Source organism: Halopseudomonas sp. (genome assembly GCF_036961105.1).
Classification (GTDB): Bacteria; Pseudomonadota; Gammaproteobacteria; order Pseudomonadales; family Pseudomonadaceae; genus Halopseudomonas.
Window position 1 is genome coordinate 1 of the sequence record NZ_JBALWW010000019.1, and the last position, 57,061, is coordinate 57,061.

Consider the following 57,061-nt stretch of genomic DNA (forward strand, 5'->3'; position numbering starts at 1 on the left):
TGGGCGCTGCCGTCGGTGCCTCGCGCGCCGCAGTAGACGCAGGCTTCGTTCCCAACGACATGCAGGTTGGCCAGACCGGCAAGATCGTCGCGCCGCAGCTGTACGTCGCGGTCGGCATCTCCGGCGCCATCCAGCATCTGGCGGGCATGAAGGACTCCAAGGTGATCGTTGCGATCAACAAGGACGAAGAAGCGCCGATTTTCCAGGTAGCGGATTACGGTCTGGTAGCAGACCTGTTTGAAGCCATCCCGGCGTTGGAAGGCAAGCTGTAACCGGCGCTTAGCGCGGTTACAGCAGCGGCAAGCTTCAAGCCGCAAGCTGCAAGAAAAACCCCCAGTCTCGTGAGAGCTGGGGGTTTTGCGTTAAGGCATACTCCGTTTTCGCTTTTCGCTTTTCGCTTTTCGCTTTTCGCTTTTCGCTTTTCGCTTTTCGCTTTTCGCTTTTCGCTTGTAGCTTGTAGCTTGTAGCTTGCAGCTTAAGGCTTGCCGTTTGCAGCTTAAGGCTTGCCGCTTGAGTCGGTCGCGCACAGCGCGAACGACTCAAGATGGTAGCCGCCTTCATCAACCAGCAAATACCATCCGGAACGATCCCAATCGCCCAGCACGATGCGCTCGGCCGGTTCTCCGTTGATCATCAACGGGTGGCGGGCGGGGCGGTGGGTGTGGCCGTGGATGAGGGTACGCACGCCTGCATTGCGCATCGCCTCGGCTACCTGGCCGAGATTGACGTCAGTGATGTCGGCGGCTTTCATGCGGGTTCGGCTCTGGCTTTCATCGCGCAGTTTGCGGCCGATTTTTTGTCGGGTGCGCAGTGGCAGATGGCGCAGCACAAAGCGGCTGGCCGGGTTGCGCAGCCATTTGCGCATGCGCATGTAGTCCAGGTCGTCGGTACATAGACTGTCACCATGCATCAGCAGAACGGATTCGCCGTTCAGCTTGACGATGCTCGGGTCGCGCAGCAGGGTGCATTTTGCCAGTCGGCAAAAACGTCGGCCCAGGAGAAAATCGCGGTTGCCATGCATAAGGAAAATGCGCACGCCATTTGCGCTCAGCTCGGCCAGTGCCTTGACTACCAGCTGACCCAGATCATCCATGGCGTCATCACCCAGCCAGACTTCGAAGAAGTCGCCCAGGATGTAAAGCTCGTCCACACCGCTGGCCTGTTCGTGCAGGCATTGCAAAAACGCCCGGGTAATGTCCGGGCGTTTTGCTTCAAGATGCAGATCGGAAATGAACAGATAGCGCATCTGCAAAAAGTGCTCAGTCGACCAATTCGGCGCGTTCGATGATAACGTCGTCTGCCGGTACATCCTGATGCCCGCCGCGCGAGGTGGTGCTGACGGCCTTGATCTTCTCTACCACGTCCATGCCATCGCTCACCTTGCCGAATACCGCGTAACCCCAGCCCTGGGTGGAGGGCGCGGTGTGGTTAAGGAAGCTGTTTTCTGCAACATTGATGAAGAACTGGGCGCTGGCGGAATGTGGGTCCATCGTGCGAGCCATGGCGACAGTGCCTACGGCATTGCCTACGCCGTTGTCGGCTTCGTTCTTGATCGGGTCGCGAGTGTCTTTCTGTTTCATGCCAGGCTCAAAGCCGCCGCCCTGAATCATGAAGTTGCTGATAACGCGGTGAAAGATGGTGCCGTCATAGTGGCCATCGCGCACGTACTGCTTGAAGTTTTCGACTGTCTCGGGCGCTTTGTCGTCAAAGAGTTCAAGAGTGATAACGCCGTAGTTTGTATGCAGTTTGACCATCGGGCAGTCCTCGGGCAAAAAATCTCGGTGGGTAGAGTAGCGCATGTGCGTTACCGCGTTCAGGCGCTTGACAGTTTCGGGTATGATACGGCTTTTGGCCAACTCGGCCTAGCCAAAATCCGTGATGCCTCAGGCTTCACCCGTAGCGAGTTTTGCTGACCTTATGAACAAACCCGAAGCCACGCCGCCCAGTCACTTCCTGCGCCAGATCGTCCAGTCAGACCTGAATGCCGGCAAGCACCAGAGCATTGTTACCCGTTTTCCGCCCGAGCCTAATGGCTATCTGCACATTGGTCACGCCAAGTCGATCTGCCTGAATTTCGGTCTGGCCAAGGAGTTTGGCGGTGTCTGCAACCTGCGCTTTGACGACACCAACCCGGCCAAGGAAGAGCAGGAATACATCGATGCGATCAAGCAGGATGTAGAGTGGCTCGGCTTTGAATGGGCCGGCAAGGTGCGTTACGCATCCGATTATTTTGACCAGTTGCACGCTTGGGCCATCGAGCTGATCAAGGGTGGCAAAGCCTACGTCTGTGATCTGTCGCCAGAGCAGGCGCGCGAATATCGTGGCTCGCTGACCGAGCCGGGCAAGAACAGCCCGTATCGCGAACGTAGCGTCGAGGAAAACCTGGATCAGTTTGCGCGCATGACTGCAGGCGAGTTTGCCGATGGCGCCAAGGTACTGCGCGCCAAGATCGATATGGCCGCGCCCAACATGAACCTGCGCGACCCCATCCTCTATCGCATTCGCCACGTCCATCATCACCAGACCGGTGACAAGTGGTGCGTGTATCCCAGCTATGATTTTACCCACGGCCAATCCGATGCAATCGAGGGCGTCACGCACTCCATCTGCACGCTGGAATTCGAGGACCATCGCCCGCTGTACGAGTGGTGCCTGAACAATCTGCCGGTGCCGGCGACGCCGCGCCAATACGAATTCGCGCGGCTCAACCTGAACTACACGGTGACCAGCAAGCGCAAGCTCAAGCAACTGGTTGACGAGAAGCACGTGGACGGCTGGGATGATCCGCGTATGTCGACCATCAGTGCTTTCCGCCGCCGAGGCTACACGCCGGCGTCGATTCGCGAGTTCTGCGAGCGTATTGGTGTGACCCGGTCTGATGGCGTGGTCGACATGGGGGTGCTCGAGTTCTGCATTCGTGATGATCTGGACGCCCACGCGCCACGCGCCATGTGCGTGCTCAGGCCGTTGAAGGTCACTATCACCAATTATCCGCAGGACAAGACCGAGCTGCTGCAGTTGCCGCGCCACCCGAAAGAAGATATCGGGGTGCGCGAGCTGCCGTTCGAGCGCGAGATTTATATCGATCAGGACGACTACATGGTCGATCCGCCCAAGGGCTACAAGCGTCTCGTGCCAGGCGGTGAAGTACGCCTGCGCGGCAGCTATGTGATCCGCGCGGATGAGGCGGTGACCGACGCAGACGGCAACATTGTCGAGCTGTTGTGTTCCTATGATCCCGATACATTGGGCAAGAACCCCGAAGGCCGCAAGGTCAAGGGTGTGATTCACTGGGTGCCCGCTGCGACCAGCATTGAATGTGAAGTACGCCTGTATGACCGCCTGTTCAAGACCCCCAATCCCGATAAGGGCGAGGAGGGCGCGGGTTTTCTCGACAACATCAATGCCGAGTCGCTGATTGTCCTAAAAGGCTGCCGCGCCGAACCCTCATTGGCGAGCGCCAGCGTGGATGATCGCTTCCAGTTCGAACGTGAGGGCTACTTCTGCCTGGACTCGAAAGATGCCACCGCGGAGCGTCCGGTATTCAACCGCACTGTCACCTTGCGCGACTCCTGGGGTAACTGATGGCGCTGACGATCTACAACACCCTGAGCAAGACCAAGGAAAGCTTCAAACCGTTGATCGGCAATCAGGTGCGTATGTATGTGTGCGGCATGACCGTATACGACTACTGCCATATCGGCCACGCGCGGGTTATGGTCGCCTTTGACGTGGTGGCGCGCTGGTTCCGTCACCGTGGCTATGACCTGACCTACATTCGCAATATCACCGATATCGACGACAAGATCATCCGCCGCGCCAATGAAAACGGTGAGACCTTTCAGCAGCTGACTGGCCGCATGATCGCCGCTATGCACGAAGACGAAGCGCGTCTGAATGTGCAGCGCCCAGATCAGGAACCCAAGGCCAGCGAGCACGTGCCTGGCATGCACAGCATGATCCAGACACTGATCGACAAGGGCTTTGCGTACGCACCCGGTAACGGTGATGTGTACTACCGCGTCAGCCGTTTTGCCGACTACGGCAAGCTGTCGCGCAGGAAAACCGAAGACCTGCGCAGCGGTGCGCGGGTCGAGGTGGATGAGGCAAAGGAGGATCCGCTGGACTTCGTCCTCTGGAAAGGCGTCAAGCCTGGCGAACCGAGCTGGACTTCACCCTGGGGAGAGGGACGTCCTGGCTGGCACATCGAGTGCTCGGTGATGTCTACCTGCTGCCTGGGTAATACCTTCGACATTCACGGCGGCGGGCCGGATCTGGTCTTCCCGCACCACGAGAACGAGATCGCGCAGAGCGAAGCGGCGACTGGCGAACTGTACGCAGCCAGCTGGATGCACGCGGGCGCGGTGCGCGTAGATGGCGAAAAAATGTCCAAATCGCTGGGCAACTTCTTCACCATTCGCGAGGTGCTGGAAAAGTATCACCCTGAGGTGGTGCGCTACCTACTGGTATCCAGTCATTATCGCAGTGCCATCAACTACTCCGAAGACAACCTGAAGGAAGCCAAGGGCGCACTCGAGCGTTTTTATCATGCGCTCAAGGGCTTGCCGGAAGTGCCTGCGGCAGGCGGTGACGACTACGCCGAACGCTTTGCTGCCGCGATGGACGATGACTTCAATACCCCAGAAGCCTGCGCTGTGCTCTTTGACATGGTGCGCGAGGTCAACCGGCTCAAAGACAGCGATCAGTCTGCTGCTGCCGCGCTGGCTGCCCGCGTGCGTGTGTTGGCGGAGGTACTTGGTGTGCTGCAGCTTGACCCGGAAGCTTTTCTGCAGACTGGGGCCGCAGGCAAGGTTGACGCCGCAGCGGTTGAGGCCTTGATTCAGGCACGGCTGCAGGCGCGAGCAGACAAGAACTGGGCTGAGTCCGACCGTATTCGCGATGAGCTGACGGCCATGGGCGTCGTGCTGGAAGACGGCAAGGGCGTTACCACCTGGCGCCTGGCGCAATAGTGATGCCGCACAGCATGACGGATCTTACCGGCCGCGTGGCCCTGGTAACCGGGGCCGGCAGTCCCGATGGCATCGGCTTTGCGACGGCGAAGATGTTCTATGCAGCCGGTGCGGCGGTGGTGTTGACCTCGACCACCAATCGCATCTTTCAGCGGCAGAACGAGCTGGACCCGGAGCGCGCACGCAGCATGGCGCTGGTCGCCGATCTGACCCACCCCGAGCAGGCGGCCGAGCTGATCGGGCAGGTCATGGAGCGATTCGGCAAGGTCGATATCCTGGTGAACAATGCCGGCATGACTCAGTCGGGTGTGGCTGAGCCGATCGGCGAGTTGTTTCATCAGATGCCGTTCCAGCATTGGCAGCGAGAAATCGATCTGAACCTCAACACCTGTGTACACGTCAGCCAACTGGTGCTGCGGCATATGTTGCAGGTGGGTTTTGGTCGCGTGATCAATATCGCTTCGGTCACCGGTCCGTTGGTGACCTTTCCCGGCACTGCCGGCTACAGCGCCGCCAAGTCCGCGATGGTCGGCCTGACGCGCTCGATTGCGCACGAGGTGGCGGGGCAGGGTATTACGGTCAACGCCATTGCACCGGGCTGGATTGAAACACCTTCAAGTATGCCGGCAGAGCTCGAGGCAGGTCGCCGCACACCGGTAGGTCGCCCCGGCAGGCCCGATGAAGTGGCGCGTGTAGCCTTGTTTCTGGCCAGTGAAGGCTGCAGCTATATGACCGGCCAGATGCTGGTCGTCGACGGCGGCAATTCGCTGCAGGAAATGAAGGGCTGAAAAAATGGCAGGGCGAGCGCCGCGCACGGTGCTCGCCCTATCTGCTAGTACCAGATATCCGAGCTGATCTTTTCCTTGAGTTCAGGGTAGTCGGCCGCCTTAAAGGTTGGCTCTTCTCCGGCCTTGCGCTGAGCCATGTAATCCTTGGTCAGCTTCACCACGGTACCGGACAACATGAGGATGGCAATCAAATTGATCGTTGCCATCAGCCCCATGGACGCATCGGCAGCATTGAACACCGTACCCACCGCCTGATAGGCGCCCCATATCACCATGCCCAGCGCTGCGCAGCGCAGCACCAGCATTCCTGCCTTGTTGCCGACCCCCAGGAAGATCATTGCATTTTCCGCATAGGAATAATTGGCGACGATCGATGTAAAAGCGAAAAACAGAATGGCCACTGCTATGAAATAGGTGCCAGCAACACCGATATGCGCCTCCATCGCCAGTTGCGTCAACTGCGTGCCGGTTACGCCGTTACCCGGTTCAAGCACCCCTGACAGCAGTATCATCACCGCCGTGGCTGTGCATATCACCAGAGTATCAATGAACACGCCCATTGCCTGGACGAACCCCTGCGAAGAGGGATGGTGGGGCGCGGGAGTGGCAGTGGCGGCAACGTTGGGAGCGGAGCCCATGCCAGCTTCGTTGGAGAACAGGCCCCGCTTGATACCATTGAGCATGGCTGCGGTGACTGACCCGGCAACACCGCCGGTAGCCTCTTCGAGCCCGAACGCACTCTTGAATATCAACGCGATTACGCCTGGCACTTCGCTGATGTTCATCACCAGAACATACAAGGCCATAAGCACGTAGGCAGCGGCCATGAAGGGCACGATTATCTCGGCAAAGCGCGCAATTGAGCGTAGTCCGCCAAAGATGACCAGGCCAGCCAGAGCCGCAATAACCACACCTACCGCCAGCTTGGAGAAGCCAAAGGCACCCTCCATGGCGTCAGCAATCGAGTTGGCTTGTACCGCATTGAATACCAGGCCGAAGGAGATAATCAGGCAGACCGAAAAGACGCTGCCAGCCCAGGGCGCCTTGAGGCCCTTGGCAATGTAGAAAGCCGGACCACCGCGATACTGTCCTTCGCCGTCACGCACTTTGTAGAGCTGCGCGAGGCTGCTCTCGGAATACGCTGTCGCCATGCCGACCAGGGCAACCATCCACATCCAGAAGATGGCGCCAGCGCCGCCCAGGTAGAGTGCTACTGCGACCCCGGCAAGATTGCCGGTGCCGACCCGCGAAGCCAGGCTGGTACAGAGCGCTTGGAACGGTGAGATCCCCGCCTTGTCGCTCTTGCGTGAACCCAGAATCGAGCGAACCATTTCGCCAAAATGCAGAAATTGCAGAAAACCCAGTCGCACGGTAAAAAACACACCGACGGCCAGAAGACCGTATATGAGTACATAGCCCCAAAAAATCGTATTCAGAAAGCCGATGACCGCATCCATGTACACCCCCATAAATTGGCAAACGCCGAAATCTTTAGTAACAGTAGATGGTTGCAGAGAATGTGCCAGTTGTAGCCTGGATGAAACGGACTTGTGTTCCCCCCGCACAGGGCAGAGGATAGAACACCTGATGACTCCCGTTGCATCCTGAAGATAATGGCAGCAGACCAGTACGAGGTGACCCATGACAGCAATGCAGCCGGCGGACCTGACAATTCAACCCCGCCGTATTGACTTCGAACTACCCGAAACCCTGCCGCGTTATTGGCACGGAGGCGACCCGTTCAAGACCCATTTTTTCAACTCCATGTCGATCCTGTTCCCCGACGGCGAACGCTTTTTCATAGACTCGGTGCGACATTTTCGCCCGCAGATCGAGGATGCCGAGCAGCTTGCGCTGATCAAGGGCTTTATCGGCCAGGAAGGGCATCACAGTCGCGAACATATTGAGTACAACCAGCGTCTCAGCGACCTTGGATATGACGTCGACAAGCTGATGCAGCCGGTCAAGCGGCGAATACGCTACGTGCAGAAGCACTTCTCGCCCGAGCGTCAGTTGGCGGGCACCGTCGCCATGGAACACTTCACCGCGATCATGGCTGATGCGGTGCTGCGTGAACGGCAATGGTTTGACGGTGCTATCGAGCCCATGCAGCGTATCTGGCGCTGGCACGCCCTGGAAGAAACAGAGCACAAGGCAGTCGCCTTCGACGTCTACATGCAGGTGTGCGGTGACCGCAAATTGCTGCGCGCTGCGATGCGGCAGTCGACGTTCTTCTTTCTCAAGGATGTGACGTTGGGGATGTGGCACATGCTGCGCCGGGACGGCGAGCTGAGCAATCTGCGCATGTGGCGCAAGGGGATGTCCTGGCTGTGGGGCCGTGGCGGCTTTCTATCCAGCTTGTGGGGCGTGTACCGAGACTTCTATCGCGAGGATTTTCACCCCTGGCAGCATGACAATCAGCAGCTCATGCGCGAGTACCAGCAAGAGTTCGCGCACGAAGGCGTACCTGCATCGGCTTGATTCATTCGGTATATCTGTCGCTTATGTGCAACCTTTTGTCGCGTTTGCTGGCGTGGCTGCGCTATTATACGCGCCTTTTCGTCGACGAGGAGTCACTATGTCTATTCCTTTGTACATTCCCAGAGAGACCAGGGAGCACGAAAAACGTGTCGCCCTGGTCCCGTCCGTTGCAGCCAAGCTGCAGAAGCTGGGGCTTGATATCAGCGTGGAATCCGGTGCCGGCAATGCCGCGCGTATTCCCGATAGTGCGTATACCGAGGCCGGTGTAAGCCTGGGTTCTGGCGAGGGCGCCAAGCTGATTTTCCGGGTGCAGCCGCCAACCGTAGAAGATGTTGCGCAGATGGCCGAGGGCTCTGTGCTGTTCAGCTTCATCTATGCGCAGCGCGAGCCTGCGGTGGTCAAGGCGCTGCAAGAGCGCAGGATTACCTGCTTCGCGATGGAACTGGTGCCTCGTATTACCCGCGCCCAGGCGATGGATGCATTGTCGTCACAAGCTGCGCTGGCTGGCTACTACGCCGCGTTGCTGGCAGCCACCAACCTGAACCGTATTCTGCCCATGATGACCACCGCTGTTGGCTCGCTACGCCCGGCCAAGGTTCTGGTCATGGGCGCTGGCGTCGCCGGCCTGCAGGCGCTGGCGACTGCCAAGCGTCTGGGTGCCATGATCGAGGGTTACGATGTGCGCCCCGAGGTCAAGGAGCAGGTTCAGTCGGTGGGCGGCAAGTTCGTCGAGACCGGTGTGAACGCGGTGGGCGAGGGCGGTTACGCCCGCGAACTGACTGCCGAGGAAAAACAGGAAGTGGAGGCGGTACTGACGCGCCATATCCAGCAGGCCGATGCGGTAATTACCACGGCATCCATTCCTGGCAAGCCCAGCCCGAAAATCATCACCGAAGCCCAGATCATGGGTATGAAAAACGGTGCCATCATCATCGACCTGGCTGCCGAGGGCGGTGGCAATACGCCGCTGACCAAGCCAGGTGAAACAGTTGAAGTGGGACCGGCAACCATCGTTGCACCGCTGAACATCACCAGCAATCTGGCCGAGCACGCTTCCGAGCTGTACTCGCGTAACCTGCTGGCACTGGTTTCGCTGATGGTTGAAGAAGGCGAATTGAAGCTCGATTGGGAAGACGAAGTGCTGGCCAAGAGCGTACTTACCCACGAGGGTGAAATTCGCAACGAGGCGGCCCGCGCCGCCGTCGAAGCTCAGGCATAAGGAGCCAAGAAATGGATATGTCCGTAACCATCACAGGCTTTGTTGCCCTGTATATCTTCTTGCTGGCGGCCTTCGCCGGTTATGAAATCATCGGCCGCGTACCGGCCATTCTGCACACGCCCTTGATGTCGGGCTCCAACTTCATCCACGGTATCGTGGTGGTTGGCGCCATGTGGGCTCTGCTGAACGCTGGCTCCACGCTGGAGCAGGTCATCGGCTTCGTTGGTGTTCTGCTGGGTGCCGGCAACGCCGCAGGTGGCTATGTGGTCACCGAGCGCATGCTGGAAATGTTCAAGCCCACCAACAAAGCGCCTGGCGCAGACAAGGAGTAAGTAGACCATGTTCAGTGCTTTTCTGATTGACGCGGCCTACTTTGTCGCAGCCTTTCTATTCCTGTATGGCCTCAAGCGTATGGCCAGTCCGGTTACCGCGCGCTCCGGTATTGTGGTCGCCGGTGGCGGCATGGTCCTGGCGGTCGCCGCAGCCTTCCTGTATGGCTTCGATGTGGCCCCCCGTGCCGAGCCTTATCTAGGCACCAACCTGTTGCTGCTGGTGGTCGCCCTGGGCCTGGGTGTTACCTGGGCGTGGTTCAGTGGCAAGCGCGTTGCAATGACCGATATGCCGCAAATGGTTGCGCTCTATAACGGCATGGGCGGCGGCGCTGCTGCTGCCATTGCGGCGACCGAGCTGTTTTCCGGCAATGCCCTGGCGCATGGCCCGGTAGTGACGCTGCTGGCCATTCTGGGCGGTCTGATTGGTGCGGTTGCGCTCTCGGGGTCTCTGGTTGCGTGGGCCAAGCTCGACGGCCGTATGAACAAGTCCTGGCGTTTGCCCAAGCAGCAGTATGTCAACCTCGGCCTGTTCTGTGCCGCGCTGGCACTCGGCGCTGCGGTTATCGTCATGGGTCTGATGGATGTAGTGCAAGTGCCGGTATTCGTGGTTGCGCTCTTCTTCATCATCGCGCTGGTGCTGGGCATCATGCTGACAACGCCGATTGGCGGTGCCGACATGCCGGTTGTGATTTCACTGTACAACGCCTTTACCGGCCTGGCTGTTGCCTTTGAGGGTTTTGTGCTGCAGAACCCCGCGATGATCATTGCCGGTACTGTTGTAGGCTCCGCCGGTACGCTGCTGACGCTGATGATGGCCAAGGCAATGAACCGCAAGGTGAGCAACATCATCTTCAGTGACTTCGGTGGCGAAGACGATGGCAGCGATGGCGAAATCGAAGGCACCATGAAAGCGGCTGATGCCTCTGACGCAGCCATTGCCATGTACTACGCCAGCAAGGTAATCATCGTTCCGGGCTACGGTCTGGCGGTTGCCCAGGCGCAGCACAAGCTCTATGAGTTCGTGAAGCTGCTGCAGAAACAGGGCGTGGAAGTGGCCTTTGCCATCCACCCGGTTGCCGGTCGTATGCCAGGCCACATGAACGTACTGCTGGCCGAAGCGGGCGTACCTTACGACATCATCTATGATCTGGAAGATATCAACGAGGACTTCGCCCAGGCAGACGTGGCTATCGTGCTGGGTGCCAACGATGTGGTTAACCCTGCGGCACGTACCCGCAAGTCGAGCCCGATCTACGGCATGCCGATTCTGAACGTAGACATGGCGCGCCAGGCGTATGTGGTCAAGCGTGGTCAGGGCAAGGGATACTCCGGCGTCGAGAACGAGCTGTTCTTCCTTGACAATACCTCCATGGTCTACGGCGACGCGCAGAAGGTCATGGTGCAGATGATTGAAGCGGTGAAGTCACTGGGTTAAACCCAGCAGCAAGCTCCAAGCTGCAAGCAAATAAAAAACCCGGCGGATGCCGGGTTTTTTATTGTTTGCTTCAGGGTTTACTTACAGCTTGAAGCTTGTCGCTTGCAGCTGCTTTCAGCCTTGCTTGGCGTGATAGCCGAAGATCGATTTGATCTCGAGGAAGTCTTCAAAGCCGTAATGACCCCACTCGCGGCCGTTACCTGACTCCTTGTAGCCCCCAAAGGGCGCCTTGTTGTCCAGTGGAGCGCCGTTAAGGTGAACCATGCCGGTGCGGATGCGACGAGCTACCTTGCGCGCGCGCTCGAGATCGCTGGACGATACGTAGCCGGACAGGCCGTAGTTGGTGTCGTTGGCGATGCGTACCGCGTCGTCTTCGTTTTCGTAGCCGATGATCGACAGAACCGGCCCGAAGATTTCTTCACGGGCGATGGTCATTTCGTTGTTGACGTGGCTGAACACGGTGGGCTTGACGTAGTAGCCCTTGTCGATCCCTTCTGGGCGGCCAGGACCGCCGCCAACGACCTTGGCACCTTCTTCGATACCGGCGGTGATCAGATCCTGGATCTTGTTCCACTGTGCCTTGGAGACAACGGGACCGATGACTGTGTCATCAGCATTGGGGTCGCCTGCCTTGACCTTGGCCACGGTGGCCTGCGCGATGGCGGCTACTTCGTCCATGCGGCTATTGGGCACCAGCATGCGGGTGGGCGCGTTGCACGACTGGCCGCTGTTGTTCATGCAGGACATCACGCCGTGAGCAACCATCTTCTCGAAGTTAACGTCGTCCAGCAGGATGTTGGCAGACTTGCCGCCCAGCTCCAGTGCTACGCGCTTGATGGTCTGGGCGCCGTTCTGCATGACCTGGCGACCGGCACCGGTAGAGCCGGTGAAGGACATCATGTCGATGTCAGGGTGGGCAGACATGGCTGCACCGACGGTTGGGCCATCGCCATTGACCAGATTGAATACGCCGGCAGGCACGCCAGCTTCATCCAGAATCTCGGCCAGCAGCAGCGCAGACAGGGGCGCGACTTCGGACGGCTTGAGCACCATGGTGCAGCCAGTAGCCAATGCTGGGGCAATCTTGCAGGTCAACTGGTTCATCGGCCAGTTCCAGGGCGTAATCAGGCCGCAGACCCCAATCGGCTCTTTGACTACCTGGGTGTTACCGATCTGCTCTTCGAATTCGAACTCCTTCAGCGCTTCCAGCGCGGCCGCAAAGTGGCCCAGACCGGAAGGCGCTTGCGCCATCTTCGACAATTTGGCGGGGGCGCCCATTTCGATGGAAATGGCTTCGGCCACTTCACCCATGCGGTTCTTGAATACCGCCATAACCCGCTCAAGCAGGGCGATGCGCTCTTCACGGCTGGTGCTGGAGTAGGAATCGAAAGCGTTCTTGGCGGCTGATACTGCCAGATCAACGTCTTCCTTGTTGCCCAGCGCAATGGTGGCTACGGCTTCTTCGGTGGCGGGGTTGATCACATCCAGCGTCTTGTCGCCCTTGGGCTCGACCCACTTACCATTGATATAGAACTGCTTGTGATGGCTCATTCTGAGGTGGCTCCTTGTTATGGGGGTGCTAAACCTTGAAACCTTAGCATTGTCAGCGCTATTGCTTGAATGCTTTTCTGTTGGATCAATGTAAATGTTACGACGCCATTTTGCTTTCGGCAGTCGCTTCGACTCTCTATAATGCGCCCCGGAAGGACGCCCGAATACTTGACTGTTTTGCTTGGATATTGCATAGTGTTCGTCAGATTTCAACCGCTTGAGAGCGCCTATGCGACTGACCACCAAGGGTCGTTACGCCGTGACAGCCATGCTGGATCTGGCACTGCATGAAGATCAGGGACCCATCACTCTGGCCGATATTTCGTTGCGCCAGGGCGTGTCCATTTCCTATCTGGAACAACTGTTTGCCAAGCTCAGGCGCAGCAAGCTGGTTGAGAGTGTGAGAGGCCCTGGCGGCGGTTATCGTCTGTCTGGCGGCCCGGCAGCTATCAGCGTTGCGCAGATTGTCGAGGCGGTGAATGACTCCATGGATGCCACGCGCTGTCTGGGCAAGGGCGATTGCCAGCATGGCGAGGTCTGCCTTACTCACCATCTGTGGTCGGACCTGAGTTCCCGACTGCGTCAGTTCCTGAATGACATCACCTTGGCTGATCTGGTCTCGCGCGATGACATTCAGCGAGTCAAATCGCGCCAGGATCATTGCTCCATTTCGGCTCGGCAGACAGTAAACGAGCTGGAACGCATTATCTGAAGAGGCCGCAGAGCCTTCCATCGCTGCATCGTCCAAGGGTGATGCAATGCCTGAACTATGAAGTGGCGACCCGGATACAAGGGTCGGCAGGATTGAGGTGATACCGTGACTGAACAAGTCGAGAGCCTGATCAAGAAGGATTACGCGGCCGGATTCCATTCCGTCATCGAGTCGGAGACGCTGCCACCAGGTCTGGACGAAGACGTGGTGCGCTTTATCTCCGCCAAGAAGGAAGAGCCCGAGTGGCTGCTGGAATGGCGTCTGAAGGCGTTTCGCGCCTGGCAGGAAATGGAAGAGCCTACCTGGGCCCACGTGCATTATCCCGAGATCGACTTTCAGGCGGTGTCCTATTATTCCGCGCCCAAGAGCATGGACAGCAAGCCGAAAAGCCTTGATGAGGTGGACCCTGAGCTGCTGAGAACCTACGAGAAGCTGGGCATTCCCCTGCACGAGCAGGAAATGCTCGCCGGCGTGGCGGTAGATGCGGTATTTGACTCGGTCTCGGTTGTCACTACCTTCCGCGAGAAGCTGTATGAGGCGGGCGTTATTTTCTGCCCGATCAGCGAGGCCGTGCACAAATACCCAGACCTGCTGAAGAAGTACCTTGGCAGCGTAGTCCCGCAGAAGGACAACTATTACGCGGCGCTGAACTCGGCGGTATTTTCCGATGGCTCCTTTGTGTATATCCCCAAGGGCGTGCGTTGCCCGATGGAGCTGTCGACCTACTTCCGCATCAACGAGATGAACACCGGGCAGTTCGAGCGCACCCTGATCGTGGCCGATGAAGGCTCCTACGTGAGCTACCTCGAAGGCTGTACTGCTCCCATGCGCGATGAAAACCAGTTGCACGCCGCGGTGGTTGAGCTGGTGGCCCTGGACGATGCGCAGATCAAGTATTCGACGGTGCAGAACTGGTATCCGGGTAACGCCGAAGGCAAGGGCGGTATATACAACTTCGTGACCAAGCGCGGCATTGCCCACACCAACGCGAAAATTTCCTGGACCCAGGTCGAGACCGGCTCTGCGGTTACCTGGAAATACCCCAGCTGTGTGCTCAAGGGTGACAACAGTGTTGGCGAGTTCTACTCGGTTGCCCTGACCAACAACTTCCAGCAGGCCGATACCGGCACCAAGATGATCCACCTGGGCAAGAACACCCGCTCGACCATCATCGCCAAGGGTATTTCCGCTGGACGCAGCGACAGCGCCTATCGTGGCCTGGTGCGCATCAACCCCGGCGCCGAAGGCGCGCGTAACTACACCCAGTGTGATTCGTTACTGATCGGTGACCGTTGCGGCGCGCACACCTTCCCGTATATCGAGAGCAAGAATCCGAGCGCAGTGGTAGAGCATGAAGCCACGACATCCAAGGTCAGCGACGACCAGCTGTTTTTGTGCCAGCAGCGCGGGCTCGACGCCGAAAAAGCGGTCTCGATGATCGTCAACGGTTTCTGCCGCGAAGTATTCAAGGAGCTGCCCATGGAGTTTGCGGTCGAGGCAGGCAAGCTGCTTGAGGTCAGTCTTGAAGGTTCGGTCGGCTAGGCCAGGTTTGCATTTACCGCGGCGTGGCCACGGCGGCGTCACCAGTTAAAGTAATTTATCAGGCAGTGATACATGTTAAAGATCAATGACTTGTACGGGAAAGTTGAAGAGAAGGATATCCTCAAAGGCTTGTCCATCGAGGTTAAGCCAGGCGAAGTGCATGCCATCATGGGCCCAAACGGCTCTGGCAAAAGCACGCTGGGTAATGTGTTGTCAGGACGCCCCGGTTACACGGCCACGGCCGGTAGCGTTACGTTCAAGGGGCGTGACCTGCTGGAGATGGACACCGAAGAGCGCGCCCGCGAGGGCCTGTTTCTGGCCTTCCAGTATCCGGTAGAGATTCCCGGCGTCAGCAATATGGAGTTTCTCAAGGCGGCGGTCGACGCCAAGCGCAAGCACCATGCCCAGCCCGAACTGTCCTCTGTGGACTTTCTCAAACTGGCGCGTGAAACCTGCAAGCGCGTCAACCTGGATGCCAGCTTTCTCAAGCGCGGCGTGAATGAGGGCTTTTCCGGCGGTGAGAAGAAGCGCAACGAGATCATGCAGATGATGCTGCTGGAGCCGGATCTGTGCATTCTCGATGAAACCGACTCGGGTCTGGACATCGATGCCCTGCAGGTTGTCGCAGACGGTGTGAACGCCATGCGCGACGGCAACCGCAGCTTTCTGGTAGTGACGCATTATCAGCGCCTGCTGGATTACATCATTCCCGATTACGTTCACGTGCTGGCCGGTGGTCGCATCGTCAAGTCTGGCGACAAGAGCCTGGCTCTTGAGCTGGAAGCCAAAGGCTACGGCTGGTTGGAAAACGAGGTTGCCTGATTCAATGACTGATTTTCAGCAAAACGCATTGCAACTGGCGCACGAGCAGAGCCCGGCGCCCTGGTTGCAACCCTTGCGCAAGCAGGGCGCTGCCAGTTGGGCCGCCGCTAGCTGGCCAGGCCGCAAGACCGAGTTGTGGAAGTACATTTCCCTCGCGCCGCTGCAACAGCAAAGCACCCTGCGCTGGGGTGGGGCAGCCGACGACAGCGCGATAGATGCGGTTGAGCGTGTTGAGCTGGACGCCACTTGCCTGGTGTTCGTCAATGGTCGCTTCAATGCTGCACGCTCCACTGCCTTGCCTGCGGAACTGGTGCGCTTTGGCGACGCCGATGATGCGCAGCAGGCGCTTATCCAGCAACACCTGGGCCAGGTGGTCGACAGTCAGCGCCATCTTTTTGCGGCCTTGAGCAACGCCTGGGCCGAAGACGGCATTCTGCTGCACGTGCCACGCAATCAGCGCCTGGCCAAGCCGGTGTATGTGCTCAACGTGGCTACGCCAGAGGCTGAGCCAGCGGTTGCCAGCCAGCGGCTGCTGGTAGTGTTGGAAGAGGGCAGTGAGGCCGAGGTGATCGAGCATTTTGCCTCCGATACGCGCGAGCAGAACGGCTTCGTCAACAGTCTTACTGAAGTGGTCGTGGGCGCCAATGCCCGCCTGCAGCACTACCGCATCAATCTGGAAGAAGAGAATCTGCTGCACGTCGGCGGCGTACACGCCGATCTGCACCGCGATGCCCGCTTCCACGGTTTTACCCTGGCGCAGGGCAGCCGTCTCAAACGTATTGATTACCAGATCAATATGCGCGGTGAAGGCGCACACATGGAGCTCAACGGTGTGTATCTGCCGCGCAACAAGCAGGTAATCGACTATCACACCAATGTTGAACACTGCGTGCCGCATTGCACCAGCAATGAAGTTTTCCGCGGCATCATTGGTGACTCGGCGAAGGCTGTGTTCAACGGCCGCATTCATATTCATCCGCAGGCACAGAAGACTCTGGCCGAGCTTAGCAACAAGAACCTGCTGACGTCGCGCACAGCCGAAATCAATACCAAACCGGAGCTGGAAATCTACGCTGACGATGTGCGCTGCGCCCATGGCGCGACCATCTCGCAATTGGATGAAACCTCTCTTTATTACCTGCAAAGTCGCGGTATTTCCGCGGCTGATGCCACCACCATGCTGAGCTTCGGGTTTATCAACGAGCTGCTGACGCAGGTGCCAGAGCAGGCGATTCAGGATTACCTGCGCCCACGCCTGGCGTCGCTATTTGGTCAGGGCAGCGAGCAGGTAGGACACTTGAATTATGAGTGAGCAGGTCAAGCCCGCCTTTGACGCCGAGCGTGTACGCGCAGATTTTCCGATCCTGCAACAGGAGGTCAACGGCCACCCGCTGGTATACCTCGACAACGCAGCAACCACGCAGAAACCGCGCGCGGTTATTCAGGCGATAGTCGACTACTACGAGCAGGACAACAGCAACGTGCACCGTGGTGCTCATGCTCTGGCCGACCGCGCAACGCAGAAGTTCGAGAATGCCCGGGTAAAGGTCGCGGAGTTCATCAACGCTCCCGAAGCACGCCAGGTGATCTGGACCCGCGGCACCACGGAAGGAATAAACCTGGTCGCCAGCAGCTGGGGCAGGCATAACCTGAACCCTGGTGACCGGGTGCTGGTCTCAGCCATGGAGCACCACTCCAACATAGTGCCCTGGCAGTTGGTGGCCGAGGAGAAGGGTGCTTCGGTCGAGCCTATTCCGGTATCGGACGATGGCACCATCGACCTGGCGGCGCTGGACGCAATGCTTGACGATCGCGTGCGCATGGTGGCCTGTGGGCACGTGTCCAATGCTCTGGGCACTGTAAACCCAGTGCAGGAAATCGTTCGTCTGGCACGCGCAGCGGGTGCGCTGACACTGATAGACGGCGCGCAGGCGGTCAGCCACTGGCCGGTAGATGTGCAGGCGCTGGATTGTGACTTTTACGTGTTTTCCGCGCACAAGCTGTTCGGCCCCACCGGGCTTGGCGTGCTCTACGGCAAGGCGGCGTTGCTTGAAGCCATGCCGCCCTATCAGGGCGGTGGCGAAATGATCGAAACGGTCAGCTTCGCTGGTACTCGTTTCAACCAGTTGCCCTACAAGTTTGAAGCCGGCACGCCGGATATTGCCGGGGTGATCGGTCTAGGCGCCGCTGTGGATTATCTGCAGCAGCTTGACCGTGTGGGCGCGGCAGCGCATGAGGCCGACCTGCTTGCTTACGCTGAAGAGCGGGCAAGGGCAACGCCCGGTCTGCGCCTGGTCGGCACTGCTCAGCAGAAGACCAGCGTCATGAGCTTTTTGCTCAAAGGCGCCCACCCCAATGATGTGGGGCTTCTGCTGGACCAGCAGGGTGTGGCAGTGCGCACCGGCAACCATTGCGCCCAGCCAATCATGGAGCAGTTTGGTATTGCCGGCACCGTGCGGGCCAGTTTCAGTTTCTACAACACCCGAGCAGACGTTGATCGCCTGTTCGAGGCGTTGGACAAGGCAAGGCAGTTCCTTATTTAGGAGTGCATAAGATGAGTGTTGAATCCTTTGACCCTAACAGTCAGGTGGTGACCGTCAGTCCCGCCGCGCTGTCGCATTTTCGCCGGCAGTTGGGCAATGCGCCCGGCAAATCGGTACGCCTCAGTGTGAAAAAGAGCGGCTGCACCGGCTTCATGTATGCCATTGATCTGGTCGAACAGGCCAGCGCGAGCGATCTGCATTACCAGTTGGATGAGCAGGTAGAGCTTCTGGTCGACAGTGACAGCCTGCAGGTACTCTCCGGCACCCAGATTGACCTCGTGCGAGAAGGCGTGAACCAGCAGATCAGGTTCATCAACCCCAACGTGAAGGACGAGTGTGGCTGTGGAGAGAGCTTCAGTGTCAATTAGCAGGGCAGAGCGCGGATGAGTATGGAGAGACGCATGGTAGTAGCGCAGGCCGATTGTCCTGCGCGGCGGGTACCCGATGGCACGCCGCTGACCATCCCCAAAGATACCTTTGTCACCATCACCCAGGCGTTGGGCGGCAACTACACCGTAACCTACCACGGTCAGATGGTGCGGGTAGACGGCACTGACGCTGCGGCGTTGGGACTGGAGCCTGAGCTGTTATCGTTTCCCGAACCCAGCGATGACCAGATCAGCGAAGAGCAGGTCTGGGACGCGCTCAAGACGGTCTATGATCCCGAGATACCGGTCGACCTGGTTAATCTGGGGCTGATCTACTCACTGGCGATTGATCAGGCAAGCCACGCGGTCACCATCAACATGACGCTGACCGCCCCGGGCTGCGGCATGGGGCCGGTATTGGTTGGCGATGTAGAATATCGGGTGCGCCGAGTCCCGAATGTCGAGAACGTCCGGGTTGAGCTGGTTTTCGATCCGCCTTGGCAGCGCGAGATGATGAGCGAAGAGGCTCAGCTCGAAACCGGTATGTTCTTCTGATAGCCGACTCCCGCTGACATGTCGTCTGCTGCCACGGGGCAGATGACAGTTCTGAATACGCTTTTCCAAGGGTCTTGCACATGAGCCGATTTGGCACCGAGATAACAAGCGACGATATTGTCGATACCCTGTCTTTTTTCGACAATTGGGAAGATCGATACAAATACATAATCGATTTGGGCAAGGAGCTCCCGCCACTTGATGAGGCCGCACGCACCGAACAGAACCTCGTTCGCGGCTGTCAGAGTCAGGTCTGGCTGGTCAGTGATGTCCGTGACGGCAAGCTGTTTTTCGAAGCTGACAGCGATGCCTTTATCGTCAAAGGCCTGCTGGCAGTGGTTCTGGCTGCCTATAATGGCAAGACACCCCAGCAGGTAACCGACTTCGACGTAGAAGCCTACTTCGCCGAGCTGAACCTGCTGAAACATCTGAGTGTTACCCGGGGCAACGGCTTGCGCGCCATGGTCAAACGCATTCAGGGCACTGCCGCAGCGAACTGACAGGGCGTATTGGCCGTGCCTGAGGGCATAAGTATCAGGCTGCCATCAAGCGGTTGTCATTTTTTGCTTCAGTGGTTAATGTTCCTCGCGTTCCGTATCGGCTCGCTGGGCGCAAAGACATGTTCGTGTAACCATGTGGCTACGCGGGGCGCCACTTCACAGATAGAAACTACAATAACAACAAGCTATCCAAGGTAATGCCTGATGTCCGATTTATGGGGGAGGCTGAAAAGCGATTTTCAGTTATCTATAGTGACCCTGGTTGGGATCTGTTCGGTGTTTGGCGTAACGCCCTACGCCGTCTATCGGCTGCATGAAGGCAACTGGCTGGTCGGTTTTACCGATACCTTTCTGGTATTGGGGACGTCATTCGCCGTGCTGTACGCCTGGCGTACCGGCAACACAGTACGGCCTGGCCAGTTTCTCGCGATCATCTATTCGCTTGGCGGATTTCTGGTCACCATCAAGCTGGGTATCAACGGCCTGTTCTGGCTGTACTGTCTGGTGCTGTTCAACTTTTTCGTGGTACCCCCCGTACAGAGCTTGATCGCAACCCTGACTACACTGGTTGCTGTATGTATCTACGGCTGGCAGCATCCGGGAGACATTTTCGAGAGTCACTATCAGATGATGTCTTTTGTGGTGACCTACTTGCTCGCCAGCCTGTTTGCCTTCGTTTTCGCCTACCGCAGTCGCTTTCAACGGCGACAGCTGGCGTTGCTGGCAACGCTCGATCCGCTGACGGGCATCGGCAACCGCAGAACCATGGATGAAGAGCTGGATATCGCCATCGCTGATAGCCAGCGCTACGGCATGAGCTTTGGCCTGCTGGTGCTGGATCTGGATCACTTCAAATCAGTCAACGACCGTTTTGGTCATAGCGTCGGCGACCGCGTGCTGATCGATTTCGTAGGCGTCATCAAAAATGCCTCCCGCGCCTCGGACCGCATTTTTCGCCTGGGCGGCGAGGAGTTTGTATTGCTGGTGCCCAAAGTGGGACGTCAGGGGCTTGCTGGCACCGCGGCACACATACAGCGCAGCGTCGCAGAACAACTTTCCTCGCCCGGTGGGCCTGTGACTGTATCCATCGGTGGTTGCGTGCTTGAGGGTCAAACAGACCGCGATATCTGGTTGAGAGATGCCGACATCTGTCTCTATCAAGCCAAGGACGCAGGCCGCAATCGCACCGTCATCAAGGGTTTTGATCCGGCCGCAAACTAAAGTGCTCTCGCCATTGTCTATCTAGTAAGCCGTCACGTCGTTTCGTCTTCCACCTGGATCGACGCATCGGGACGTTCCGAGCTGCAATGTACGCAGATTTTCTTGAGAAATGTCTCGTTATTGTAAATTAAAGAATTATGTCCCATTCTATTGGCAGACGGATGTTTAATCACCCCACTGAAGTGGCTGCGATTCATGCGGTCAGCGAGGTAACTAGCAATGGCACATCAATATTCCGATAAAGCGTTCTGGCAGAAACTCGCCGAGTACGCCAAGAAGGCCGGCCGGGAAGTGGTCGAAAAGGCCTTGTGCCTTTATTACGCCGCTCGCCGGCCAGAAACTCCAGGCTGGGCGAAGGCAGTGATTATCAGCGCACTGGCGTATTTTATTGCGCCCATCGACGCTATGCCCGACTTTACGCCCTTTGTCGGCTTTACCGATGATCTCGGCGTCTTTGCCGGTGCCTTGGCAATGGTAAGCATGTATATAGATGACGAGGTCAAGACGACTGCTGCGGCCACTGCAGAGCGTTGGTTCGGCCGGGGCAGGGTTGGCGGGGCGGTGACCTAGCGCTGCCGGCAACAGAAGACGATTTTGCGGCTCGATTGCTCAGGTCGTTGACGCAAAAGAAAGGCCGGGATGACGCTGTCATCCCGGCCTTTTCGTTGGGCTATGGCGGCCTATCGTTTGGCAATAATCCATACCGCATGCACTATGCCCGGAATATAGCCGCAGATGGTCAGCAGCACATTCAGCCAGAATGCCCCACCAAAACCTACCTGCAGGAAGACCCCGAGCGGCGGCAGCAATATGGCGATCAGTACGCGAAGAATATCCATGGCGATAAGTCCTTGTCTTGGTAAATAAAAATGGTGTCCAAATTAGGACTATCCGTGCGCATGATCGTTCACTCGCAGCGGACGTTGGGCAAATCAACAGCCGATAATGCCCCCGTCTTCCCGAGTGATCAGTACCGTTGTAGAGCGCGGCCTGCTGTGCCCGTCACTGGCCGGATAACTGATGCCGGGGTGCTGAACGTTGATCCACATGGCGGTTTCGTCCGGTGACCAGGTGATGCCGGTAATTTCGGCGCCCCAGGGGCCGACCAGAAAACGGCGTACTTCGCGGCTTACCGGATCAGCACACAGCATCTGGTTGGAGCCGATTTTGCCCATGTAGGGCGCGGTTTCATCAGCGTCGGTGAGTATCCACAAACGTCCTGCGCTGTCGAAGGCCATCCCGTCAGGGGAGGAGAAGAGGTCGCCGCTTATGTTGCCCACGCGGTTGGCCGGAATGCTCTGATCGGCGTGTTGCCGTTCACCAGCCAGTACGAAGATATCCCACTCGAATTCCTCCGCGGTCGGGTTGGCTCCCGCCTCGCGCCAGCGCAGTATCTGCCCATGCAAGTTCTCGGCGCGGGGGTTCGCGGCGTCGGTCGGGTGGACTTTGCCGCGGTCGGTGTTGTTGGTCAACGATACATAGGCCTCTCGCGTGTGCGGGTGCACTGCCACCCATTCCGGACGGTCCATGGGTGTCGCGCCAATTGCGTCCGCCGCCCCACGCGAATTGAGTAGTACGGCTTGCTGATCGGCAAAGCCGTCCTGCGCGGTAAGCCCTGGATCGCCGAAGCGCAGCGGTAGCCAGCGGCCGCGACCGTCGGCCTGGAATTGCGCGGCATAGAGTGTGCCGCTGTCTAGCAGATTGGCGTTGTGCTCAGGCTCGCCCGGGTGGTAAGCCCCGGCGGGAACAAACTTGTAGAGGTATTCACCCCGTGCATCATCGCCGGAGTAGAAAGCCATACGGCCATCGTCGCCCAGCGAACAGACCGCACATTCGCGGCCAAGACGTCCCATCGCGGTGCGCTTGATGGGCGCACTTTGTGGCGCAAAGGGATCCAGCTCGACTACCCAACCAAAGCGATTGGGTTCGTTTACATGGCCGTGATGCGGCTGAGTCGCGTCCGGCGTTGCGTCAAAGCGCGCCTCGACCGATTCCCAGGCGTAATAGCGGCTGCTACCACCCAGGCCAATGCCGTAACGTTTATGCTCCGGCCGTTGGGCGTAATCCTGCTCATCGCGGTTCACAAAGTAGTTGTGGAAGTTTTCTTCGCAGGCCAGGTAAGTACCCCAGGGCGTGACGCCCATCGAGCAGTTGTTGAGCGTGCCGAGAATTTCATCCCCGCTGGGATTGCTGGCGGTCTTCATTCGGGCGTCACCCGCCAGGGGGGCGCTGACGCGAAAGCGGGTGTAGCCGCTAATGCGCCGATTGAACGGCGATCTGGCGACGCGCTGCCACTGGTCATTGCTGTCCTTGGCGATCTCGATCACGCTCAGACCGTGCGCTGCCAGTTCCTTGCGCACCTGTTCGGCTGGGCGCGTGCGCTTGCCGTCCGCCTGGTTGACGAAGGCCATCCCCTCCGGATGCAGGGTGGGATTGACGTACTCATGATTGATCACCAGCAGGCCACGCTGGTTTGGCGTCTCGGCAAAGGGAAAAAAATGCATTCCATCGTGGTTATCGCCAGCCTGTAGCAACTGATCCTGCCAGCTGTTGCTGGCATCATCTCGCCAGGCAGGAGCATTCGGCATAACGCCGTCTCCCCAACTGAAGAAGGCCTGGGCAAGGTAGCCTGGCGGCACAATTACGCTATCGAAAGAAGATGAGGTAATTGCTTCAACAGATTGAAAGTTAAGTAATGATGTTCTTGGATGTTCGGCTGAAACCGCTTTCGCCAGAGGGCTTGGCAATGACGGAAAGAGAGAGAAAAGGGCCAGCGCCGCACCGCCCTTGAGCAGATTTCGTCTGCCTTGGCTGACCACCTTGTTGAGGCTCGGTTGCTGCGTTGCATTGACAATACGATCATCCAGCGCCTCAAGCCTGTGGTGAAATTGCTGATCCTGCTTCATGGTCGACTCACTGTTGCCAGACGGTAACGGAAGGTGTTGCGTACGCCGGGGACTGCCACAGCCTGTCCGTTGATCATGCGTGGCTGGTAGACAAAATCCTTGGCTGCTGCGAGGGATGGTCGGATGAATATCGGTTCTTCGCAGGCGCCGGGCACGATGTGCGGATCGCTGACGCGGCCGTCTGCCAGCACCCTGTATTCGACCGTGCAATCACCTTCCAGCCGGCTGCTGAGGGCGCGCCTGGGGTAGTCGGGCGCGGCTTTTCTGATCGGCGTGTAACTGCTTACATCGGCAGCTTTGGCAGCGGCGGCCGCAGCGGCGCGCTGCCGAGCGGCCTGCTGTTCGGCCGCCTGCTGTCGAGCGCGCGTTTGCGCTTCGGCAAGCTGCTGCGCCTTCGCCGCGGCTTCCTCAAGCTGTTGCTGGCGAGCCAACGCCTGCTGGCGCTGCTGCTCGGCGTGTTTGCGGGCAATGGCCGCAGGGTCCGGCGGCGTCGCTACGGGCTCTGGTTGCCTTGCGGGTGTTGGTGCTGGTGGTTCGATAGCAGCAGGTGCGGGCTGCGCCACGGGTTCAGGCAAGGGTTCAGGCTCCGGGACCGCAGGTGCTGCTCCGATCGGCACCGCTGCCGGTGCGGGCATCACCACCAGTTGCGTCCTGATGCTGCGAGCGGCCTCCGGCGGCGATGGCGGTTGCGGCTGCCAACCAAGGTAAATCAGGCTCGCGGCACCCGCGTGCAAGGTCAGCGTTGCGATCAGCGGCAAAAACCAGACGCGGCGGCTGGACGGCAGCGACTGCTCGACAGCGATCAGGGCAGCTTGTGCGGTGTTATCGATCGACATGACGTTCTCTCAAGGCGCTTCGGTGATCAGACCCAGACTGGTTACGCCAGCCTGCTGTAACGCAGCCATACCGGCTACCACCCGGCCATAATCGACACCGGCGTCAGCCCTGATCATCACCTGTGTCCCGGGTTCTGCCTGCAATAGCGGGGTGAGCGCTGTGGTAAGTCCCTCGAGCGCGTTGACGCTGTACTGGTAGCTGTCGGTTTGTACGCTGTCGCCCTGGTTCCAGTGGTAGCGACCGGCATTGTCTATAGATAGGGTCACAATCGAGAGATCTTCGCCAGGCAGCGCCTCGCTGGCCACCTTGGGTAGCTCGATCTGTACGCCCTGGGTCAGCATGGGCGCGGTCACCATGAAGATGACCAGCAGCACCAGCATCACGTCGATGTAGGGCACCACGTTCATTTCGGCCTTGGGTTTGCGTTTCAGACGGGCAGGGCGCATCAGGCAGGCACCTGCGTCCGGTTATGCACACGGCGGTGCAGGATGGCGCTGAATTCGTCGGCAAAGTTGTAATACTGGCCGAGCAGGCTCTCGCTGCGCGTGCTGAAGCGGTTGTAGGCGATCACGGCGGGAATCGCGGCAAACAGCCCGATGGCGGTGGCAATCAGCGCTTCAGCAATACCCGGCGCCACCGTGGCCAAGGTGGCTTGCTGCACCTGGGACAGGCCGATGAAGGAATTCATGATGCCCCACACAGTGCCAAACAGGCCTACATAAGGGCTGACCGAGCCGACAGTGGCAAGGAACGGCAAGTGCTGCTCCAGCCGCTCTTCCTCGCGGGCGATGGCCACGCGCATGGCGCGCTGGACGCCTTGCATCACCGCTTCAGGGTCGCCCTGGTCATGCTGGTTCAGCTGGGTAAACTCGCCATACCCGGCGCGGAATATCTGTTCGACGCCGGCGCGATCCCGGCTACCGTTGTACAGCTGGCCGAGATCCTTGCCCGACCAGAATTGATCTTCAAATGCCATGATGGCGCGCTTGGCGTTATTGAACAGTGTGCTGCGCTGGGCAATCAGAAACCAGGTGGCCAGCGAAGCCAGCAACAGAATCAGCATGACGCCCTTGACCAGAATGCTGGCCTCGAGCACCAGTGACCAGATAGTGTGTGTTTGAGTAGCAGATGACATGCTTTCCTCGCTGGCGGGCCGTTAGGGAGCCCGCCTGTGTATTGGATGACAAAAAGATGCAGTTTTGATGACGCTGGCAATATCAGGGCAGCTTCAGCGCCTCGGCGATTTGCTCCCACGCCACCAGTTTGAAGTTCTGCCTGCCTTGCGGCATACGCTTGCGGCCGTCCTGCACCACCAGCATGCCGCGGCCCCAGGTCCCGCCAAAATCAACCGAACTGACCTCTAGCCCATCGGTTTCGGATACGCCATCGATGCCGGCCGCGATATTGATACCAACACGAAATGCCCCGCGCAGTTGATAGGGTGGTTTGGCGTCCAGCACCAGATAGCTGTCGTTACCCTGGCTGGAGATCACTAGATAGGGCTGTTTCGCCTGATAGATCGCCATGCCCTCGACATCGGCGTGCAGCGGGCCTTCGGCGCGGATGACTTCTATCAGCTCAGCGGGCTGTGCAGGGTCGCTGCTTAGTGCCCAGACTCCGACGCCTTCTTCGCCGATAAACAGGCGCTGGCGAGCATCATCGGCCACGCAGCCTTCCGGCTGGGTTTCGGTGCTGAACTCACGCACCAGAGTGCCCTTTACCTCGCCGGCGGCGTCCTCCAGCCGGTATTGCAGGAAGCGCCCGCTCTTGTCGTTGGCGATGGCGTAAATCTCGCCCTGCGGGCTTCTCGCCATGCACAGGCCGTAAATGTCCTCGAGCGGCAGGGCAATGCGTCCCAGGCCGGCTACCTGGCCGTCAACCGAGTTTATCGAGAACAGCTCCAGACTGTTGCTGTCACGGTTGCTGGCGACGGCCAGGTCTGTTGGCTGGCCAGAAAGCATGAAGCCGCTACGCACATCGACGTTGTTGATGCGCCCTACGGGCAGATACTGCAACTGTTCGCCCTGCAGATCGTAGACCGCCAGGCCGCCGCGCTTGTCGGTGCCCAGAATGCGTGACTGACTGGTATCGGCAGCGTTTACCCAGATGGCCGGATCATCCGCTGCGTCACCCCCATGCGGTACCGGCGTGGTCTGCGCCAGCGCGGTTATCTCCACAAGCAGGGCTGCGTTGATGGGTGGTTCGCCGGCGGGCAGCTCGGCAACACGCAGTTGCTGATCCTTGGCATCCGCTACCAGCAGCTGCAACGCTGGGCCGCTGCGGCTATACAGCCGCTCGGCCTCCTCGACGTCCGGTAAGGTCAGGGTGCGATCGCCAGCCCAGCCATCGGCTATTGCGCGGTAGCGATAGAGCGCGGCGGTGCCGTCGACGGCCAGAACCCCGTCGATGCTCGGCGCGAGACCTTGCGGGCTGTCCTGTAGCTGGCCGTAAGGGGTGATCAGATCGACAACCGCACGCTCGCCATTGGTTTCGGGGTTGGCCGGGTAAGCCCAGATGCCGACATCTTCCTCACTGACGAACAGGGTTTGCAGCGCGTCGTTTACGGCGCAGTACTGGGCGCCCACCGGCAGGTGCAGATCTCGCATCAGCCTGGGTTCATCCAGCAGTTGTTGTTTGTCTGCCACCAGCCACTGCTGACCCAGGCCTTCTTCGCCAATCAGGAACAGATACAGATATCCGTTCGGGTCGTGGTAAAAACACAGGCTTTCGACCGGGTAGCTGGCAGCCGGTAGCCAGCTGGGCGTGGCAAACGCGTGCTGCGCGGTATTCCAGCTCAGCAGCAGCGTCTGGTCCCGGACCTCGTCCAGTGTGGCGCTCAGTATGGTGTCGCCGAGCTGGCTGGCGTCCAGGGTGGAAAAGCGACCGCTGTAGGATTCGGCTACCGCGCGGCCGTCAGCATTCAGCAGCCAGAGGCCGCCATCGCCCACGGCAATCCGGTCGACTCCGGTGTCATTGCCAGCGGGTAGTAGCGCCCAGCTTTCCGCAGGTTGGGGCGGGTGTTCACTGTTCCATATCGACAGCGCCAGATGGGTTTCGGCGGCCGATTCGGCAGCTGTGGCTGCGGTTGATAAGGGCTTGTCTGCGTCGTTGTAGCCGCATCCACTCAGGGCGAAACAGGCCGGCAGCAGGGCGCCGGCGATTAAAAGTGTCAGTCGCATTCAGGTTCTCACATCAAATCGGTAAGCCGGGCACATGAAGATGCCCGGATGGCTCAGAAATGGGTCAGTGACAGGCCTACCTTGTAGGTCGGGCCGTACTCTTCGTATTGCGCGTTGTAGTCGCGCTCGCCGGTGTAGACGTAATAGCTCTCGTCGGTAATGTTCTGCGCTTCGGCAAACAGCTGCAGGTGCTCGGTGAGGTTGTAGTGGGCGCTCAGGTCGATAAACAGCTGGTCGTCCACGCGGTAGTCGTAACGCTTGTCGAGTACATCGCCTACTTCGCTGAGGTAGTCGGACTGGTAGTTGGCGGCGATCCGCATGCCGAACCTGCTGTTTTCCCAGCCCAGGGTCAGGTTGCCCGTGGTATCGGACTGGCCGGGCAGGCTGATGCTGCGCTTGGCGATGCTGCCGCTATCGGCATCAAACTGCTCGATATCGGCGTCGGATTTGCTGAAGGTGCCGTTGGCGCTCATCAACAAGCCATTCCAGGGCGAGGGTAACCAACTGAACTGCTGGGAGTACGCCAGTTCCAGACCGTAGACGCTGGCCCTGTCGCCGTTTACGTAGGTGTAGGCTTCATCGAAGGCGGCGTATTCTGCGGTGCCGGCGAGGTTGGCGCTGTAGACGAAATTCTCGATGTCCTTGTAGAACACGAAGGCAGAGACCGCGCCGGCCTTGCCCATATAATGCTCAATACCCAGGTCAAAGTTGCTGGATTCCAGCGCCTTGAGTTGCGGGTTGCCGAACTCGGCTTGGTCACCATCAATCACAAATCCCGGGAACAGCTGGCCAAACGTCGGCCGCACCACGCTGTTGGTCCAGGCGGCGCGCAACTGGCTGTCACTGCCGAGTTGATAAATGGCGTGCAGGCCCGGCAGCCAGTGGTGGTAGTCGTTGCGCTCTGTGACGCTTTCAAAGGCGCCTTCATTCAGGCCAGTGCCATCCGCTTTCAGGCGGGTGCCTTCATAGCGCAGACCAGCGATGATACGCAGGTCATCAATATCAACGGTATTCATGATGTAGGCTGCGTTGATGTTTTCCTGGATATCGAAATCATTGATGCGTGACTGCTCGTCATCGTAGAAGTCCGCCGCATCGAGGCCGGCCATTAGCCGCTCCAGAGCGCTGGCGGAAATTTGCGGGCCGAGTTTGTCGCTGCCATTGACGAAGTTCACCAGGTTCAACTGATCATCGGTGAAACCGTAATCCCCCAGATCTTCGTAGGCCCAGACTTCGAGATCGTTGTCCTTGGTGCGGGTGCTGAACTTGGCGCCGAACTTGACCTGCGACGGCAGCCCTTGCCAGAAGTACTCCCGCGCCAGGTCAACGCGGATATTCTGTTCGGTGTCGGTGGTGAGCTGCTTCTCGCGTTCGATTTCATCCAGGGTGAAATTGCTGGCCTGATAGAAAGCGTCGCTGATCTGGAGATTGGGCTCCTTGCTGCTGTCGTAACCGGCATCGATAAAATCATCATTGCCGGCAAAGCTGGCCCCAGGAATGTGCAGTGGGCTGTCTTCACTGGCTTCGCTGTAGCCGTATTGGCTGCTGAGGGTCCAGTCACCGAGGCGACGTTCGCCGCCCAGCACCAGGCTTTTGACTTCCTGGGTTTCCGAGCGGTCCTTGATCTGGCGGCTGCCTTCGGCATCACCGCGCTCGCCGACTAGCTGCGCATCGGCAAACTCAATCACGTTGGCCTGGCGTGTTTCGCTGTCCTTATAGCGGCTGTAGAGGGTACGCAGATATAGCTCGGTGTCTTCATCGGGACGGTAGTCGAAATTCAGTCCTGCGCCGGTGCGTTCGCGTTCGATGTCGTAACGACGCTCTTCCAGCTCCTCCAGTCGCGCGCCATCAGCGTCATCAAAATCCCAGGCACCGCCGGTTTCGACGTTATCAGAGCCAAAGCTGCGATTCTCCCAGCTAAGCGCGGCAGCAACGGCAAAGTTGTCGATGCCCTGACCCAGGCTGAAGCGATTGCTGAGCGCACCGGAGACCTTGGGACTGGTGTCGCCGGTGTTGTCGTCATAGCTGGCTTCGCTGGTCAGGCTGTAGAAAGCGCCGGGGTGGTCGAAGCCGGACAGGCTTTCCACTTCGACGGTACCGCCAAGGGAGTTGGCGTCCATATCCGGGGTGAGAGTCTTGACGACAGAAAGTGACTGGATCAGCTCGCTGGGCAAGACGTCCATGGCGACCGCGCGGCGATCACTTTCGGGTGCAGGGACCAGGGTGCCGTTGATGGTGACCGAGTTGAGATCGGCACCCAGCCCCCGCACCCGGACAAACCGGCCTTCGCCCTGATCCCGTTCAACCGACACGCCGGGCACGCGCTGCAGCGCTTCGGCAGCGTTGTCGTCGGGTAGCTGGCCGATCGCGTCGGCGTGCACCACGCTCTCCACGCTGTCGGACAGGCGCTGCTCCTGCAAGGCCTGCTGCATCTGCGCAGCCTGGCCAATAACATTGACGACCTCGGGCTGGGACTGTGCCGCAGCGTAGCTGGCAGTGGCGATCGACAGCGCGAGTGCACTGCAACGAAAACCGGCGCGAAACAAGGAATGGGTGACTGACATCTGCAAAATCCTCTATTGGCGAATGGGCATCTACCCTGATCTGAGGAGGACCTTAGGCTGGCTTTATGTCGGTTCTGTGACGCTGCTGCGCGGCGACGGTCAGAATCGCCAGCCAGACGGAGATCTTGGCGCTGGTTGAGCTGTTAACACCCCCCGCAAAGGCGTCTCGCAGACGCGAAGCCCCTGTTTTTGCGAGGCCCTGGGACATTCGCCCAGTAAATATGCATCGCTTGCTGTATTGGGCCTGAGCTGAAATGACCCTCGCCGCTGAAACTTCACTGTCATCTTCTTCTGCTGAGCTGGCCTGCAATCCCCCCAAGGAACGCAGGCCCATGTCGACCATGTTTGCTCTTCACCGATTCAAATTGCTGGCTCTATTGCTGCTGGCCAACGGCGGCGCACTGCTGTACCTGAGCCTGGGTGACATCAAGCCAACGGCGATCTGGTCCTGGACCGACATTGCCGGGGAGGGCGGCTCGGCATTGCTGGTCTTGGTGTGGGCAGGGCTGTTGCTCAAGGGGCGGCCGGCGGGGCGTGTTACCAATCTGCTGTTTCTGGGCTTGGCCTGCCTGTTCTTTTCTCTCTGGATGGACAGCCTGGACGAGTTCATAGCCTTGCCCGAGAGCGTGCTGCTGGATCATTGGCTGGAATCAGCCCCCATGCCGGCGGGCTTTGTGCTGCTGACTCTGGGCATCTATCACTGGCATTGTGAACAGCTGGCGATCAGCGCACAGATGGTCAATCGCGAACGCCATTTTCGCGAGCACCGGTTGTTCGACAAGGTGACGCCGCTAGGGGATGCCGGGTATTTCCGCCGGCAATTGCAACAGGCCTTGCCCGCTGCCCAATCCAACAACGAGCCGCTGTCGCTGGTAATGCTGGATATCGACGATTTCAGCGCCATCAATCTTGCCTATGGTCACCGCGAAGGTGACCGAGTGTTACAACTGGTGGCGCAACAGATTGTGCTCAACCTGCGCAGCCATGATCTGCTATGTCGCCTGGCGGGAGACAGGTTCATTGTGCTGCTGCCGGCGACGCTGGAAGCCCAGGCCCATACTCTGGCGCAAGAGCTGCAAGGATCGATCGAACACTTGGCGTTGAAGAGCGCGGGGCAGGGTGAGCGGCTGTCATTGCGGGCCACTGCCGTCGCGCTGATGGCCCGCCAGGAGGATGCGGATACCTTGCTCAAACGCTTGAACATCGTCATGGCGCGGGCCAAGCAGGCGCTTCAGCTGAGCCGAGCGCAGGCATGAACGCATCGACCTGGATTGACTGCGACACGCGGTTCATCGCGGCCCGCGGCCAGCCGGCCTGCTTGATCGATCTCGCCTTGTCGCGGGGCATCGATAGCCATCGCCTGCTCAAGGGTACTGGGCTGTTCTACGAAGATCTGCTCGAGAACGACCCGCTGATCACAGCTCGCCAGTTTCATTGCCTGATCGACAACGCCAGGCAATTACTGGCAGCCGATGACAGTGCCTTTCTGTTCGGCCAGCAACTGCTCCCCGGGCACTACGGTGCCACCAGCAATCTGCTGCTGCAGGCCGACTCACTTTTGCAGTCGCTGCAACACCTGCAACAGTTCAAGGCACTGTTGAGCCCGCTGTGTGCGCCGGTGTTGCGTCTGGACGAGCAGTCCCTCTACCTGTATTGGCTAGATAGCTTCGCCAGTGGCAAAAACAGTCAATTTGTCATTGATGCCAGCATGACCGCAGTCACCGCGTTGTCTCGTCGGATCGCAGGCTGCGCCTTGCCCTGGCAGTATCATATTGCGCACGCCGAACCCATCTATATAGAGCAGTACTGGGTGCACCTGAATGAGCGCTTGCGGTTCAATAGCCCCACCAGTTTCATGCGCCTGTCGCGGGAACATCTGGTGGCTAGGGCAGGGCAGGCATCGACGGTATTGGGACAAATTGCAGAGCAGCAAAGCCTACAGCAACTGAATGCCCTGGCGGCGACTCAAAGCCTTACCGATGCGCTGTTCGACTACCTGTGCGAACACATTTCGAAACTCGCCGGGCTGGAGCAGGTGGCTGCAGATTTCGGTCTGAGCTGCGCCACGTTCAAACGTCGCCTGCAGCGCGAGGGGACGCATTTCCAGGCGCAGCTTGATCGCGCGCGAACGCTGATTGCACTGGATCTCTACTTGCGCCGGGGGTTCAGCAACGAGGCGGTGGCGATCTATCTGCGCTTCAATGATCGCACCAATTTCAGGCGCTTTCTCAAGCGCCTGACGGGCAGATCACCAACAGATCTTCGGCAATGGCTTGGATGACTTCTGATTCATATCAACAACTTGGAGTAACTACTTCAAGCGTCTCTCAATTCCCATCTGCATCAGAATCTTGGCCGAAATTTCTTCGACCGAGAAGTGCGTGGAGTTGATGAAGGGGATGTTTTCCTTGCGGAACAGGTTCTCTACCTCACGCACCTCGAACTCGCACTGGGCAAAACTCGAGTAGCGGCTATTGGGACGTCGCTCATTGCGAATGCCGGCGAGGCGATCTGCGTCTATGGTCAGCCCAAACAGCTTGGCCTTGTTCTGCTTCAGCGCCTTGGGCAGTTGCAGACTTTCCATATCATCGTCGGTCAGCGGGTAATTGGCCGCGCGTATGCCGTACTGCAAAGCCATGTAAAGACAGCTGGGTGTCTTGCCGCAACGCGATACGCCCACCAGGATGATGTCGGCCTGGGCATAGTGATGCGTGCGTGCGCCATCGTCGTTGTCCATGGCGTAATGCACGGCGTCAATTCGGTCCTTGTAGTGCGTGTTGTGCTGGATAGAATGGGTCTTGCCGACGGAATAGGATGAGCCATCGCCCAACTCCTGCTCAAGCGGCGCGAGAAAGGTAGAGAAGATGTCGATCATGTAGCCACTGGATTTTGCCAGTTCCTGGCGAATCTCGTTGTTGACCACGGTATCAAAAATGATCGGGCGCGCGGCATCCTTCTCGGCAGCAGCATTGATTTGTTGTACCATGTCACGCGCTTTTTCCACGGTATCGACGTAAGGGCGCAGCAGCTTGGTGAACTGGATGTTCTCGAACTGTGCCAGCAGGCTTTGACCAAGCGTCTCGGCGGTGATGCCGGTACCATCAGAAATGAAAAAAGCGGTGCGTTTCATTCACGAAGCCTTAAGATGTCGTGTCTCGGTTACCGGGTAGCCCGCCTATATATGTCGGAGCAGCCCCCAAAGATCGGCATTGTGGCGCATTTGCAGCGGGCAGACCAGTATGCTCCCGCCGCCGCACAGACTTATTAATAGATTGACGGAGAGATCACCTTGTTAGAGTACGTAGTGTCCTTCGAGCAGCTGGGTGTTGATGATGTAGAACGAGTTGGAGGCAAGAACGCCTCGCTCGGCGAAATGATCAGCAACCTGGCCAACGCCGGCGTATCGGTACCCGGTGGCTTCGCCACGACAGCAGACGCCTATCGTGATTTTCTCGAGCAAAGTGGGCTGAATGATCGCATCAACGCCGCGCTGGACAAGCTTGACGTTGACGATGTGAACGCACTGGCACAAACCGGCGCGCAAATTCGCAGCTGGGTGATGGAAGCCGACTTTCCGCCGGCACTTGACCAGGCCATCCGTGACGAATTTGCCAAGCTGTCCGAAGGCAATCCGAACCTGGCTGTGGCTGTGCGTTCGTCCGCCACCGCAGAAGATCTGCCGGACGCATCCTTTGCCGGCCAGCAGGAAACCTTCCTCAATATTCGCGGCGTCGACAATGTTATCTACGCTGCCAAGGAAGTCTTCGCTTCACTGTTCAACGACCGCGCCATTTCCTATCGTGTACACCAGGGCTTCGATCACAAGCTGGTCGCGCTGTCCGCCGGTGTTCAGCGCATGGTGCGCTCCGAAACCGGTACTGCCGGCGTCATGTTCACCCTGGACACCGAATCAGGTTTCCGTGACGTGGTGTTCATTACCGGTGCCTACGGCCTGGGCGAAACAGTAGTACAGGGCGCGGTCAACCCTGACGAGTTCTATGTGCACAAACCCACTCTGGCTGCAGGCCGTCCTTCTATCCTGCGCCGCAATCTGGGTAGCAAGGCGATCAAGATGGTCTACGGCGACGAAGCCAAGGCCGGTCGTTCGGTCAAGACCGTTGATGTCGATCTGGCCGAGCGTAGCCGCTTCTGCCTGAGTGACGAAGAGATCATCAATCTTTCCAAACAAGCAGTGATCATCGAGCAGCATTACGGCCGCCCGATGGATATCGAATGGGCGAAGGATGGCGACGACAACAAGCTGTACATCGTTCAAGCGCGTCCTGAAACCGTCAAGAGCCGCACCACCGCCAACGTTATGGAGCGTTATCTGCTCAAGGAGCGGGGCGAGGTGCTGGTTGAAGGTCGCGCCATTGGCCAGCGCATTGGCGCCGGTCCTGTGCGCATCGTCAACGACGTTTCCGAGATGGACAAGGTACAACCGGGCGACGTGCTGGTTTCCGACATGACCGACCCCGACTGGGAGCCGGTCATGAAACGCGCCAGCGCCATCGTGACCAACCGCGGCGGTCGCACCTGTCACGCCGCCATTATCGCGCGCGAACTGGGAATACCGGCCGTGGTTGGTTGCGGCAACGCCACCACCGAACTATCTGAAGGCCAGGAAGTCACCGTTTCCTGCGCTGAAGGTGATACCGGCTTGATCTACGCTGGCCAGCTGTCCTTCGACATCAAGAAGAACAGCGTCGACGCCATGCCGCAGATTCCGTTCAAGATCATGATGAACGTCGGCAACCCGGATCGCGCTTTTGATTTTGCCAACCTGCCCAACGAAGGTGTAGGCCTGGCCCGTCTGGAATTTATCATCAACCGCATGATCGGAGTGCACCCCAAGGCCCTGCTCAACTTCGACAGCTTGCCGGCTGACGTGAAAGAGAGTGTGCAGAAGCGTATTGCGGGCTACTCCGATCCGGTCGACTTCTATGTTGACAAGCTGGTAGAGGGGATCAGCACCCTGGCTGCGGCTTTCTCACCGAAAAAGGTTATCGTGCGGATGTCGGACTTCAAGTCCAACGAGTATGCCAACCTGATCGGCGGCAAACTGTACGAGCCGGAAGAAGAGAACCCGATGCTGGGCTTCCGTGGCGCCTCGCGTTATATCAGCGATTCGTTCCGCGACTGCTTTGAGCTGGAATGCCGCGCCATGAAGCGCGTACGCGATGAGATGGGCCTGACCAACGTCGAAATCATGATTCCATTCGTGCGTACGGTAGGCGAGGCCAAGCAGGTGGTTGAGCTGCTGGGCGAGAACGGTCTCAAGCGTGGCGAGAACGGCCTGCGCCTGATCATGATGTGCGAGCTACCGGCCAATGCGCTGCTGGCTGAAGACTTCCTGGAGCATTTTGACGGCTTCTCTATCGGCTCCAACGACCTGACTCAGCTGACACTGGGCCTGGACCGCGACTCCGGCATCATTGCGCACCTGTTCGATGAGCGTAATGCAGCGGTGAAGAAGCTGCTGAGCATGGCGATTTCTGCCTGCCGTGACGCGGGCAAGTACATCGGCATCTGCGGTCAGGGGCCCTCGGATCACCCTGACCTGGCGCAATGGCTGATGGACCAGGGCATCGAAAGCGTGTCATTGAACCCTGACTCCGTCATGGACACCTGGTTCTTCCTGGCCGAGAATGCCAAGTAAGATCCTTTGCAATCCTGGTTCAAGGAGAATGCCATGCATTATGTAACGCCAGATCTGTGTGATGCCTATCCGGATGTTCATGTTGTCGAGCCCATGTTCAGCAACTTCGGCGGCCACGATTCCTTCGGCGGCGCAATCGTCACCGTGAAATGTCACGAGGACAATTCGATCGTCAAGGAGCAGGTGGATCAGGATGGCACCGGCAAGGTGATGGTAGTGGATGGCGGCGGTTCCTTCCGCCGCGCGCTGCTGGGTGACATGCTGGCCGAGAAGGCCGCGAAGAACGGTTGGGAAGGCATTATCGTTTATGGTTGCGTGCGCGACGTGGATGTCCTGGCGCAAACGCCACTGGGCATTCAGGCGCTGGCCAGCCATCCGATGAAGACCGATAAACGTGGCATCGGCGACTTGAACGTGCCGGTAACCTTTGGCGGCGTGACCTTTCGCCCTGGCGAGTTTGTCTATGCTGATAACAACGGCATCATCGTCTCGCCTACCGCATTGAGCATGCCCGAATAAGACGCCGTTTTGCCGCTTAGTACTCAGGGGGAAGGGTAACCACCTTCCCCCTTGGTTTATCTGCAGTTTGACTGCGATCAGGAGCCAGGATGTCTGAAGATCCTCTGGAAAGCCGGCTACGTAGCCTGTTGCAGGATAGCGCCGAAAGCGAGACGGATCGTGAAGGGCAGCGCCTCGACCGCGTCCTGCACAAAGCGCATATCCGTAGCGGGGTGTTTGATCTGATCAATCTCTTTACTCGCTGGGGTTGGGTGTTGTCCGAAGGGGGTGCACGGGGCGCACGACACCTTAAACCGGTCAGCCGCGCTACGGCGGCCAGTCCAACTGAACACGACAATCAATAAGAGAGCATCATGGAATTCGACGTCTGGAGCCAGAGTTTTGTAGCGGCAATGACCACGCTGTGGAGCAAGGTCGCCTCCTTTGTGCCTGACCTGATTGCAGCGCTATTTATCGTCCTGCTGGGCTTCGTGGTCGCCAAGGTAGTCGATGCCGTGCTGAGCAAGGGGCTGGCAAAACTGGGTCTTGACCGCTTGATGGGCGGCGCCGGGGTCAACAAGATGCTCGCTCGGGTGGGCATTACCTCGTCGGTTTCAGCCATTATCGGCAAGGTAGTCTACTGGTTTGTGGTGCTTACCTTTATCGTCTCGGCTGCGGAGTCGCTGGGGCTAGCGCGGGTTTCGTCCACGCTCGACGTCTTCACGCTGTATTTACCCAAGGTATTTGGCGCGGCCCTGATTCTGCTTGCCGGCCTGCTGCTGTCGCATCTGGTCAATGGTGTGGTGCGGGGCGCCGCCGAAAGCATGGGCATGGACTATGCCAGCGGGCTGGGACGGTTTGTTCAGAGCCTGCTGGTGATAATCACCGTCTCCCTGGCGATAGGGCAGCTACAGATAGAAACAGCGCTGCTGAATATGGTCATCGGCATAGTGCTTATCACCTTCGGCGGGGCTGCAGCTCTGGCGCTGGGGTTAGGCAGTCGGCAGACCGTCGGGCAGATCATCGCCGGGGTATACGTGCGTGAGCTCTATCAGGTCGGCGATCGCATCAAGGTAGGCGAGCTGGAAGGCACTATCGAGGAAATCGGAACCATAAAAACCTCCGTTCTCACCGATGAGGGCCGCCTGGTATCCGTTGCCAATAGCGTGCTGGCCACCGAAAGCGTGTCACGTTGATCGTGATTAACTCTGTCTTGCAGCAAAGACTCATAAGCCTTGACCAGCCGTAACGAACCTCGCCGCTGCTACAACCCGGCAGCTCTGAGTGATGAAGAACTGGTCATCGCCGCAAAAGGTGAGCTGCTTCACACTACTATTGCTTACGAAGAGCTGATGCGCCGCTATCAGCGCACTTTGTTTAATGTGTGCGCTCGCTATCTGGGCAATGAACGCGATGCCGACGACGTTTGCCAAGAGGTAATGCTGAAAGTTTTGCATGGTCTCAAGCATTTTGAGGGCAAAGCCAAATTCAAGACCTGGCTATACAGCATTACCTACAACGAATGTATTACTCAATACCGCAAGGAAAAGCGCAAGAAGCGCTTGCTAGAGGCTCTCAGCCTGGATGGGCAAGAGGAAGAAATCGAGCCCGAAGCACCCGTGGGAGAGTCTCAAGGGCTGAACAAACTACTGGCGCATGTCAATCCGATCGACAGAGAAATTCTGGTTTTGCGATTTGTTGCGGAACTTGAGTTCCAAGAAATTGCCAATATTATGCACATGGGTTTAAGTGCGACTAAAATGCGCTATAAACGCGTGCTGGAAAAATTGCGTGATCATATTGACAGCCCTTTCATATAGGGCTTGTATAGTTGTTAGCGTAATTCAGTTATACTGCGCGTGGGTTTTGCGTAAGCTTAACGTCCTAATGGATTTGATGGGGATTCAATGATGAAATTGAAAAACACTGTGGGTCTCGTTGTTGGTTCTGCGATTGCTGCGTCCAGCATTCCTGCTATGGCCATGAGCCAGCAGGGTTCTGTGGAAGTCGAAGCCTTTGCGGATCGTTACTTCACTGACAGCATGTATGACATGAACGACGGCACTCTGGTGGGTGGTAGCCTGGGTTACTTCGTTACCGACGACGTCTTGTTGAATATCGGCCTGGGTAAGTACAAGAACCTGGACTCCGAGATCACCAATGAAGAGATTGATGGCAAGCTCGCTCAGGTAGAAGCTGTTTATCACTTCGGCGAAAACAACATTCGTCCTTACATCTCTGCTGGGTTGGCTCATCAAGAGCTTGACCAAATCAACAGCACTGCAGATGACCGTACCACCATGGCCATGGCCGGCGTTGGTATCAAAAACTACCTGAACGAGAACTTCTTCGTGAAGGCCGGTGTTGACGCGCTCTACGGTTTTGATCACGGCAATACCGAATGGCAAGCAGGTGTAGGTCTGGGTATCAACTTCGGTTCCAAGAAGGAAGAGGCAGTTGTTGCCGCCGCTCCTGCACCGATGCCCCAGCCTGAGCCGGCTCCAGAGATGCAGTCAGTTCGCGTAGAACTGGACGTTCTCTTTGATTTCGACAAAGACACTATCCGTCCTGAGTTCCGCCAAGATATCCAGAGCCTGGCTGAGTTCATGAAGACCTATCCTTCGGTTACCACTACCGTTGAAGGTCACACTGACTCTGTAGGTAGCGATGCCTATAACCAGAACCTGTCCGAGCGTCGTGCGAATGCCGTTCGTGAAGCTCTGGTCGAAGAAGGTGTTGACGGCTCACGTGTGAGCTCTGCCGGTTACGGCGAGGCCCGCCCGATTGCTGACAACTCAACTGATGAAGGCCGTGCGATGAACCGTCGCGTGGAAGCAGAAGTTGAAGCAGAAGTCGAAGTACGTTAATAACGTATCCAGACAAAAAAACCCGGCTTAGGCCGGGTTTTTTTATATCTTTTAAAAATGTATACGAAGCGCAGCATCTCACTCTTCGATCGAATTGACGCCTGGGAAACGAAGGCGGAAGTCCTCTGGCATGGGGCAAACCTTGGACGAACTGAAGTGATAGAACACAAAGCCGGATTTGGCCAGCGCAACGAGATCGCCATCCGCTGCCTTGGTGATACGGAAGATGATGTCTCCGCCATAACGGTTCAGATCCATCAGGCCCACCTCGAAGATCAAGGCGTCGCGGGCGAAGGCTTCGCGGCGGTAGGTGGTGGCCAGGTCGGTTACTATGATGCCGATATCATTCACACTGACTTCCTCAATACCGAACTGGTAGAGAAAGCGTGCGCGAGCCTCCGAAATCATGGATATCATCGAATCATTGGCAAGGTGCTTGCCGGAGTTGATATCGGTGATCCGTACCGTCAACTGGGTAGTGAAATAGAACTGGTTTTCGGGAAACTCGAGTTGCAGACGTGCCATAGCGAATAAAGCCTTGTTACCTGGGGGATGTGACTAGCAGGGCGGGGTGGTGTTCAAGTCGGGCATTCTACCTGAGCGCAAACCCGGGCGATAGATAAAAAAAGACCGCCGGTTAGGCGGTCTTTTCTACACCACGGATGCAAGCATCCGTTGAATCAGTTGGCTATCAGCCGAACTGGTTCATGGTGTTATCCTTGCCACCCGCTTTCAGAGCAGCTTCGCCAGCGAAGTACTCTTTATGGTTGTCACCGATGTCGGAGCCAGCCATGTTCTGGTGCTTGACGCAGGCGATACCCTGACGGATTTCCTGACGCTGAACGCCCTTGACGTAAGCCAGCATGCCTTCCTTGTCGAAGTAGCCTTTTGCCAGGTTGTCGGTGGACAGCGCAGCAGTGTGGTAAGTCGGCAGGGTGATCAGGTGGTGGAAGATACCTGCTTCACGGGACGCATCGGCCTGGAAGGTACGGATCTTCTCGTCAGCCAGTTGAGCCAGTTCGGTCTCATCGTACTCAACGCTCATCAGCTTGGCGCGGTCGTATGCAGAAACGTCCTTGCCTTCTTCAACCATGGCATCGAATACCTGCTGGCGGAAGTTCAGAGTCCAGTTGAAGGACGGGCTGTTGTTGTAAACCAGCTTGGCGTTCGGTACGACTTCGCGGATACGGTTAACCATTTCGGCGATCTGACCAACGTGCGGCTTCTCGGTTTCGATCCACAGCAGGTCGGCACCGTTTTGCAGGCTGGTGATACAGTCCAGAACAACGCGGTCAACACCGGTGTCCTTGCGGAACTGGAACAGGCCGGAAGCCAGACGCTTGGGCTTGAGCAGTTTGCCATTGGACTTGATTACAACGTCGCCGTTCTGGATGTCGTCAGCGCTGGTGATGTAGTCACCGTCCAGGAAGCTGTTGTACTGGTCGCCCAGGTCGCCCGGCTCGTTGGTGACGGCGATCTGCTTGGTCAGGCCGGCGCCCAGGGAGTCGGTACGGGCAACGATGACACCGTCGTCAACGCCCAGCTCGAGGAAGGCGTAGCGAACAGCGTTGATCTTGGCGAGGAAGTCGGAGTGCGGAACGGTTACTTTGCCGTCCTGGTGACCGCACTGCTTCTCGTCGGAAACCTGGTTTTCGATCTGGATGCAGCAGGCACCAGCTTCGATCATCTTCTTGGCCAGCAGGTAGGTCGCTTCGGCGTTACCGAAACCAGCGTCGATGTCGGCGATGATCGGCACTACGTGAGTTTCGTAGTTGTCGATCTGGGACTGGATTTCAGCAGCCTTGGCCTGGTCGCCAGCTTCGCGAGCAGCGTCCAGAGCGGTGAACAGCAGGTCCAGTTCACGGGCATCAGCTTGACGCAGGAAGGTGTACAGCTCTTCGATCAGAGCGGCAACGGAAGTCTTCTCGTGCATGGACTGGTCAGGCAGCGGGCCGAACTCGGAACGCAGGGCAGCAACCATCCAGCCAGACAGATACAGGTAACGCTTGTTGGTGGTTTTCAGGTGCTTTTTGATGGAGATCAGCTTCTGCTGACCGATGAAGCCGTGCCAGCAACCCAGGGATTGGGTGTACAGGGAAGTGTCGGCGTCGTATTCAGCCATATCCTTGCGCATGATGGCCGCGGTGTACTTGGCAACGTCCAGACCGGTTTTGAAACGGTTCTGCGCACGCATGCGAGCGACGGATTCCGGGTTGATTGCGCTCCAGCCACTACCTGCTTTCTCTTTCAGCTCGGCAGCTGCTTTGATGTCGTTTTGATAAGCTGACATGGTCCATCCTTCAAAGTTTGCGTTAGGTTCAGCACGATTTGTTGACCCATGCTCCGCTTGCCGCAAAACCGTCCGGGCAACGTTTGACTGATGAAAGGAGGAAACTGGAGAGATGTCAAATCAGAAGGGGGATGACAAGCGCGACAGGCAAGAAATCTCTCTGAACGGCGTATCCGTCGTGACAGATTCTGGCTGCTGAACACCCATTGTCTAGTTAAATCGCTTCCCCGTCCCTCAGGACAACTTTCGTTCCAGTCGCCACCTCGTCAAACGGCCTTGTGAGCGGTAAAGACACGGGTCGGGCCGTTGGTATGGGCGTCGACTCGGAGACCTATATGAGGCCTCTGGCTAGCGGGAGCGACGCAATAATGAGACTTTGGCCCCTATAAGTCAATGAGGTGTAGTGTTTTTTTTAAGGCACTACATGGCTATGACCATGACCCGGTTTGCGCGTGTAGTCGGCCGCGAAGCGCCCTAGTTGAGGCGCTCGACCTTCAGTCGTACGCTACCGCTAGACTGGCTTTGCGTGGAAATCCGGCGGCCTATGTCTCCATCGCTACCACGGCCTGCATCGTCGAGGCCGCCAACGGTTACCCACTCACCCAGCTGCGCGGTCACTACCGTGTCGGTGCGTTGAACATCAATAACGTCCTGATGGCTGCGGTTGATGCGGTTGTTGTTGGCGCTGAGGGTAATAGTGGCCCGATCTCCATTGAGGCGCACCGTTGCATAAAACCCCTGGGTCACGTCGCGATACTGGGTCTGTTCCACTATGCGGCCATAGGCGTCGGTGGTACGGGTGGTGAGGGGCACACTTTGACCGCTCTGGATCAGTACCGGATAGCCTTCATTGGCCGTGATCTGACGCACCCCGTCATTTGCAGAGCGGGTTTCCCGGTTGATGATGCGCGCCTGATTGCCGTTGCTGGGATTGCCGACAATGATATCGGCAGGGCCAGTCTGTATGCGCCCATCTACCTGATAGCCGCGCTCGACACCGCTGCTGCCACCGCTGCTGGAGACGCTGATCAAGAGTCTCGAGGGTTGTTTGTCTATCTGGTTCAGCAGCGATTTGATTTCCACGATGCGTGCCGGTTCAGCGCGTATCAGCAGTTGATTGCCATAAGCGGAGACTCGTTCATCGGAGCGCAGCATGGGTTGCAGGGCAGGGATTACATCCTCGGCCATGTTGTAGCCCAGCGGAACTACCTCGGTTGTGGGCGCTGCATTGGCATAAAACATGACAATGGACAGCGCAAACCAACTGATGAGTTTGATGGCAAGGCGCGGCTTCATAGCAAAAACCTCCTGATCGCTGGGTCGCTCTGGCTACTGGCCCATAGCTCGTCGAACTGGCTGGCCCAGCGTTTTACCTGATCCGGACTGTACTCGCGGACAAATCCTTCACGCACACGACAGTCGGGCAGCATGAGAAAGCCATGAGCGTCAGTCATCAGTTGCAAGTGGCGTTGTTTGGGAAGCTCGGGGTGCTGTACACGTATTTCACACAGGCTGGGAAAGCGGTGCGCCAAGCTCAGAAGCGTGCGGCCCTGTAAAAACTCTGCCTCAACTCGCTGCAGAAGTATCTGAATACGCGCCTTGCCATCTCGCGCGATCAGCCGTTCGCAGGCGCTGATGAAGTCTTGACGATTAAACAGCCAGCGCCCCTGTTCGGGCGAGTAGAGGCGTAGTCGGCGTCGGGACTGGTCTACCAGAGCTGCGGCCTGGCCCGGCGTCGCGGCCTCGTCCAGCGGTTGCAAGCCGGCAGCGCCGAGCGCAGCAGAGCTGGCCAGAGTGCTGCTGGTTTCGGGATTGAGAATGCTGAAAACACCGGGCGAATTGAACTCGATAGCCGGTAATTCGGTATCGACCTGGTCGCTGGCTTGCCAGCACATGTCGAGATGAGGGATGCCGGCATCCAGGTATTCGCTGGAGCAGGGGCTGAAACCCAGCTTCCGATAAAATCCGATCGCCTGCACTTGAGCGCTGAGATGCAGCTCGGGCATGTCTTCGGCGCGGGCATAGGCGATCAGATGCTGCATGATCTGCGCTCCAAGGCCTTGGCCTCGATGGCTGGGCAGCACAGCGACGCGACCAATATGCCCATCACCGAGCAGGCGTGCGGTAGCCACGGGCTGCTCCTGAAAAAAGAGCAGGAAATGACTGGCGTTCTCGTCCTGCGTATCCCATTCCAGGTCTTCAGGAACGCCTTGCTCGTCGATGAACACCTGTTGGCGTATATCGCGAAGCGTCTTGGCCTCTACCCAGGGAACCTTTGTAATATGTATCTCATTCATCATCCCTCTCCAGCAGGAGATACCCCTTGTCGAGCAATTGTTCCAATAGTTCCATGGCTTCGTCGTCCTGATGCCATTGCTCAAGCGACTGCGGCGCCAGGTAAGCCTGGTTGCATATCAGTTGAACCAGCGCCAACAAGCGGCTCGGTACGGCGCAGTGTTCGCCCGAAGCAAACACCTGGATCTGGTCGTTCGCGGCCACGCGATAGGCCAACCTGACGCTGGGATTATGCAGCAGGGCCTGCCCTTCACTCAGACCAGCCCGTAAGTCCGCATCCTCATCTATATAACTCTGCATCAATTCAGGGTAGCGCGTCTCGGTCATATGACGACCGAACCAGGTGGCCAGCGCCTCTTTGTCTTGGACCAGAGCAAGCAGGCTTTGTTGCAGGCGGTCCACGGCTTCCGGATCAATGGCGGCCGGATCTTGTGGCTGTTTGAGACCTGCGTCACTGTAGCGCGCGTCGTCGTTCAGCTGGTGGGCCAGATAATCGGTGAAATGCACCAGAACTTCCTGATAACTTGGCGCGCGAAAACCAATGGAAAACGTCAGGCAGTCCGTTTCGGCAACCCCGTCGTGGGCGACCCCCGGCGGTATATACAGCATGTCGCCGGGCTCCAGTACCCATTCATCCTGACAGTCGAAGTCTCTCAGGATGCGCAGGTCGGGATTGTCCTGCAGCGGACTTTCACTGCTGCAGTGCTGCCCGATGCGCCAGCGCCGCTGTCCTTCGGCCTGTAACAGGAAGACATCGTAGTTATCGAAATGCGGACCCACGCCGCCGCCCGGGGTGGCATAACTGATCATGACGTCATCCAGGCGCCAGGTTGGCAGAAAGCGAAAACGCTGCAGCAAGTCGGCTACCTCTGGCACGAACTGATCCACGGCCTGTACAAGCAAGGTCCAGTCCTTTTCCGGTAGCTGCTGGTAGTCCTCATCAGCAAAGGGCCCGCGGCGCAGTTGCCAAGGATGCTCGCCATCCTTGAGGACGATGCGCGACTCCACCTCTTCTTCCAATGACAGACCGGCCAGCTCGTTCGGCTCTATGGGGCTGCTATAGCCAGGGATCGCTTGCCGAATCAACAGCGGCTTACGCTGCCAGTACTCTCGCAGAAAGCGTTCAACGCCAACGTCGCCAAGCAGTGCATCAAATTCTGAAGTCATGGTTGTGCAATCCTGAAACAGCAAAACGCCCGGCAGACCCGGGCGTTTTGCGTTGTTGGGTAAGCGGGATCAGTCTATGCAGACTAGCAGTCGGCAAGCTGACCCACGCGATCTTAAATACGTTTTGCCTGCGCCACAGCGCTGCCGATATAAGTGGCGGGGGTGAGGGTTTTCAGCTCCTGCTTGGCAGCGTCCGGAATTTCCAGGCCTTCGACGAATTCCAGCAGGGCTTGTGGCGTGATGCCCTTGCCGCGCGTCAGGTCCTTGAGCTTTTCGTAGGCGTTCTCCACACCGAAGCGACGCATTACCGTCTGGATCGGCTCGGCCAGGACTTCCCAGCAGTTATCCAGGTCTTCGGCGATCCGCTTGGCGTTCAGCTCCAGCTTGCCTATGCCCTTGAGAGAAGACTCATAGGCGATAACACTGTGGGCAAAACCTACGCCCAGGTTGCGCAGCACGGTTGAGTCGGTGAGGTCACGCTGCCAGCGCGAGATTGGCAGCTTACTCGCCAGGTGCTGCATGATGGCGTTGGCGATACCCAGATTACCTTCCGAGTTCTCAAAGTCGATCGGGTTGACCTTGTGCGGCATGGTGGAAGAGCCAATCTCGCCGGCAACGGTCTTCTGCTTGAAGTAGCCCAGGGAAATATAGCCCCAGATGTCGCGATCGAAATCGATCAGAATGGTATTGAAGCGGGCGACCGCGTCGAACAACTCGGCGATGTAATCGTGGGGTTCGATCTGCGTGGTGTAGGGATTGAAGTCCAGCCCCAGAATGCCCTCGATAAAGCTCTGGGCGTTGGCTTCCCAGTCAATGTCGGGATAAGCCGACAGATGGGCATTGTAGTTGCCCACGGCACCGTTGATCTTGCCGAGCAGCGGAATGCCCTCGATCTGCTTGATCTGCCGCTCCAGACGGTAAACCACGTTCGCCAGTTCCTTGCCAAGCGTAGTGGGCGAGGCGGGCTGGCCGTGGGTACGCGACAGCATGGGTACGGCAGCGTGTTCGATTGCCAGAGCGCGGATCGCCTCGGCGATCTGGCGCATCAGCGGCAGAACCACATCATCGCGACCGGCACGCAGCATCAGGGCATGCGACAGATTGTTGATGTCTTCCGAGGTGCAGGCGAAGTGAATGAACTCGCTGACCTTTTCCAGCTCCGGCAGGGTTTTGGCCTGTTCCTTGAGCAGGTATTCCACGGCTTTGACGTCGTGGTTGGTAGTCCGCTCGAACTCCTTGATGCGCTCGGCGTGAGCCAGCTCAAAGTTCTCCGCCAGGGTATCGAGCAACTGGTTCGCTTCGGCTGAAAAGGGGCCGATTTCACTGATGCCTGGGTGTGCGGCCAAACATTGTAGCCAGCGAACTTCCACCTGAACGCGATAACGGATCAGGCCGTATTCACTGAAAATAGAGCGCAGGCTGGCGGTTTTGCTGCCGTAGCGGCCATCAACGGGAGATACGGCGGTCAGCGAGGAGAGTTGCATAAAAGAGTTCTCGTCAAGAAAAGCTGGCGGAAAAGGCGCAAATCATACACCAAATCAGCCGCTTTTGGTCCGGCTTGGTGCTGCTGAAATGCTTAGCAGGCTGGCGGCGAAGATTAGTCCGGCACCGGCCCAGGACGACCAACCAGGCATTTCGCCCCACAGATACCAGCCGAACAGGGCGGAGAATACGATGGCCAGGTAGCTGAGCGGGCCGATTTTGCCCGGCGGCGCCAGTGCGTAGGCGCGCGACATTACCAACTGGCTGGTGGTGGCTACCAAGCCCACCGCCAGTAACAATCCGAGTTGCTGCGTATTCAGCGGCTGCCAGGCCCAGAGCATGGGGATAGCTGATAGCAAGGTAGAAAAGGTCGCGAAGTAGAACACGATACGGCTGGCTGGCTCGGTGTTGCTCATGGCGCGTATGGCCACGAAAGCAGAGGCGGCCAGGAGGCTGGCTGCAATCCCCGCCAGCGCCTTGGGTTCAAAGAGCGCGCCGCTTGGTTTGGCAACCAGCAGAACACCGATAAAGCCCAGCAGTACCACGCCCAGGATCCGCGTGTTCAAACTCTCGCGCAGCCACCACCATGCAATCAGCGGGGTAAACACCGGCGCGGCATAGGTAAACACCATGGCATCGGCCAGCGGCAGATGGGCAATGGCGTAGAAAAAGCAGTACATGGCGCCGAGGCCGTAGAAGGTGCGCAGAAAGTGGCTACGCAAACATTGGGTGCGGAAGGGGGCAAGGCCTTTGATCAGCATCATCGGCAGAAAGAAGAAAACACCGACCAGATTGCGAAAGAACACCACGGTTTCATTGTTCACGCCCATCGAGACTTCGCGAATGAGCACGCCCATGATAGCGAACAGCAGAGCCGATAGCGCCAGCAGCATCGCACCCTGGCGCGGGTTGTCCTGGCGGACCAGTTCAACCATGCAGCAGTGCCTGGGTAGCGTCCAGCAGTTTCTTGCGTTGAAATAACAGTTGCCAGCGATGCCCGCCGACCTGACGCCACAGGGTCGCACCGCGAATGCCTGCCAGCAGCAGCGCGCGAATGCGGTTGGCTACATCCGGCTGTTGCAGGTAGCGCATATCGCCCTGGACCTGAATGCGCAGGCGCAAGGTGCTCAGGGTGTCCTGATAGGTAGCGCCGAGCGAGGCCATGACATTGTCGTGCAGAATGCCGAAATGCTCGACCTGATGTTCGGCCTGACCGATACGCTGGCCCAGCACCTGCAGCATGTCGCTACGTTTGGCCAGTTGCCGTTCAAGCGTCAGCAGGTTCATGACATAGCGCAAAGCATCGCGTTGCAGGGCGGCGGTGTCGCGCTCCAGCATGGCTTCGAGGGCCTGCAGACCGCTGCGAATCTGGTGCGTACTGCCACCATAGACACTGAGCACGTTATCGGGAGAGGTGATCAGAATGCTGCTGGCCAGACAGCGAACCGGGCCTTCTGCCGCCTGGCCGCTCCGGGCTAGCTTGTCTACCTGAAGTGCAGCCTCAAAGATGGCGCCAAGCGCGATGACCTGATCATGCAGACGACTCATGCTGCACGCTCGTCAAAGGCAGGTTCTGCGTTTTCTATGACGCCGCCGCCCAGACAGACATCGCCTTGATAAAGCACTACAGACTGCCCCGGTGTAACTGCTCGCTGGGGCTCGTCAAACACAATTCGATAGCCGCCCGAGACCGGCTCCAGTGCGCAGGCCTGATCCGGCTGGCGATAACGAACCTTGGCAGTCAGCCGCAACGGCCCCGCGAGTACCTCTGGCTGATTGACCCAATAGATATTCGAGCAGGTGAGCGCACGGGAAAATAACCAGGGGTGTTCATTACCCTGGCCCACTATCAGAACATTGTTGGTCAGATCTTTTCTGAGCACGTACCAGGGTTCATCACTGGCACCCTGCAAGCCGCCGATACCCAGGCCCTGCCGCTGACCCATGGTGTGATACATCAGGCCGTGGTGACGGCCAATCACTGCTCCGTCAGTGGTCTGTATGTCGCCTGGTTGTGCCGGCAGGTACTGCTTGAGAAAGTCACTGAAGCGCCGTTCACCGATAAAACAGATGCCGGTAGAGTCCTTCTTGCGCGCCGTGGCCAATTCGTACTTCTCGGCAATGCGGCGCACCTCGGGCTTTTCCAGCTCGCCCACCGGGAACAGAGTGCGGGCGATCTGATCAGCGCCGACTGCGTGCAGAAAGTAGCTCTGGTCCTTATTGCCGTCGATCCCTCGCAGCAACAGGGTGCGCCCATCTCGCTCGGCGCGGCGTACGTAATGCCCGGTGGCAATCAGGTCAGCGCCCAGCGCAAGCGCGTAATCGAGGAAGGCCTTGAACTTGATTTCACGGTTGCAGAGGATGTCCGGATTGGGTGTGCGCCCGGCCTTGTACTCCTCGAGAAAATGCTCGAACACGTTGTCCCAGTATTCGGCAGCAAAGTTGGCAGTGTGCAGCTTGATACCGAGGCGATCGCTTACGGATTGGGCATCGGCGAGGTCATCCATGGCGGTGCAATACTCGGTGCCATCGTCTTCATCCCAGTTTTTCATGAACAGACCTTCGACCTGATAACCTTGCTCCAGCAGGAGCGCCGCGGAGACGGAAGAGTCGACTCCGCCGGACATGCCGACGATGACGCGGGTTTGGTTGGGTGCCTTTTCGGTATAGGTGTTCATGTTAGCGAATCAAATCCAGTGAATAGTGCGGTTTGTGCAGATAATCGGTGATGCAATCGAGTACCAGGTGACTACGCAGTTTATGGCGTTCGTGTTGAAGTTCTTCAAGGGTCATCCAGCGCGCCCGAATGATGCCCTGATCCAGCGATTGCCCAGCGTGATGTTCACGGGGAAGGGCGGCAAAACAGGTTCGCTGGTAGGTCACCCCATTTGCGGCGGTGAACAGATACAAGCCGGTTACCGTAGTAAGCTCCACGCTCCAGCCGGTTTCTTCCCGGGTTTCGCGCACGGCCGCGTGCAACAGCGTTTCGTTGGCTTCAAGGTGGCCAGCGGGCTGATTCAGCACGATCCTGCCTTCGCGGCTTTCTTCGACGATCAGAAACCGGCCCTTGTCTTCGACGATACAGGCAACGGTGAGGTGGGGAGTGAAACGCATGATCGGCCCTCTGCAGGTGGCATAGGGTAGCGCAAAGCCGCTGATGGGTGAACCATCACGCAGCTCGATAACACGGAGACTAGCATTGACAGCAAAAGCGACTAGGATTCTGATAGTCGAAGACTTGTAGTGAGTATTGTAGTGTTACTACATAATATCCCGTCGATCCCCGTGCAAATCGCCCGTATGGGGTGGGCGAACCGTATTCACCTTAAGTCTAAGTAAAAAACGCGTGACATTATGTAGGAAAACTACAACAATATCGCAGCTCAAAATCCGTATTCTTATTCAGAGCCTCCGGGTTACCCGCCTGCAGGCTGCTAGTGACAACGACAACATACACGGAGTCAAAAATGGGATACCAAAAGATCCAAGTTCCGGCCAGCGGCGACAAAATTTCCGTAAATGCCGACCTTTCCCTGAATGTGCCCAACAATCCTGTCATCCCTTATATCGAAGGTGATGGAATTGGTGCCGATATTTCCCCCGTCATGATCAAGGTCGTCGACGCGGCCGTCGAAAAGGCCTATGGCGGCGAGCGTAAGATTTCCTGGATGGAAGTCTATGCCGGCGAGAAAGCCACCCAGGTTTACGATCAGGATACCTGGCTGCCAAAAGAGACTCTGGAAGCGGTCAAGGAATACGTTGTATCTATCAAGGGACCTCTGACCACGCCAGTAGGCGGCGGCATCCGTTCTTTGAACGTGGCTCTGCGCCAAGAGCTGGATCTGTACGTCTGCCAACGTCCGGTCCGCTGGTTTACCGGTGTGCCCAGCCCGGTCAAGAAGCCTGAAGATGTCGACATGATCATCTTCCGCGAGAACTCCGAAGACATCTACGCTGGCGTTGAATTCAAGGCCGGCACGCCAGAAGCTACCAAGATCATCAAGTTCCTCACCGAAGAAATGGGCGCCACCAAGATCCGTTTCACCGACATGTGCGGTATCGGCATCAAGCCGGTTTCCGAGGAAGGTACCAAGCGCCTGGTCCGCAAGGCACTGCAGTACGCGGTAGACAATGATCGCGAGTCGGTCACTATCGTGCACAAGGGCAACATCATGAAGTTCACCGAAGGTGCCTTCAAGGAATGGGGCTACGACATCGCCCGCGACGAGTTTGCTGCAGAGCTGCTTGACGGTGGTCCCTGGATGCAATTCAAGAACCCCAAGACCGGCAAGAATATTGTCGTCAAGGACGTGATTGCTGATGCCATGCTGCAACAGATTCTGCTGCGTCCGGCAGAGTACGACGTGATCGCCACTCTTAACCTGAACGGCGACTACCTGTCTGACGCCCTGGCGGCAGAAGTGGGTGGTATCGGTATCGCACCTGGCGCCAACCTGTCCGACTCCGTTGCCATGTTCGAGGCCACCCACGGCACAGCGCCCAAGTACGCCGGTCAGGACAAGGTAAACCCGGGTTCGCTGATCCTGTCTGCCGAAATGATGCTGCGTCACATGGGTTGGGTAGAGGCCGCCGATTTGATCATCAAGGGCACTGAAGGCGCTATCGCCAACAAGACAGTGACCTACGACTTCGAGCGACTGATGGACGGCGCAAAACTGCGCAAGTGCTCCGAGTTCGGTGATGACCTGATCGCTGCCATGTAAGCCCGCTAACGGGTCGAGCTACTCGACCCGTTACGCCACCAGGCTGCGAAAGCAACAAAGCCGGCTTGCGCCGGCTTTGTTTTGTGGACTGGAAAGCAGTCGAGAACGTCAATGATTGGTAGCCGCCTGGGCTAAAACGTCTTCATTTTCCAGTTGTTTCTTGCTAGCTTGTTCAGCCGGAGACTGAATGTTGACTGCATGCAATCCCTTGGGGCCCTGGATGATGTCAAATCGTACCGGTTGCCCGGCCTTCAGTGTTTTGTAACCATCCATCTGGATAGCTGAGTAGTGTGCAAAAAGGTCTTCTTCCCGGCCGTCGGCTACTATGAACCCGTAACCTTTGGCGTTGTTGAACCATTTGACCTTACCGTTCTCCATACTGCATCCCTCTGATAACTTGTCACGTCATGTGAATGTACATCGGCTGGTGCTGACTGAAAGTCGGTGGGGCATCTAAAGGGTGACTGATCAGTCAAGCACACTTACACTTTTTATCAGCTAATAGAGGTAAGTCAAGCCAGCCTCGGAGAAGCTGTGTACCAGTACGCACTTTTGAGACGAGCGGCAATTTGCCAACACAACCGGCCTAACGACAGATGTTTTCAATGACAGAATTTCAACTAACCTTAATTCAGGGTTCCGGTGAACCAGAGCACGAAGATGATCACGGTCTTGCAGTGGAAACCAGCAAGCCCGAGCTCAAGCCGCCATCGCGCTACAAAGTGGTCATGCTCAACGATGACTACACGCCGATGGACTTTGTGGTTGAGGTGCTAGAACGTTTTTTTTCGCACAACCGCGAAAGTGCTACGCAGATCATGCTGAAGGTGCATACTGAGGGTCGGGCGGTGTGCGGGATCTATACCCGCGACATCGCTGAAACCAAAGCGGCGGAAGTCAACGACTATGCGAAGGAATGCCAGCACCCGCTGATGTGCGAGATTGAGCGGGAAGCGTAACAAAGCGATGTATATCGCGTGAGATGAGGTGGCAACATGCTCAATAGAGATCTCGAGATCACCCTGAACCTGGCGTTCAAGGAAGCCCGCAACAAACGCCACGAATTCATGACTGTAGAACACTTGCTACTGGCGCTGCTGGATAACCAGGCTGCGGTAGACGTGCTCAACGCCTGTGGTGCTGATATGGATCGCCTGCGCCGCGAACTGACCGAGTTCATTGACTCGACCACCCCGCTGATTCCCAAACAGGATCATGACCGCGAGACGCAGCCTACTCTGGGCTTCCAGAGAGTCCTGCAACGCGCTGTTTTTCATGTGCAAAGCTCCGGCAAGGGCGAAGTCAGCGGTGCCAACGTGTTGGTGGCCATTTTCAGCGAGCAGGAAAGCCAAGCCGTATTTTTCCTCAAGCAACAGCAGATTGCCCGTATCGATATCGTCAATTTCATCTCGCACGGTATTTCCAAGGTGCCGGGTGATGCCGAGCCCATGAGCGATGATCAGGAGTCCATTGATGACGAAGGGGGCGAAGGCGCTACCGCCAGCAATCCGCTGGAGTCTTACGCCAGCAACCTGAACGAGCAGGCGCGCAAGGGTCGCATCGATCCGCTGGTAGGTCGTGCTTCCGAAGTCGAGCGCGTCGCGCAGATTCTCATGCGCCGGCGCAAGAACAACCCGCTGCTGGTGGGCGAAGCGGGCGTGGGCAAAACAGCCATTGCCGAAGGCTTGGCCAAGCGCATCGTGGACGGCGAAGTGCCGGATATCCTCTCCGAGGCGGTAGTCTACTCTCTGGATCTTGGCGCCCTGCTGGCGGGTACCAAGTACCGGGGTGACTTCGAGAAACGCTTCAAGGCGTTGCTCAAAGCCTTGCGCAAGCGTCCGCACGCAATTCTGTTCATTGATGAAATTCATACCATTATCGGTGCCGGTGCCGCCTCGGGCGGCGTAATGGATGCGTCCAATCTACTCAAGCCTTTGCTGTCGTCGGGCGAGATTCGCTGCGTTGGCTCGACCACTTTTCAGGAGTTTCGCGGTATTTTCGAAAAAGACCGCGCGCTTGCGCGGCGTTTTCAGAAAGTGGACGTGGTCGAACCTTCAGTCGCCGACACCATCCAGATTCTCAAGGGGCTCAAGAGCCGCTTTGAAGATCACCACAGCATTCGCTATACCGATGAAGCCTTGAAGGCAGCCGCCGAGTTGGCTGATCGTTATATCAATGACCGGCACATGCCCGACAAGGCCATTGATGTAATCGACGAGGCGGGGGCTTATCAGCGGCTGCAGCTGCCGGAGAACCGTCCCGAGTTCATCGATGTGGCCGAAGTGGAATCGATAGTAGCCAAAATCGCGCGCATCCCGCCCAAGCATGTTTCATCCAGCGACAAGGAACTGCTGAAAAATCTGGAGCGCGATCTCAAACTGGTGGTTTTTGGTCAGGACACGGCCATCGAAGCGCTTTCTACCGCGATCAAGCTGTCGCGAGCAGGCCTCAAATCAGCCGATAAGCCGGTTGGTTCCTTCCTGTTCTCCGGGCCTACCGGGGTAGGCAAGACGGAAGTTACCCGGCAACTGGCGAAAAGCCTGGGTGTTGAATTGCTGCGCTTTGACATGTCGGAATACATGGAGCGGCATACGGTTTCACGCTTGATCGGTGCGCCTCCCGGCTACGTCGGTTTCGATCAGGGCGGTCTGCTGACCGAGGCGGTAACCAAGAACCCCCATTGCGTGCTGCTGCTTGATGAAATCGAAAAGGCGCACCCTGAGGTGTTCAACCTGTTGCTGCAGGTGATGGACCACGGCACCCTGACCGACAACAACGGCCGCAAGGCGGACTTCCGCAATGTGATCATTGTGTTGACTACCAATGCCGGCGCCGAGACCATGACCCGTGCATCGATCGGCTTCACACATCAGGATCACAGCAGCGATGGCATGGAAGTGATCAAGAAGTCCTTCACGCCGGAGTTCCGCAACCGCCTGGATGCGATTATTCAGTTCGGCCGGCTCACCCACGAAAGCATCAAGTTTGTGGTGGACAAGTTCCTCACCGAACTGCAGGCGCAGCTGGAAGACAAGCACGTACTGCTTGAGGTGGACGAAACGGCGCGTAACTGGCTGGCCGAACACGGCTACGATCCGCTAATGGGCGCACGCCCCATGGCGCGCCTGATCCAGGAGAAGATCAAACGGCCGTTGGCAGAGCAGATCCTGTTTGGCGATCTGGCAGAGCACGGCGGCACCGTGCACATCACCTTGCGTGACGGTGAGCTGGAAATAGAAGTGCCCGAGGCTGAGATGGCCTGACGGGCCGCAAAAAGAAAAGCCCGAGCGGTCGGCAGACTGCTCGGGCTTTTTCATTTCTGCTCAGCCCCGAAGAGGCTTAGAGCGCGAAATGGCTCCAAATGGGCGCGTGGTCAGAGGGTTTCTCCATGCTGCGGATGTCGTAGTCGATGCCACTGTCGATACAAGCGTCTCTCAGCCCCTGGCTGGCTAGAATCAGATCGATGCGCAGTCCGCGTTTGGGGTTGTCTTCAAATCCCCGGCTGCGATAGTCGAACCAGCTGAACTTGTCGTCAATCTCCGGGTATAGGTGACGAAAGGTGTCCGTCATGCCCCAGTCCTTCAGCCGCTGCATCCACTCACGTTCTTCCGGCAGGAAACTGCACTTACCGGTACGCAACCAGCGTTTGGCGTTCTCCGCGCCGATGCCGATGTCGGAGTCGGTATCCGAGACATTCACGTCGCCCATCACCACCAGACGCTGGTCCGGGCGAAAATCCTGCTCCAGATGTGCCTGCAGGTCGGCATAAAATTTCTGTTTGGCAGGAAACTTGGTGGGGTGGTCACGGCTCTCACCCTGAGGGAAGTAACCGTTGAAGACAATCAGCGGTTCGCCATCGGCACAGGGGATTGCCGCGCTGATCATACGGCGCTGTGCCTCTTCGCCATCGTTGGGCAACCCCTTGCGTACCCATAGGGGTTCATCCCGGCATAACAGTGCAACGCCGTAATGACCTTTCTGACCGTGGAAATAGGTGTGATACCCCAGGTGTTCAATCAGTTGGTGTGGAAACTGGGCGTCGTCCACCTTGGTCTCCTGCAGACCGATGACATCGGGAGAATGCTTCGCGACCAGTTCGCTAAGCTGGTGGGGGCGTGCCCGCAGGCCATTGATGTTGAAGGACACTAATTTCATGAGCAGTTCCTGAGCCAGCGCACGCGGCCATCACTGGCAACGGCAGAGCGGAGATGAAAGATTACAATTAAATCAGGCACACAGAGCCAAATCGGCAACGCAGGACATGTTAGCATTGCCGGGCTGCAAAGTTCAGGAAGGAGCGCATGGTTCGACTCAATCCACTGCTAGGTCTGATGTTTCTGGCTCCACTCGCGTGGGCCGATCTGGAAGTGCAGATCGAGCCGTCAAACCGTGCCGTCAAACGCAACATCGAGGCCTATATAGGTCCGGTCGAAGCGGGGAGCCGCGAAGAGTTGCGTCGCCTGTTCGATCATGCCGACCAACAGGCGACTCAGGCGGCGCAGGCCCTGGGTTACTACCACTCACGCAACTATCTCCACTTTAGCGGCAGCGAAGAGGATCCCACCCTGGTAATCAAGGTGGACCTGGGGCAGCCGGTAAGGCTGAACACGATATCGGTGGATATTCAGGGTGAGGGCAAGGGCACCGATGCTTTTGCGCTGACCTTGCCCGACGATCTCGCGCCCGGCAAACGCCTCAATCACGATAATTATGAAAGCGTCAAATCACAGATCAGCAATCGCGCGCTGCGTTACGGATATTTTTCCGGGCAGTACCTCAAGCATCAACTGCTGGTAAATCCAGACGCCAATCACGCCGACGTCGATATCGCGTATCTGACCGGCGAGCGCTACAAACTGGGCGAGGTCAGCTATACCAATACTTTGTTCAGCGATGATCTGCTGGACCGGTTCATCCCCTTCAAGCCCGGCGAGCCCTACGATGCCGACCTGGTTGGCCAGTTCAATCGCGATCTGCTTTCCAGTGGCTACTTCAATAGCGTGCAGGTCTCGGCGCCGGCAGACCAGGCGGTCGATGGGGTTATCCCCGTACAGGTAGCTCTTACCGAACGAGATCCGCATTCATTGGGCTTTGGGGGCGGCTACTCGACCGATGTGGGTGTGCGAACCAAATTTACCTGGGATCAACATTATCTGAATCCTCAGGGTCATAGTCGGGGTGCCAGCGCCGAGTTGTCTCAACTTCGCCAGGAGCTCAGCGCCTTTTACCAGGTACCCCTGGATCCGCCACTCACCAGCAACCTGCGCTATTTCGTGGGTTGGCAACACGAGAATATTGACGACATCGAGACCCGCAGCCTGGCCACCGGGGCTGAGCTGCGCAAACGTCTCGACAGCGGCTGGGAGCGCACACTTGGCCTGCGCGTGCAAAATGAGATCTTCTCTCTGGGCGAGGACTCGGGCACCAGCACCCTGTTGATTCCGAGCATGGTACTACTGCGTACCGAAACCTCGGGCGGTATCGACCCCGCCCGAGGTTACAGCATGCTGATGGACGTGCAGGGCGCCAAGAAAGGGCTCATTTCCACCGTCGA

The 57,061-nt window shown here is 57.9% G+C and carries 54 protein-coding genes (1 of these 54 cut by a window edge); 30 read left to right on the forward strand and 24 right to left on the reverse strand.

Annotated features, from left to right (window positions below; all coding sequences use genetic code 11):
• Positions 1-272: FAD-binding protein (locus V7756_RS15285; protein ID WP_335611061.1), on the forward strand; the 272-nt coding region annotated here is incomplete at its 5' end.
• A gap of 224 nt (positions 273-496) precedes the next feature.
• Here V7756_RS15285 and V7756_RS15290 read toward each other — a convergent pair.
• Both V7756_RS15290 and V7756_RS15295 read right to left on the reverse strand, forming a co-directional pair.
• Positions 497-1,246, reverse strand: a complete 750-nt coding sequence (locus V7756_RS15290; RefSeq protein WP_335611118.1) for a UDP-2,3-diacylglucosamine diphosphatase — start codon at positions 1,244-1,246, stop codon at positions 497-499.
• A 13-nt stretch (positions 1,247-1,259) separates the two neighbouring features.
• Complete coding sequence (locus V7756_RS15295) at positions 1,260-1,754, reverse strand: peptidylprolyl isomerase (protein ID WP_335611062.1); 495 nt, start codon at positions 1,752-1,754, stop codon at positions 1,260-1,262.
• Positions 1,755-1,917: 163 nt separating this feature from the next.
• Here V7756_RS15295 and V7756_RS15300 point away from each other — a divergent pair, with 163 nt between their 5' ends.
• Genes V7756_RS15300 through V7756_RS15310 form a run of 3 tightly spaced genes read left to right on the forward strand, consistent with a single transcriptional unit; the run spans position 1,918 to position 5,758 of the window.
• Complete coding sequence (locus V7756_RS15300; protein ID WP_335611063.1) at positions 1,918-3,585, forward strand: glutamine--tRNA ligase/YqeY domain fusion protein; 1,668 nt, start codon at positions 1,918-1,920, stop codon at positions 3,583-3,585.
• Positions 3,585-4,970, forward strand: a complete 1,386-nt coding sequence (cysS, locus tag V7756_RS15305) for a cysteine--tRNA ligase (RefSeq protein WP_335611064.1) — start codon at positions 3,585-3,587, stop codon at positions 4,968-4,970. Before V7756_RS15300 ends, cysS begins: the two co-directional genes overlap by 1 nt.
• A gap of 14 nt (positions 4,971-4,984) precedes the next feature.
• Complete coding sequence (locus V7756_RS15310) at positions 4,985-5,758, forward strand: SDR family NAD(P)-dependent oxidoreductase (protein ID WP_335611065.1); 774 nt, start codon at positions 4,985-4,987, stop codon at positions 5,756-5,758.
• A 44-nt stretch (positions 5,759-5,802) separates the two neighbouring features.
• Here V7756_RS15310 and V7756_RS15315 read toward each other — a convergent pair whose 3' ends face one another.
• Entirely contained in the window at positions 5,803-7,227 is a 1,425-nt protein-coding gene (locus tag V7756_RS15315; protein WP_442909014.1) for an alanine/glycine:cation symporter family protein, read from the reverse strand.
• Positions 7,228-7,399: 172 nt separating this feature from the next.
• Here V7756_RS15315 and V7756_RS15320 point away from each other — a divergent pair, with 172 nt between their 5' ends.
• The 4 genes from V7756_RS15320 to V7756_RS15335 all read left to right on the forward strand — a co-directional run bounded on the left by V7756_RS15320 (position 7,400) and on the right by V7756_RS15335 (position 11,225).
• Complete coding sequence (locus V7756_RS15320; protein ID WP_335611067.1) at positions 7,400-8,239, forward strand: metal-dependent hydrolase; 840 nt, start codon at positions 7,400-7,402, stop codon at positions 8,237-8,239.
• Positions 8,240-8,336: 97 nt separating this feature from the next.
• Positions 8,337-9,458 (forward strand): NAD(P) transhydrogenase subunit alpha, encoded by a 1,122-nt coding sequence (locus tag V7756_RS15325; RefSeq protein WP_335611068.1) that lies wholly within the window; start codon positions 8,337-8,339, stop codon positions 9,456-9,458.
• A gap of 11 nt (positions 9,459-9,469) precedes the next feature.
• Positions 9,470-9,790: an NAD(P) transhydrogenase subunit alpha gene (locus tag V7756_RS15330; protein WP_090475079.1), complete on the forward strand. Its 321-nt coding sequence runs from the start codon at positions 9,470-9,472 to the stop codon at positions 9,788-9,790.
• 7 nt (positions 9,791-9,797) lie between these two features.
• Complete coding sequence (locus V7756_RS15335) at positions 9,798-11,225, forward strand: NAD(P)(+) transhydrogenase (Re/Si-specific) subunit beta (protein ID WP_335611069.1); 1,428 nt, start codon at positions 9,798-9,800, stop codon at positions 11,223-11,225.
• A gap of 114 nt (positions 11,226-11,339) precedes the next feature.
• Here V7756_RS15335 and V7756_RS15340 read toward each other — a convergent pair whose 3' ends face one another.
• Entirely contained in the window at positions 11,340-12,776 is a 1,437-nt protein-coding gene (locus V7756_RS15340) for an aldehyde dehydrogenase family protein (protein WP_335611070.1), read from the reverse strand.
• A 229-nt stretch (positions 12,777-13,005) separates the two neighbouring features.
• Here V7756_RS15340 and V7756_RS15345 point away from each other — a divergent pair, with 229 nt between their 5' ends.
• The 10 genes from V7756_RS15345 to V7756_RS15390 all read left to right on the forward strand — a co-directional run bounded on the left by V7756_RS15345 (position 13,006) and on the right by V7756_RS15390 (position 21,609).
• On the forward strand, positions 13,006-13,488 hold the full coding sequence (locus V7756_RS15345; RefSeq protein ID WP_335611071.1) for a Fe-S cluster assembly transcription factor: 483 nt from the start codon (positions 13,006-13,008) through the stop codon (positions 13,486-13,488).
• A 105-nt stretch (positions 13,489-13,593) separates the two neighbouring features.
• Positions 13,594-15,030 (forward strand): Fe-S cluster assembly protein SufB, encoded by a 1,437-nt coding sequence (gene sufB / locus V7756_RS15350; RefSeq protein ID WP_335611072.1) that lies wholly within the window; start codon positions 13,594-13,596, stop codon positions 15,028-15,030.
• Between the two features lie 72 nt (positions 15,031-15,102).
• On the forward strand, positions 15,103-15,852 hold the full coding sequence (sufC, locus tag V7756_RS15355; RefSeq protein WP_335611073.1) for a Fe-S cluster assembly ATPase SufC: 750 nt from the start codon (positions 15,103-15,105) through the stop codon (positions 15,850-15,852).
• A gap of 4 nt (positions 15,853-15,856) precedes the next feature.
• Entirely contained in the window at positions 15,857-17,164 is a 1,308-nt protein-coding gene (sufD, locus tag V7756_RS15360) for a Fe-S cluster assembly protein SufD (protein ID WP_335611074.1), read from the forward strand.
• Positions 17,157-18,395: an aminotransferase class V-fold PLP-dependent enzyme gene (locus V7756_RS15365; RefSeq protein WP_335611075.1), complete on the forward strand. Its 1,239-nt coding sequence runs from the start codon at positions 17,157-17,159 to the stop codon at positions 18,393-18,395. Before sufD ends, V7756_RS15365 begins: the two co-directional genes overlap by 8 nt.
• A gap of 11 nt (positions 18,396-18,406) precedes the next feature.
• Entirely contained in the window at positions 18,407-18,763 is a 357-nt protein-coding gene (locus tag V7756_RS15370; protein WP_335611076.1) for a HesB/IscA family protein, read from the forward strand.
• A 33-nt stretch (positions 18,764-18,796) separates the two neighbouring features.
• Positions 18,797-19,318: a putative Fe-S cluster assembly protein SufT gene (sufT, locus tag V7756_RS15375; protein ID WP_335611077.1), complete on the forward strand. Its 522-nt coding sequence runs from the start codon at positions 18,797-18,799 to the stop codon at positions 19,316-19,318.
• Positions 19,319-19,398: 80 nt separating this feature from the next.
• Entirely contained in the window at positions 19,399-19,818 is a 420-nt protein-coding gene (locus tag V7756_RS15380; RefSeq protein ID WP_335611078.1) for a SufE family protein, read from the forward strand.
• A gap of 204 nt (positions 19,819-20,022) precedes the next feature.
• Positions 20,023-21,039 carry a GGDEF domain-containing protein gene (locus tag V7756_RS15385; RefSeq protein ID WP_335611079.1) on the forward strand — a complete coding sequence of 339 codons (1,017 nt, stop codon included), beginning with the start codon at positions 20,023-20,025 and terminating at the stop codon, positions 21,037-21,039.
• Positions 21,040-21,258: 219 nt separating this feature from the next.
• Entirely contained in the window at positions 21,259-21,609 is a 351-nt protein-coding gene (locus tag V7756_RS15390; protein WP_335611080.1) for a YkvA family protein, read from the forward strand.
• 110 nt (positions 21,610-21,719) lie between these two features.
• Here V7756_RS15390 and V7756_RS15395 read toward each other — a convergent pair whose 3' ends face one another.
• The 7 genes from V7756_RS15395 to V7756_RS15425 form a co-directional block, all read right to left on the reverse strand.
• A complete protein-coding gene (locus V7756_RS15395) occupies positions 21,720-21,878 on the reverse strand; it encodes a YqaE/Pmp3 family membrane protein (protein ID WP_335611081.1) in 159 nt (52 codons plus the stop codon).
• Positions 21,879-21,971: 93 nt separating this feature from the next.
• Positions 21,972-23,945: a PhoX family protein gene (locus tag V7756_RS15400; RefSeq protein WP_335611082.1), complete on the reverse strand. Its 1,974-nt coding sequence runs from the start codon at positions 23,943-23,945 to the stop codon at positions 21,972-21,974.
• A complete protein-coding gene (locus tag V7756_RS15405; RefSeq protein ID WP_335611083.1) occupies positions 23,942-24,781 on the reverse strand; it encodes an energy transducer TonB in 840 nt (279 codons plus the stop codon). The genes V7756_RS15400 and V7756_RS15405 overlap by 4 nt, the downstream gene beginning before the upstream one ends.
• A gap of 9 nt (positions 24,782-24,790) precedes the next feature.
• On the reverse strand, positions 24,791-25,228 hold the full coding sequence (gene tolR, locus V7756_RS15410; protein ID WP_335611084.1) for a protein TolR: 438 nt from the start codon (positions 25,226-25,228) through the stop codon (positions 24,791-24,793).
• Complete coding sequence (gene tolQ, locus V7756_RS15415; protein WP_335611085.1) at positions 25,228-25,917, reverse strand: protein TolQ; 690 nt, start codon at positions 25,915-25,917, stop codon at positions 25,228-25,230. Before tolQ ends, tolR begins: the two co-directional genes overlap by 1 nt.
• 82 nt (positions 25,918-25,999) lie before the next feature.
• A complete protein-coding gene (locus tag V7756_RS15420) occupies positions 26,000-27,961 on the reverse strand; it encodes a phytase (protein WP_335611086.1) in 1,962 nt (653 codons plus the stop codon).
• Between the two features lie 53 nt (positions 27,962-28,014).
• Positions 28,015-30,525: a TonB-dependent receptor gene (locus V7756_RS15425; protein WP_335611087.1), complete on the reverse strand. Its 2,511-nt coding sequence runs from the start codon at positions 30,523-30,525 to the stop codon at positions 28,015-28,017.
• A 332-nt stretch (positions 30,526-30,857) separates the two neighbouring features.
• Between V7756_RS15425 and V7756_RS15430 the strand changes: the two genes are divergently transcribed.
• The gene (locus V7756_RS15430; protein WP_335611088.1) at positions 30,858-31,781 is read left to right on the forward strand and encodes a GGDEF domain-containing protein; all 924 of its coding nucleotides are present in this window, start codon (positions 30,858-30,860) and stop codon (positions 31,779-31,781) included.
• Positions 31,778-32,806 (forward strand): AraC family transcriptional regulator, encoded by a 1,029-nt coding sequence (locus V7756_RS15435; protein WP_335611089.1) that lies wholly within the window; start codon positions 31,778-31,780, stop codon positions 32,804-32,806. Before V7756_RS15430 ends, V7756_RS15435 begins: the two co-directional genes overlap by 4 nt.
• A 30-nt stretch (positions 32,807-32,836) precedes the next feature.
• On the opposite strand, the gene ppsR is transcribed toward V7756_RS15435, so the two are convergent.
• On the reverse strand, positions 32,837-33,655 hold the full coding sequence (ppsR, locus tag V7756_RS15440; protein ID WP_335611090.1) for a posphoenolpyruvate synthetase regulatory kinase/phosphorylase PpsR: 819 nt from the start codon (positions 33,653-33,655) through the stop codon (positions 32,837-32,839).
• A gap of 159 nt (positions 33,656-33,814) precedes the next feature.
• Between ppsR and ppsA the strand changes: the two genes are divergently transcribed.
• From ppsA to V7756_RS15470, 6 genes are all read left to right on the forward strand, one after another.
• A complete protein-coding gene (ppsA, locus tag V7756_RS15445; RefSeq protein WP_335611091.1) occupies positions 33,815-36,184 on the forward strand; it encodes a phosphoenolpyruvate synthase in 2,370 nt (789 codons plus the stop codon).
• A 33-nt stretch (positions 36,185-36,217) separates the two neighbouring features.
• Positions 36,218-36,703, forward strand: coding sequence for a ribonuclease E activity regulator RraA (gene rraA, locus V7756_RS15450; RefSeq protein ID WP_335611092.1), 486 nt, complete (start codon positions 36,218-36,220; stop codon positions 36,701-36,703).
• Between the two features lie 89 nt (positions 36,704-36,792).
• On the forward strand, positions 36,793-37,047 hold the full coding sequence (locus V7756_RS15455) for a CrfX protein (RefSeq protein ID WP_335611093.1): 255 nt from the start codon (positions 36,793-36,795) through the stop codon (positions 37,045-37,047).
• Between the two features lie 9 nt (positions 37,048-37,056).
• Positions 37,057-37,878: a mechanosensitive ion channel family protein gene (locus tag V7756_RS15460; protein WP_335611094.1), complete on the forward strand. Its 822-nt coding sequence runs from the start codon at positions 37,057-37,059 to the stop codon at positions 37,876-37,878.
• A gap of 39 nt (positions 37,879-37,917) precedes the next feature.
• Positions 37,918-38,502: an RNA polymerase sigma factor SigX gene (sigX, locus tag V7756_RS15465; protein WP_335611095.1), complete on the forward strand. Its 585-nt coding sequence runs from the start codon at positions 37,918-37,920 to the stop codon at positions 38,500-38,502.
• 90 nt (positions 38,503-38,592) lie between these two features.
• Complete coding sequence (locus V7756_RS15470) at positions 38,593-39,549, forward strand: OmpA family protein (protein WP_335611096.1); 957 nt, start codon at positions 38,593-38,595, stop codon at positions 39,547-39,549.
• Positions 39,550-39,627: 78 nt separating this feature from the next.
• Here the strand turns inward: V7756_RS15470 and V7756_RS15475 are convergent, their stop codons facing one another.
• The 10 genes from V7756_RS15475 to V7756_RS15520 all read right to left on the reverse strand — a co-directional run bounded on the left by V7756_RS15475 (position 39,628) and on the right by V7756_RS15520 (position 49,897).
• Entirely contained in the window at positions 39,628-40,074 is a 447-nt protein-coding gene (locus tag V7756_RS15475) for a thioesterase family protein (protein ID WP_335611097.1), read from the reverse strand.
• A gap of 166 nt (positions 40,075-40,240) precedes the next feature.
• Positions 40,241-41,839, reverse strand: coding sequence for an isocitrate lyase (locus V7756_RS15480; RefSeq protein ID WP_335611098.1), 1,599 nt, complete (start codon positions 41,837-41,839; stop codon positions 40,241-40,243).
• 474 nt (positions 41,840-42,313) lie between these two features.
• Positions 42,314-43,135, reverse strand: coding sequence for a secretin N-terminal domain-containing protein (locus V7756_RS15485; RefSeq protein ID WP_335611099.1), 822 nt, complete (start codon positions 43,133-43,135; stop codon positions 42,314-42,316).
• On the reverse strand, positions 43,132-44,136 hold the full coding sequence (locus V7756_RS15490) for a GNAT family N-acetyltransferase (protein ID WP_335611100.1): 1,005 nt from the start codon (positions 44,134-44,136) through the stop codon (positions 43,132-43,134). Before V7756_RS15490 ends, V7756_RS15485 begins: the two co-directional genes overlap by 4 nt.
• Entirely contained in the window at positions 44,129-45,301 is a 1,173-nt protein-coding gene (locus V7756_RS15495) for a cupin domain-containing protein (protein WP_335611101.1), read from the reverse strand. Before V7756_RS15495 ends, V7756_RS15490 begins: the two co-directional genes overlap by 8 nt.
• Before the next feature lie 113 nt (positions 45,302-45,414).
• Entirely contained in the window at positions 45,415-46,785 is a 1,371-nt protein-coding gene (gene purB, locus V7756_RS15500; protein WP_335611102.1) for an adenylosuccinate lyase, read from the reverse strand.
• A 54-nt stretch (positions 46,786-46,839) separates the two neighbouring features.
• On the reverse strand, positions 46,840-47,718 hold the full coding sequence (locus tag V7756_RS15505) for a DMT family transporter (RefSeq protein ID WP_335611103.1): 879 nt from the start codon (positions 47,716-47,718) through the stop codon (positions 46,840-46,842).
• A complete protein-coding gene (gene hflD / locus V7756_RS15510; protein WP_335611104.1) occupies positions 47,711-48,331 on the reverse strand; it encodes a high frequency lysogenization protein HflD in 621 nt (206 codons plus the stop codon). The genes V7756_RS15505 and hflD overlap by 8 nt, the downstream gene beginning before the upstream one ends.
• Positions 48,328-49,461: a tRNA 2-thiouridine(34) synthase MnmA gene (gene mnmA / locus V7756_RS15515; RefSeq protein ID WP_335611105.1), complete on the reverse strand. Its 1,134-nt coding sequence runs from the start codon at positions 49,459-49,461 to the stop codon at positions 48,328-48,330. The genes hflD and mnmA overlap by 4 nt, the downstream gene beginning before the upstream one ends.
• 1 nt (position 49,462) lies before the next feature.
• The gene (locus V7756_RS15520; RefSeq protein WP_335611106.1) at positions 49,463-49,897 is read right to left on the reverse strand and encodes an NUDIX hydrolase; all 435 of its coding nucleotides are present in this window, start codon (positions 49,895-49,897) and stop codon (positions 49,463-49,465) included.
• 353 nt (positions 49,898-50,250) lie between these two features.
• On the opposite strand from V7756_RS15520, the gene icd reads away from it, so the two are divergent.
• A complete protein-coding gene (gene icd, locus V7756_RS15525) occupies positions 50,251-51,507 on the forward strand; it encodes an NADP-dependent isocitrate dehydrogenase (protein WP_335611107.1) in 1,257 nt (418 codons plus the stop codon).
• 108 nt (positions 51,508-51,615) lie between these two features.
• Here the strand turns inward: icd and cspD are convergent, their stop codons facing one another.
• On the reverse strand, positions 51,616-51,885 hold the full coding sequence (cspD, locus tag V7756_RS15530) for a cold shock domain-containing protein CspD (RefSeq protein WP_442909015.1): 270 nt from the start codon (positions 51,883-51,885) through the stop codon (positions 51,616-51,618).
• A gap of 227 nt (positions 51,886-52,112) precedes the next feature.
• Between cspD and clpS the strand changes: the two genes are divergently transcribed.
• Complete coding sequence (clpS, locus tag V7756_RS15535) at positions 52,113-52,466, forward strand: ATP-dependent Clp protease adapter ClpS (RefSeq protein ID WP_442909016.1); 354 nt, start codon at positions 52,113-52,115, stop codon at positions 52,464-52,466.
• A gap of 36 nt (positions 52,467-52,502) precedes the next feature.
• On the forward strand, positions 52,503-54,770 hold the full coding sequence (gene clpA / locus V7756_RS15540; RefSeq protein WP_335611109.1) for an ATP-dependent Clp protease ATP-binding subunit ClpA: 2,268 nt from the start codon (positions 52,503-52,505) through the stop codon (positions 54,768-54,770).
• A gap of 76 nt (positions 54,771-54,846) precedes the next feature.
• Here the strand turns inward: clpA and xthA are convergent, their stop codons facing one another.
• Entirely contained in the window at positions 54,847-55,662 is an 816-nt protein-coding gene (xthA, locus tag V7756_RS15545; RefSeq protein ID WP_335611110.1) for an exodeoxyribonuclease III, read from the reverse strand.
• A gap of 146 nt (positions 55,663-55,808) precedes the next feature.
• Here xthA and V7756_RS15550 point away from each other — a divergent pair, with 146 nt between their 5' ends.
• Positions 55,809-57,061 carry the 5' portion of an autotransporter assembly complex protein TamA gene (locus V7756_RS15550; RefSeq protein ID WP_335611111.1) on the forward strand. 454 nt of this gene lie beyond the right edge of the window, so 1,253 of the gene's 1,707 nt are visible here — the first part of the coding sequence; the start codon lies at positions 55,809-55,811; the stop codon falls past the right edge of the window.

What these genes read in the sequence shown, in the direction of transcription:
- V7756_RS15390 (WP_335611080.1), top strand. Translation starts at nt 21,259, where the DNA reads ATGGCACATCAATATTCCGATAAAGCGTTCTGGCAGAAACTCGCCGAG.
- V7756_RS15480 (WP_335611098.1), bottom strand. Translation starts at nt 41,839, where the DNA reads ATGTCAGCTTATCAAAACGACATCAAAGCAGCTGCCGAGCTGAAAGAG.
- V7756_RS15520 (WP_335611106.1), bottom strand. Translation starts at nt 49,897, where the DNA reads ATGCGTTTCACTCCCCACCTCACCGTTGCCTGTATCGTCGAAGACAAG.
- V7756_RS15330 (WP_090475079.1), top strand. Translation starts at nt 9,470, where the DNA reads ATGGATATGTCCGTAACCATCACAGGCTTTGTTGCCCTGTATATCTTC.
- V7756_RS15340 (WP_335611070.1), bottom strand. Translation starts at nt 12,776, where the DNA reads ATGAGCCATCACAAGCAGTTCTATATCAATGGTAAGTGGGTCGAGCCC.
- V7756_RS15475 (WP_335611097.1), bottom strand. Translation starts at nt 40,074, where the DNA reads ATGGCACGTCTGCAACTCGAGTTTCCCGAAAACCAGTTCTATTTCACT.
- V7756_RS15425 (WP_335611087.1), bottom strand. Translation starts at nt 30,525, where the DNA reads ATGTCAGTCACCCATTCCTTGTTTCGCGCCGGTTTTCGTTGCAGTGCA.
- V7756_RS15385 (WP_335611079.1), top strand. Translation starts at nt 20,023, where the DNA reads ATGTCCGATTTATGGGGGAGGCTGAAAAGCGATTTTCAGTTATCTATA.
- V7756_RS15345 (WP_335611071.1), top strand. Translation starts at nt 13,006, where the DNA reads ATGCGACTGACCACCAAGGGTCGTTACGCCGTGACAGCCATGCTGGAT.
- icd (WP_335611107.1), top strand. Translation starts at nt 50,251, where the DNA reads ATGGGATACCAAAAGATCCAAGTTCCGGCCAGCGGCGACAAAATTTCC.
- purB (WP_335611102.1), bottom strand. Translation starts at nt 46,785, where the DNA reads ATGCAACTCTCCTCGCTGACCGCCGTATCTCCCGTTGATGGCCGCTAC.
- xthA (WP_335611110.1), bottom strand. Translation starts at nt 55,662, where the DNA reads ATGAAATTAGTGTCCTTCAACATCAATGGCCTGCGGGCACGCCCCCAC.
- V7756_RS15490 (WP_335611100.1), bottom strand. Translation starts at nt 44,136, where the DNA reads ATGAATGAGATACATATTACAAAGGTTCCCTGGGTAGAGGCCAAGACG.
- cysS (WP_335611064.1), top strand. Translation starts at nt 3,585, where the DNA reads ATGGCGCTGACGATCTACAACACCCTGAGCAAGACCAAGGAAAGCTTC.
- V7756_RS15495 (WP_335611101.1), bottom strand. Translation starts at nt 45,301, where the DNA reads ATGACTTCAGAATTTGATGCACTGCTTGGCGACGTTGGCGTTGAACGC.
- V7756_RS15300 (WP_335611063.1), top strand. Translation starts at nt 1,918, where the DNA reads ATGAACAAACCCGAAGCCACGCCGCCCAGTCACTTCCTGCGCCAGATC.
- sufC (WP_335611073.1), top strand. Translation starts at nt 15,103, where the DNA reads ATGTTAAAGATCAATGACTTGTACGGGAAAGTTGAAGAGAAGGATATC.
- V7756_RS15370 (WP_335611076.1), top strand. Translation starts at nt 18,407, where the DNA reads ATGAGTGTTGAATCCTTTGACCCTAACAGTCAGGTGGTGACCGTCAGT.
- V7756_RS15365 (WP_335611075.1), top strand. Translation starts at nt 17,157, where the DNA reads ATGAGTGAGCAGGTCAAGCCCGCCTTTGACGCCGAGCGTGTACGCGCA.
- V7756_RS15455 (WP_335611093.1), top strand. Translation starts at nt 36,793, where the DNA reads ATGTCTGAAGATCCTCTGGAAAGCCGGCTACGTAGCCTGTTGCAGGAT.
- clpA (WP_335611109.1), top strand. Translation starts at nt 52,503, where the DNA reads ATGCTCAATAGAGATCTCGAGATCACCCTGAACCTGGCGTTCAAGGAA.
- V7756_RS15325 (WP_335611068.1), top strand. Translation starts at nt 8,337, where the DNA reads ATGTCTATTCCTTTGTACATTCCCAGAGAGACCAGGGAGCACGAAAAA.
- V7756_RS15335 (WP_335611069.1), top strand. Translation starts at nt 9,798, where the DNA reads ATGTTCAGTGCTTTTCTGATTGACGCGGCCTACTTTGTCGCAGCCTTT.
- V7756_RS15430 (WP_335611088.1), top strand. Translation starts at nt 30,858, where the DNA reads ATGTCGACCATGTTTGCTCTTCACCGATTCAAATTGCTGGCTCTATTG.
- mnmA (WP_335611105.1), bottom strand. Translation starts at nt 49,461, where the DNA reads ATGAACACCTATACCGAAAAGGCACCCAACCAAACCCGCGTCATCGTC.
- V7756_RS15395 (WP_335611081.1), bottom strand. Translation starts at nt 21,878, where the DNA reads ATGGATATTCTTCGCGTACTGATCGCCATATTGCTGCCGCCGCTCGGG.
- V7756_RS15470 (WP_335611096.1), top strand. Translation starts at nt 38,593, where the DNA reads ATGAAATTGAAAAACACTGTGGGTCTCGTTGTTGGTTCTGCGATTGCT.
- V7756_RS15435 (WP_335611089.1), top strand. Translation starts at nt 31,778, where the DNA reads ATGAACGCATCGACCTGGATTGACTGCGACACGCGGTTCATCGCGGCC.
- V7756_RS15290 (WP_335611118.1), bottom strand. Translation starts at nt 1,246, where the DNA reads ATGCGCTATCTGTTCATTTCCGATCTGCATCTTGAAGCAAAACGCCCG.
- V7756_RS15310 (WP_335611065.1), top strand. Translation starts at nt 4,985, where the DNA reads ATGACGGATCTTACCGGCCGCGTGGCCCTGGTAACCGGGGCCGGCAGT.
- clpS (WP_442909016.1), top strand. Translation starts at nt 52,113, where the DNA reads ATGACAGAATTTCAACTAACCTTAATTCAGGGTTCCGGTGAACCAGAG.
- sufT (WP_335611077.1), top strand. Translation starts at nt 18,797, where the DNA reads ATGGTAGTAGCGCAGGCCGATTGTCCTGCGCGGCGGGTACCCGATGGC.
- V7756_RS15420 (WP_335611086.1), bottom strand. Translation starts at nt 27,961, where the DNA reads ATGCGACTGACACTTTTAATCGCCGGCGCCCTGCTGCCGGCCTGTTTC.
- tolR (WP_335611084.1), bottom strand. Translation starts at nt 25,228, where the DNA reads ATGCGCCCTGCCCGTCTGAAACGCAAACCCAAGGCCGAAATGAACGTG.
- tolQ (WP_335611085.1), bottom strand. Translation starts at nt 25,917, where the DNA reads ATGTCATCTGCTACTCAAACACACACTATCTGGTCACTGGTGCTCGAG.
- V7756_RS15460 (WP_335611094.1), top strand. Translation starts at nt 37,057, where the DNA reads ATGGAATTCGACGTCTGGAGCCAGAGTTTTGTAGCGGCAATGACCACG.
- cspD (WP_442909015.1), bottom strand. Translation starts at nt 51,885, where the DNA reads ATGGAGAACGGTAAGGTCAAATGGTTCAACAACGCCAAAGGTTACGGG.
- V7756_RS15485 (WP_335611099.1), bottom strand. Translation starts at nt 43,135, where the DNA reads ATGAAGCCGCGCCTTGCCATCAAACTCATCAGTTGGTTTGCGCTGTCC.
- V7756_RS15400 (WP_335611082.1), bottom strand. Translation starts at nt 23,945, where the DNA reads ATGAAGCAGGATCAGCAATTTCACCACAGGCTTGAGGCGCTGGATGAT.
- V7756_RS15505 (WP_335611103.1), bottom strand. Translation starts at nt 47,718, where the DNA reads ATGGTTGAACTGGTCCGCCAGGACAACCCGCGCCAGGGTGCGATGCTG.
- V7756_RS15315 (WP_442909014.1), bottom strand. Translation starts at nt 7,227, where the DNA reads ATGGGGGTGTACATGGATGCGGTCATCGGCTTTCTGAATACGATTTTT.
- V7756_RS15380 (WP_335611078.1), top strand. Translation starts at nt 19,399, where the DNA reads ATGAGCCGATTTGGCACCGAGATAACAAGCGACGATATTGTCGATACC.
- V7756_RS15320 (WP_335611067.1), top strand. Translation starts at nt 7,400, where the DNA reads ATGACAGCAATGCAGCCGGCGGACCTGACAATTCAACCCCGCCGTATT.
- V7756_RS15295 (WP_335611062.1), bottom strand. Translation starts at nt 1,754, where the DNA reads ATGGTCAAACTGCATACAAACTACGGCGTTATCACTCTTGAACTCTTT.
- V7756_RS15405 (WP_335611083.1), bottom strand. Translation starts at nt 24,781, where the DNA reads ATGTCGATCGATAACACCGCACAAGCTGCCCTGATCGCTGTCGAGCAG.
- rraA (WP_335611092.1), top strand. Translation starts at nt 36,218, where the DNA reads ATGCATTATGTAACGCCAGATCTGTGTGATGCCTATCCGGATGTTCAT.
- hflD (WP_335611104.1), bottom strand. Translation starts at nt 48,331, where the DNA reads ATGAGTCGTCTGCATGATCAGGTCATCGCGCTTGGCGCCATCTTTGAG.
- ppsR (WP_335611090.1), bottom strand. Translation starts at nt 33,655, where the DNA reads ATGAAACGCACCGCTTTTTTCATTTCTGATGGTACCGGCATCACCGCC.
- sufD (WP_335611074.1), top strand. Translation starts at nt 15,857, where the DNA reads ATGACTGATTTTCAGCAAAACGCATTGCAACTGGCGCACGAGCAGAGC.